The organism is Cognatishimia sp. WU-CL00825, assembly GCF_040364665.1.
Taxonomy (GTDB): Bacteria; Pseudomonadota; Alphaproteobacteria; order Rhodobacterales; family Rhodobacteraceae; genus Cognatishimia.
Map to the genome: position 1 here is coordinate 1 of NZ_BAABWX010000002.1, position 55,281 is coordinate 55,281.

The window sequence follows — 55,281 nt, forward strand, 5'->3', positions numbered from 1 at the left end:
TTCCTTTGAGGTTTGGCGACCAGTTAGGCCAGCTCTATCGATCGTTTATGCGCTGCATTAATGGTGTTTTGGGCCAGTTTCACCAGCGCATCATCTTCGCCAAGGGCCTCAAGGCCAGCGGCCGTGGTGCCATTTGGGCTTGTGACCGTTTTGCGCAGATGGGTGGGATCAGGCGTTTGTTCCAAAAGCCGACCTGCCGCAACAATTGTGCCAATTGCCAAATTTCTGGCGACCTCTTCGGCCAAGCCTTGTTCTTGCGCCGCAACAACCATCGCTTCGCAAAGCGCAAAATAATAGGCTGGGCCGCTGCCGGACAGGGCGGTGACGGTGTGTAGGTCATCTTCGGAAGCGAGCCATGAGAACACACCAATGGCTGCAAAAAGCTTATTAATCAAAGATTTCTGATCTGGCGTGACCTCGGCTGAAGCAAAGCCAGCGCTGACAGAGTGCCCAACCATCGCCCCAATATTTGGCATGATGCGCACCGCAGCCGGATGACCAGGAATGGCTGTTTTGATTGTTTCGGTCGGCACCCCTGCTGCCACAGAGGCCAAAACCGTATTTGGACCAACATAGGCCCGCACGGATTTTACAGCATCGGCCACCATTTGCGGTTTTGTCGCCAGAATAACCGCGTCTGCCTTGATGTGCTTGGGCACCTCGGACGGGCTTTTGAAATAGGTGAACTGTTTGCCCGGAAGCGGATATTCGACCAAATCGCCGATATTTGGCTTATTATTTGGATCAATGGCCATGAAGTGAGCGGACATATCTAGCCCCTTCAACCAACCGCTTAGCATTGCGCTGCCCATACGACCAGCGCCAATAAGAAGGATCGTTTTCATTGTTTTTCCTTACAAAATACCGCGGTTGCTTGCGCGCAGTTTGGTCATAAAGTCCGTGTCTTGATACCGTGCCATCGAGAAATTTTTGCCATATGCCGGACGTTCGCTGCCCGCGACCCAGGCGGCACAGAGTTCGCCAGCACCGGTTGCTGCCATCGTGCCATATCCGGAAAGTGCGCAGTTCATAAATGCGCCGTCTGATCCCATTGGACCAATCAATGGCCAGTTTTCTTCGGTCATGGTGTAATAGCCACCATAATGATGCATGGTGCGTGGCAACTGCCCATAATAGGCCTTGAGTGAAGGGTTTAGGCGCGCGGCGCCGCGCAAAACGATTTCAGGGTAATTGTCCATCAGCTCGGGCGTCCAGCTGGGGCGCGTTGGTTCTTCGTTGAAGGCCCAACCCAGTTTTAGCCAGGTGCCGTTATCGCCGCCATCGGGACGGCAGTGCACTGCGCCGGGCATTGCTTGGGCAAGCCAGCTGAATTCTGGTTCTTGCAGCAACATTTCTCGTTCTTCATCTGACCAGTCGATGGTTTGGCCGTCTAAGTCGATGGTAAAGGGCATGGTGCGCGGGATGGCTTTTTGGCGATCCTCAAATGCGATCTTCTGTTGGAATGTGCAATGCACCGGAAGCGAGACACCCAGCATCTCGGCGACCTCTTTGGCAAACGGTCCCGCCGCGTTCACAATCTTTTCAGCGTGCACAACTGGTATCTCGCCGCCGCAGAGCGAAATTGCATAGCCGTCGGTGTGATTGATGCCTTCAACATCTCCGACGATACGGGTCAAACCCTGTTCCTTGAGATATTCCAGCATATACATGCCAAGCTGTTGTCCGCTTATGTCGCCACCACGGCGGATGTGAATAATTGTCTGCACATCTTGGGTGTAGGATGGGAAAGTGGATCTGATCAGGTCTTGGTTTTGAAGGATATCAACCCCGTTTGGCACACCCTGCCAATCCGGCTTGATCGGACGTTGATAGGTGGGTGCCGATGAATCGGTGTGATAGCGCAGCAAGCTGTCGGCTGTGTCCCCCAATCCATCATGCAGTTGTGACACCAGCGCATCGATATTGGTTTCGCGAGTGACCAACGAATATCCTCGACGGTTCATATTGATGCGATTGCCACTGTCCGTTGCGATGTCTTCGAGCAGATCAATTGAGCGGTTTGTGAAGGCAACCATCTCTGGATGCGGCCACCAGTTGCGATAGTTTTCGCCTGACTGGGCCGAAGTGAACTCCATGGGCTGACCTCGGTCAATCAACGCGATATTTTTGATGCCATGGTTCTTTGCCAAATAATAAGCCGTGGATATGCCGATGATACCCGTGCCTATTATCGCAACGTCAAATTTGGTTTTTGGTGCCATGTGTCTCGTACCGATTTCCTGGTTAGCCATTCTATTAAGGATGATTAGCGAATTCTTGAAAAGCCCAGTCTGCTTGAATGATCGCGCACGCAAGAATCATCAAAGCAAAACTGCACGATGACGGTGCCAAGGCGTCCGACTCTGCGCTGATGATCCTCTTAAAATTACGGCTCATTATTAAACATAGTCTCTTCTTTGGACCCTGGAGGCAGCAGAGGTGTGCCCTTTTCGTATCCCTTATTGACAAAATGGTATACGTTTTGCAAGAAGGGAATCCAAGAGGGGTCAAATGATAGAAAATGCGCAGAGTGAAACACAAAGAGCAGCCACGCCGATCTATCAGGCGTTGAGGGCCTCTATTCTGTCGTCAGAGTACGCCGCAGGCAGCGCTTTGCGGCAAAGCGAGATCGCAAAGCAATTTGGGGTAAGTAAGGTTCCAGTCAGAGAGGCTTTGCAGCGCCTTGAGGCCGAAGGATTCGTATTGCTGCGCCCAAACAAAGGGGCATTTGTGCGCGGCGTTTCGGCCAAAGAAGTTTTGGATTTGATCGACATTCGGGCCGCCTTGGAATGTCAGGCGATTTCAAAAGCCGTGCCAAATATGATTGCGGCGGATCTTCAGGCTTTGCAGGACAATCTCAAAGCCTATTCCCAAGCACCAGATATTCCGTCTTGGAGCAGGCTGAACCAGGAATTTCACCAGTTGCTCTGCGAGCCCTGCGGCAATCCTTCGTTGTTGTTCATGCTGGAAGATATTCAGGTGAAGATTGGCCCGGTGCTGCGACTTGTCGTCACCGAGGCCAACGGCATGGAGCGTCCCAAAAAAGATCATGAATTGATTGTCGACGCTTGTCTGAACGGCAATGTGGAACAGGCGACCAGGCTCGCTCGTCAACATATTCAAGAAACAAGAAAAGAAGTGGCCGCGTTTATGCGCAGGCGACCACCCCAACATGTAACCAATTAGAATCAAACGAATACTCATTCACCAAAGGGAGAAAAACATGAGTAGACTTACAAAAATCGCGCTGGCAGCCGGTGTGGCAATGTCCATGGCGGCGGGTGTTTCCGCGCAAGAACGTCTATATGTTAACATCGGTACAGCGGGCATCGGCGGCGGTTACTATCCTACAGGCGGCTTTATCTGCAACGTGCTGAACAAAAGCCGCAAAGCGCAAGGCCACAATGTGCGTTGTACCGTTGAATCCACGGGCGGATCTGTTGCGAACCTGCGCTCTATTCAAGCCGGGGAAATGGACGTAGCGATCGCGCAAGCGGACTGGCAGTACCACTCTTATCGCGGCACATCAAAGTTCGAAGGCAACGGTGCCAACGATAAGCTGCGCTTCCTGTTCTCGCTGCATGTTGACACAGCACATTTGGTCTCTCGAGCAGATCTGGGCCTGAAAGAATTTTCTGATCTGGAAGGCAAAGTTGTCAACGTGGGCAACGCGGGTTCAGGTACCGAAGCAACCATGAACTTTGCACTTTCGCGGTATGGCAGTGATGTAGACTCTCACTTTGGTCAAGCAACACGCCTGACATCTCGTGAGCAAGCTCAGGCGCTGTGTGACGGTAAGATCGATGCATTCTTTTACACCACCGGTGTGACTGCATCTTCTATCACCGAAGCAACCAACACATGCGACGCATCCGTATTGAACTGGAATGACGCGACCATCGACGCGATGATCGAAGAATTCCCATATTACGGCCGTTCTGTCATTCCGAATGGCACCTACCGTGGTCAAACCGAAGAGCTGACCACTTGGGGTCTGCCTGCGACTTTGGTTGCCTCTGCTGATGCGGACGAAGACGTGATCTATAACCTTGTGAAATCTGTGTTCGATAATTTCGAAGACTTCAAAGCGCAATCAACACTTTATGTTGCGATTTCGCGCGAAGGTTCCGTTGTGAACGGTCGTTCCGTTCCCTTCCATCCTGGTGCAGAGCGCTACTTCCGCGAAGTTGGCCTGATCAAATAATCTAAGAACAATCTTTGGCGGCCGCAGGTTTTGCGGCCGTCATCGTATATCCTACTGAGGGGGAGTGAAGATGACTGATAAGCTTCATCAAGAGGAACTTGATGATCTGATCGCAGAGAATGACACTGGCGCACGCGATCCGTCGGGCCTCGCCAAAAAGATTGTGCTGGGTGTGGCGTTGCTGTGGCCCCTGTACCAACTCTATATGGCCTCTCCGCTTCCCTTCGTCACAGGTTTAGGTCTGATTGACGACAGTCAGCAAAGATCCATCCACTTGGCCTTTGCCTTGTTCTTGGGCTTTATGACATTTCCGGCGTATGTGAATGCGCCTCGTTCTTATATCCCAGCCTATGACTGGATATTTGGCCTGTTGGCAGCCTGCTGCTCGTTGTACATTCTTGTGTTTTACCGTGACGTTGTGAACAACGCGGGCGGCATTCGTACAACGGCTGAAACCTTTGTGTCGATCGCCGGTATGATTTTGGTGATGGAAATTACCCGCCGGGTTTTGGGCATCTCTTTGGTGATCGTGGCCGCTGTCTTTTCGGTTTATGTCTTTGTTGGACCGATGCTGCCAGAGCTGATATCGCACCGTGGCTTTAGTCTGAACCGCTATGTCGACCATATGTTTTTGACCACCGAAGGTGTGTTTGGCTTGCCGCTTGGTGTGTCCAACAGTTTTATTTTCCTCTTCGTGCTTTTTGGCGCGTTGCTGGACAAAGGCGGCGCAGGGAACTTCTTTATCAAACTCTCTTTCTCGATGCTGGGGCATCTGCGCGGCGGCCCGGCCAAAGCGGCGGTTGTTTCGTCGGGCTTGACCGGTTTGATCTCTGGTTCTGCCATTGCAAACGTTGTCACCACCGGCACATTTACTATCCCGCTGATGAAGCGCATTGGCTTTTCCGGCGAAAAGGCCGGCGCAATCGAAGTGTCATCATCAATCAACGGACAAATCATGCCACCTGTCATGGGGGCCGCGGCCTTTTTGATGACTGAATTTGTGGGGATCACCTATTTTGAAGTGGTGGTACATGCCTTTGTACCGGCTATCGTCAGCTATGTCGGTCTCTTCTACATTGTGCATTTGGAGGCGGTTAAGGCGAATATGCCGATGCTGGCCAAGGTGCGCGAATCCACGTTTTTGCAAAAGATCTGGAGTTTCCTGTTTGGCTTTGGGGCAGTCGCGCTTGTCAGTGGGATTGTCTATGCTGTTGCAACAGGTCTTGGCATGCTTGCCGGCGACATGGCAACGCCCATTGCCGGGCTGATTATGATCGTGCTTTACCTTTGGTTGTTGAAGATCGCATCGCGCTATCCAGAATTGGAAATCGACGATCCCGAAGCGCCTTTGATCGAAATCCCAGAACTGAAACCAACCCTCATGGCTGGGCTTCACTTTGCTCTGCCAATTGGTGTGCTGATCTGGTGCTTGATGGTTATGCGCCTGTCACCAGGCCTTGCGGTTTCTTGGGCCATTGTTGTCATGGTGTTCATCATGCTGACGCAAAAGGCCATCATGGCGTATTTCCGCGGTGACAAAACCGGCGGATTTGGTGCCGAGCTGCGCGATGGCTTTCGCGATCTTGTCGAAGGTTTCATTTCCGGTTCGCGTAACATGGTTGGCATTGCGGTTGCGATGGGAGCAGCTGGTATCATCGTGGGCGTCGTTTCTTTGACAGGTCTTGGCCTGTTGATGACTGAAATCATTGACGCCGTCGCCGGTGGCAACGTTATGATAATGCTGCTGTTCACAGCGATCATGTGTATTGTTCTGGGCATGGGTTTGCCGACGACAGCAAACTATATTGTTGTTGCAAGCGTCATGGCACAGCCGTTGGTTACGCTTGCGGCGCAAAATGGTCTAGTGATCCCATTGTTTGCCGTGCATCTGTTTGTTTTCTATTTTGGCCTTATGTCAGGCACGACACCTCCAGTGGCGGTGGACAGTTTTGCAGGTGCCGCGGTCGCGCGATCAGACCCGATGAAAACCTGCATTCAGGCCTTTTATTATTCTTTGCGCACAGCAATTTTGCCCTTCATCTTCGTGTTCAATCCAGAAATGCTGTTGATCGGTGTTGAAAACTGGTGGAGCGCCACATTGATAATTGTTTCCTCGACGGTGGCGATGTGTGTCTTTGCAGCTGCGACACAGGGGTATTTCCTGGTCAAAAGCTTTAGGGTTGAAAGCGCATTGATGATTGTCATCGCCTTGTCGCTGTTACGCCCGGCCTTTTGGTTGGACAAAGTGCAACCGCCCTTCACCGAGGTTGATCCAACCGCGATTTACCAAGTCGTCAAAGGGGCAGAGGCGGATGCACAAATCCAAATGTTCATGCGCGGCGAGAATTTCTCGGGTGACATTGTCGAACGCAAAGTGGCTATTCCGCTGGGGGATGTTGGGGCTTCTGGTGAAGACCGCTTACAAGCGGCAACCGGCATGACCATGCGCATTGATCCAGATGGCGTCTTTGTGGACAACGTTGATTTCAATAGCCCAGCACAACGATGGGGCGTGGACTTTGATTGGGAAGTGCTTGAGTTGAACCAACCAAATGCCCGCATGTCTAAAGAATGGTTCTATATTCCAGCCTATGGGATTTTGGCTCTGTTGGTGATGTTCCAACTGTCGCGTCGCCGGAAATCAGGAGAAATGAGCCATGTATAATCACATCCTAGTTCCCATTGATCTTGACCAGGCGGAAGCCAGTGAAAAGGCGGTGCAAACTGCCATTCAAATCGCACGCGACAACGGGGCGACGTTACATTTCTTAAATGTGGTCGTTCCGGTGGGGGCCATGGCCTCTACATTTTTTCCTGCGGGATTTCAGAAACAAATGACGCAGGCAGCCATGCAGCGTTTGCATGATTTCACGGCCGAGCAAAAAACGGATGGAATTGTCAAACACCACATCGTTGCAGAAGGCGCTATTTATGATCAGATCCTAAAGATCGCCGAACGGACCAAGGCCGATCTGATCGCTCTTGCCTCGCATCGACCAGAGCTCAGTGACTATTTACTGGGCCCAAATGCCGCGCGTGTTGTGCGGCATTCACGCGGTTCGGTCATGGTGGTGCGCGACTGAGGATTAATTGGCTGAGAGCTTTTGTGTTCCGTGGGCTTAATATATAGCTAGGCTATGACAGAGTTTACAGACAGCAAGAGTTCCAGCCAGCCCATCTATGACAGGTTAAAAGACGAGATTGCATCGGGAAAATTGCCACCGGGGCAAGCACTGAGACAGCACGAGATTGGCATTCGATTTGGCGTCAGCAAGGTGCCTGTCCGCGAGGCATTATTGAAGCTTGAGGCAGAGCGATTTGTCGAGTTCAGAAAAAACCGCGGTGCCATTGTTCGCGAAATTTCGGACGATGAGATTCTTAACCTGATTGATATTCGAATTGCTTTGGAATGTCTTGCTATCGAACTTGCCGTTCCAAATATGATCTTTGCGGATTTTGCAAAGGCCGAAGAGATTTTGTCTGCCTATGACAGCCAGACAGAGCCGACGGCCTGGAGTGCCTCTAATATTGCATTTCACTTGTGCCTATATGAACCCTGCAATAACGATCATCTGCTAAAGATGATCGCTGACCTGCGGTCACGTCTGGGCCCATATTCAAATACAATTGTGTCAACGGCGTCTGGTCTTGAACGGCCTCAGCAAGAACATCAGATGATTTTGAACGCCTGTAAAAATGGCGCTGCGGATGAGGCAGCTGCATTGTTGAAGGACCATATTTTAACGACAAAGAAAGTCACGGCAGCCTTTCTGAGGCGACGGCGCGCGGGCTAGTTTGTGCAATAATGCTTTCACCGAGGCGGCAGGTCTTGGGATCTTGGTCAGTCACTTGGGTAATCGACTTGCAGCGTGATCACCATGATCGACCATGTCGCGCAATCATATGGTGTTAGCGAGATAATAAGATTTAGTGCCAGAAGAGGTACGCGATGAGGCGATCAGTGAAGAATGCCAGAATAAACTGTTGTACTTCAGGTCCTTAAAGCACTTAGCAATAGGGTCGCGCTTTTCTCATTTATGGCCAAAGCCGTGTTATAAAGTGTCGCCAATCTGAGAAGTGATTTTACGTCTACATCATGCGGCATTGCAGAGAGCGGATCTGTAAAAAATACCAACACATCTAGACGGTTTTCTGCAATCATGGCCCCGATTTGTGCATCGCCTCCTAGCGGTCCACTTTTTAGGCGTTTTATATCGAGGCTGGTTTCCTCTGCTATGCGTCCGCCCGTTGTGCCAGTGCCAAAAAGTTCAAAGCCAGCCAATAGATCTCGGTGTTTTGTTACCCATTCGATCATCGTGTCTTTCATCTGGTCATGGGCGACCAAGGCCATGCTGAGGGTAGGGCTATCATCTGGTTTCATATCAGCCTTCGGCTTTCTTGGTTATAATGGTTTTGTCTGCAGCCCAATTCCAAGCAACTGGAGATTTGCGCTTGAGCGCGCCGCTAAGATGTCGACGCATGAGATAGGAAGCATCCGCAATTTCGCCGCGTTCTAAGAGGCTTAGTATTTCTAGGTGATCGCTGCATTGCTCGACAATCCGCTCGCGATTGATTTCTGCACGGTATTCCATCAGGCGGCGCATGCGGTTGACGCGTTGCAGGGCGGTTAAAAAGAAAGGGTTTCCTGACAGGCGCGCCAGTTGTTCATGAAACTCAGACCCATTGCGCAACAACACTTCGCCGGGTGTTTCTGAAATGTCATTTTCAAGCATGCTTTCCTGTGTGCGGCGCAGATCATCCAGCACATCTCGGTTCACCTCAAAAGTCGGTTCCAGCATGGCGGCAGGTTCAATGGCCATCCTAAACCGGTAGATTTCATCAAAGGCCTCGGCCGTCTTGGCGACGGGCAACAGTTTCCAGCCATAGCCGTCTTTGGGCTCTGCCCAACCTTCGCGAGCAGCACGGCTAAGCAGTTCGTTTGTGCCGGTTTTTGTCACTCCATAGCGTTGGCGTAAGCTTTGTTCAGAAACAATTTCGGGCAGCTCATCCGTTAGCCAATCTTCGGCAAAACGCTGGTAGACGTTGCCTTCTTCTTCTTGCGCGTCAGTGAATTGCTTGAGTGCTTCAGGTGAAAGGTTTCGGGGCACGAAATAGCCGCGATTTGGGATGCGTTCGAGCAAGCCAACTTCTTCCAAGGCAATTAAGGCGTCTCGAACGGGTGTGCGGGAAACTTGGTAACTGTTCGCGATGGTCTGAGTGCCAATATGGGATTCTTCCGCAATTGTGCCGTTCAAAATTTCCTGCGCAATGCGTCGGGCGATTTTGTTACTTAAATCAGTTGTTCTCAAGGCTTCGTTTCCTCGGAATGGGCCGTTTTTACTTTTTTGAGACGCATTAGTTCACGTCCAAATTTCACGCTGGAGTTATCAAAAGTTCGTCTGGTTATTTTGCACTTGTTATCCAAAATAAGAAACGAAATTTTTTTTGGTACAAAGATGTTGGTGTGTAACCTTATGAAAAATTTAAATTTTATTTACAAGAAAATCACGCTGATTGGTTTTCTGTGTCCTTCAGTGCAATTTAATATTGGTTTTTTGTAAATTAATATGCAAATTTAGCGCAGACGAAGATTCGTCGTACAATTCTGGGAGGAAATAGTTTGTTCAAGAAAATCGCATTTGTTGGTGTCGCAGCGACACTCATGGCAAGCACTATGTTCACAGCGGCTTCTGCCGAAGGCTTTCAGGCTGAAAGCCCACAATGTATCGCTCCATCCAACCCTGGTGGTGGATGGGACTTCATTTGCCGGACAACCGCAAAATACCTGTTTGATTTGGGTGTTATCGAAGACTCAATGCAGGTCACCAACATGTCTGGTGGCGGCGGGGGCGTTGCTTTTGCCCACGTCACAAAAGAACGTAACGACGACAACAACCTGATCGTTGCTGCTTCAATGAGCACCAGCGCGCGTATCGCGCAGGGCATTTACGAAGGTGCAAAGCAAGACGATGTGCATTTCCTTGCCACGTTCGGCGCGGAATATGGGGCCATCGCGGTGCGCGCCGACAGCGAATACCAAACGCTCAAAGACATGATGGATGACATCATGGAAGATCCTCGCTCTGTGGGTATCGCAGGCGGATCCTCGGTTGGCAGCTTTGACCACATCAAACCAATGTTGGTCGCACGCGAGGCGGGCATGGAAGATGTCACCAAGCTGAAATACGTCTCATTTGACGGTGGCGGTGAAGCTATGACCGGTCTGCTGTCTGGCGCAACCGAAGCTTTGTCGGGTGATTTCTCTGAAATGCTGGGTTTCTTGGAAGCTGGCGATATCCGTATCATCGGCATCATGGCTCCGACGCGCCTAACCAATTATCCAGATATCCCGACGGCCAAGGAACTAGGTTATGACGTGGTCGGTGCCAACTGGCGCGGTCTTTACATGCCTGCGGGTGCATCTGATGAAGCCAAAACGTTTTGGTCAAATGCAATCCAAACCATGGCAGCTGATCCTGGTTTTCAAGAGACCTTGGATGCAGCCGCGATCGCACCGTTCAACAATTTTGGCGATGACATGTACAACTTCGTAGCGGGCAGCATTGCTGACGTTGAGAAGCTGTCCCGTGAAATCGGCATCATTAAGTAGCCACACTTATTTGGCCGGCCTGTGCAAACGGGCCGGCCATTTCAGTAAAAAATCGAGAAATGAACATGAGTGATCGTATATTCGGCATCTTTGGGTTGGCGCTAGCCGTTTTCTACATTTGGGCCGCTTCAATCATCAAAGACAGCTTTATGGTCGATGTCGTCGGCCCCAGAGCGTTCCCCTACATCGTTGGCACAATTATTGGAATTTGTTCGCTCTATTTCATAATTCGTCCCGATGAAGAACCCAATTGGCCGCACTTCAAGGCGTTCTCAGAGATCGTTTTCGCGGCCGCTGTAATGTTTCTGTATTGTTTGGCGCTTCCAGAGCTTGGCTTCTTGATTTCAACCGTATTTGCAACGGCCTATTTGACCTGGCGGCTTGGCACCGAGCCTCTGTGGTCTCTGGTTGCCGGAGCGTCGACATCCGTCGGAATTTACGTCGTTTTCCATCTGATCCTTGGCCTTGCATTGGCCGAAGGTCCACTCGGTTTCTGAAGGTCATAAATCATGGAAATTCTTTCACTCCTCGCAGACGGTTTCGCGGTAGCGCTTACACCGCAGAACTTTTTCCTCGCCGTTGTTGGGTGCTTTTTGGGCACCTTGATGGGCGCTTTGCCAGGGCTAGGGCCTGCAAATGGCGTCGCCATCTTAATTCCCATCGCGTTTTCAATGGGGCTTGGTCCAACACCATCTCTGATCTTGCTGGTCAGTGTGTATTACGGCGCGATGTATGGCGGGCGGATCAGTTCGATCCTGCTGAACATTCCCGGTGACGAACCGGCGATGATGACCTGTCTGGATGGTTATCCAATGGCGAAAAAGGGCATGGCAGGCGAAGCATTGTCCCTGTCAGGTGTTGCTTCATTTGTAGGGGCGTTCTTTGCCACTTGCGGGCTTGTTTTATTGGCACCGCAACTTGTGAAAATTGCCTTGTTGTTTGGCCCGGCGGAATACTTTGTGTTGTTCACGGTTGCCTTTGCAACTCTGGGCGGGATCTCTTCAAACAATCAGGCCAAGTCGGCCTTTGCAGCTGCGCTGGGTCTTGGAATCGCGATGATTGGGAGCGATTCTCAAACCGGCTCGCAGCGCTTCACTTTTGACCATATTCATCTCTATGACGGCATTGATTTCCTAATCGCGATTGTTGGCCTGTTTGCGCTGAGCGAAGTGTTTATTTTCCTTGAAAATCACCGTGGGGGTGCTGTGGCGTCCTCTGGCGAGGTCAAGATTGGCCGCATTATGCCAGATTTTGGCATGATCAAGCGCTGTATACCGTCGATGGCACGGGGCACTGGGTTGGGCTTTTTTGCGGGTGTTCTGCCAGGGGCGGGCGCGTCGTTGGGATCATTCCTTGCCTATTCGCTGGAAAAACAAACAGTTGATCGCGATGGCAAGACCTTTGGGAAGGGCGACCCACGCGGCGTCGCTGCGCCTGAAGCTGGCAATAATGCCGCATCAGGTGGTGCCCTTGTTCCAATGCTCGCCCTAGGCGTTCCTGGTTCAGGCACGACAGCAGTTCTGTTGGCGGTTCTTTTGCAACTGAATATCACGCCTGGCCCGCTTTTGTTCACCAAGAACCCGGATGTTGTCTGGGGACTGATCGCGGCGCTTTTCTTAGCAAACTTTATCTTGCTCGCAATGAACATCCCGTTGGTCGGCATCTTTACCCGGGTGCTGATGGTACCAACGCGCATTTTGATGCCGATTGTGGCGATGATTTCCTTTGTTGGCATCTACAGCATCACCGGCTCAAGTTTTGATGTGATGCTGATGGTTGGCTTTGGCATTGCTGGCTGGGTCTTGCGCAAACTGGATGTGTCTCTGGTTCCAGTGATCCTTGGCATCCTGCTTGGCAATCAGATGGAAGTGAACCTGCGCCGCGCCATGACGATTTCTGATGGCGACTGGATGGTCCTGTTTGGCAGTCCTTTGGCAATCATTCTCTGGGTTATCGCGGTCACCGGTTTTGTTCTGCCCATGGTGATGGGCCGCCGCATCAAAAAGAAAATGGAAGCTGCGCGCGACGAAGAAGCATTCGTTGGCGATTGAGCCGACATCTATCTCAATATGGTCCTGATGGGCCAACTAAGGAGTAACTAAAATGAAAATTATGACGCTGCCCTGCGATGGCATTGGTCCGGAAATTATGGCGGAGACACTGAAGGTCGTTGAAGCTGCGAATAAGAAATTTGACCTGGGTTTGACGTTCCACGAAGAAGAATCCGGCTTCCCTAGCCTTGAAAAGCACGGGATTACGCTGCGCGAAGAGGTTTTGAATCGCGCACGTACGGAATTTGATGGTGTTATCCTAGGCACACAATCCCATATGGATTACCCACCATTAGTCGACGGCGGGCGCAATGTGTCTGCGGGCTTCCGCATCGGCCTGGACCTCTATGCAAACGTACGCCCGGCGCGCACCCGTAGCTTTATACCTAATAAAGCGCCAGACATGGATCTGGTGATCATGCGCGAAGCGACCGAAGGTTTTTACCCAGACCGCAACATGTTCAAAGGCGTTGGCGAAATGATGCCTGACGAAAATATGGCATTGTCGGTCCGTAAAATCACCCGTCATGGCTCCATGCGTATCTGTCGTGAAGGCTTTAAGCTGGCGATGCAGCGCAACAAAAAAATCGCTGCGATCCACAAAGCGAACTCCTTTTTGATGACCGATGGTCTGTTCCTTGAGTGCTTCCGTGAAGTTGCGAAAGAATACCCGGAAGTTGAAACAGAAGAGTTCATTGTTGACGCATTCGCAGCTCTGCTTGTTCGTAATCCAGAAGCATATGACGTTGTTGTTGCGACCAATTTCTACGGCGACATCCTGTCAGACCTTGCGTCCGAACTGTCTGGCTCTTTGGGTCTTGCAGGTTCGATCAACGCAAACGCAGAAACCGGCCTGTGCTGTGCACAAGCACAACATGGTTCTGCGCCTGATATTCAGGGCCAGAACGTTGCAAACCCATGTTCTTTGATCCTGTCTGCAGCGATGATGCTGACATGGCTTGGTGAGCAGCGCGGTATCCAGAAATTGCAAGACGCGGGCAACGCGATTGCGGACGCGGTTGACGCGGTTATTGACGATCCAGCCAAACGCACACGTGACCTTGGTGGTTCTGTAAACTGTGATGTTTTCGGTACCTACGTTGCTGAAGCGGTGGCTGCGGCCTGATCTCTCCCGTGGCCGACCGCCCTCTCTCTGGTCGACCATATTAGGGTGGTGCCGGTCGGCACCACCCGCCCTTTTTGAAAGAATTCTAATGTCTTCAAATCCGCGAATTGCTTTGATCCATGCAACCCGAGTGGCCGTCGAGCCAATCGAGACGGCCGCCAAAGAGCTCTGGCCTGACGCGGATACGGTTACAATTCTGGAAGAAGGTCTGTCTGCGGACCGCGCGAGCGGAGCCGCAACCCTTGATCAGCTAAATGCCCGCATTGTGCGTCTTGCGCGATATGCGGAAGGCATGAAGCCGGATGGTATTCTTTATACCTGTTCTGCCTTTGGCCGCGGCATCGAAGAGGCTGCAGAGACATCTGATATTCCGGTACTAAAACCAAACGAAGCGATGTTTGAAGCTGCCATTGCACAAGGTGACGACATCGCAATGATCTATACCTTCGCACCAGCCGTAAAGGGCATGGTAGACGAGTTTGTCGAAGAGGCAGAAAGCCAAAGGTCTTCCGCCAAGATTCGATCAGTTTTTGCTGAAGGTGCGCTTGACGCATTAAAGGCTGGAAACGCGGACACACATGATCGCCTGATTGCTAAAGCTGCAAAAACCATCGGCAAGGCCGATGCGATATTGCTGGCTCATTTCTCAATGGCACGCGCAGCGAATGCAGTACGTGCGGTGACCGATGTACCCGTTTTGACCAGCCCTGAAGCCGCCATCAAAAAACTAAAGTCCGCGCTGTGCGGAACACCCAAATAAGGATCCTGTCAAATGTTGATTGGTGTCATTGCAGATGATTTCACAGGCGCAAGTGATATTGCAAACACGCTCGCTAAAGGTGCCGCTCCTGAGGGAGGGCTGGCAACTGCTCAGTTCCCGGGCGTGCCAAATTCACCGGCACCAGCTCATATTGAAGCGGGCGTAATTTCTCTGAAAAGCCGCACTGCACCGGTCGAAGAAGCCGTGTCAGAAAGCCTAGCTGCATTGGAATGGCTGCTTGCGCAGGGATGCCAGCAAATCATTTTCAAATACTGTTCAACTTTTGATTCAACCAGTGAAGGCAATATTGGGCCAGTAGGGCAGGCGCTTGCATTGGCAATGAATGCACGTGGCGTTGTGGTTTGCCCGGCTTTCCCCACCGTTGGCCGGACAGTGTATCAGGGACATTTATTTGTTTTTGACAAGTTGCTCAATGAAAGCGGAATGCAGAACCATCCGCTGACTCCTATGACTGATCCCGATATCCGCCGTTTTCTGTCTTTGCAGACCGAATGGAGCGTTGGTCACGTTGCACAAGCAGTTGTCAGCGCGGGTTCAGAAGCCGTTGCCGCGGCGTTGGCTGACGATGCGCGTAGGGGCAATATGTTTACGGTAGTTGATGCGACATCAGACCAAGATCTCATGACAATTGGTGCAGCACTGCAAGACGCATCTCTGATCACAGGCGGATCTGGGATAGCGCTTGGCCTGCCGCGCAACTTTATCCGCAAACGTTTGGCACGGGGGGGCGATACTACGCTAGATGCGCAAACCGGCCCTGATGCGATCCTTGCTGGGTCTTGTTCTGGCGCAACCCGTGAGCAAGTGGATTTGCACGCGAGCCGTCAGGCAACCTATGCAATTGATGTTCCGGATGTCATGTCTGGCAAGGTAACCGCCGACACGCTTGTCGCTTTCATTGCTGAAAACCAAGGTAAACAGCCATTGGTCTATTCATCCGGAACGCCTGAGGCGGTTCGCAAAATCCAAGAGAAATTTGGCCGTGACAAAGTCGCGGCGACGCTTGATGCACTTTTTGCAGACACCGCACGCCAACTGATCGGGAACGGATACCGCAAGATCGTTGTTGCGGGAGGTGAAACATCCGGAGCCGTTGCGCAAGCAGTGGCTGACGAACTTGGCAACCCTGCGATGCAAATCGGTCCGGAGATAGATCCCGGCATTCCTGTCTTGAAGGTCGGAGAGACAGACCCTGTATTGCTTGCTTTGAAATCAGGCAACTTCGGCGCGCCAGACTTTTTCAAAAAGGCCCTTTCCATCATGGGAGCAGACATATGAATCCCGCGGAAGTAAAAGCGCGCGATGAGATGGCGCGACTGTGTAAATCAATGTTTGATCGCGGATTTTCGGTTGGCACAGCAGGGAATGTTTCTGTCCGACTGGAAGATGGGATTTTGATGACACCGACAAATGTAACCCTTGGGGACCTGGTGCCTGAGCGTATCGCAAAAATCGATCTAGAGGGAAATCACGTCGCGGGAGATCGCCCAACCAAAGAAGTTTTTCTGCATCAGGCCTTTTATGAGACCCGTCCAGAAGCTGGCGCCGTTGTGCACCTGCATTCCACTTGGGCCACGGCGCTTTCGTGTTTGGTCGATGTGGATCCAGATGACTGCGTGCCACCTCTGACACCTTATGTGGTGATGCGTGTGGGCACTGTGAAATTGGTGCCATATGTGAAACCGGGTGACCCAAAGTCCGGACAGCTGATCCGCGATCTAAAAGGTCAGTATGCGGCTGTCTTGCTTGGAAATCATGGTCCTGTGGTGAGCGGAAAAAACCTATTCTCGGCGGTTTGCGCGGCCGAAGAGCTGGAAGAAACCGCAAAGCTGCTGGTCGCCCTGCGTGGACAAAAAACCAAACTTTTGAACGAAACCGAGGTTGCCGATCTAAAGACAACCTTTGGAACCATTTGAGGACATTATGAAAACCGCAGACCTGATTGACGATCACGCAGACAAACTACAACTCGTGCATCTTCCTTTTCGGAAGTTCGGTACAAAAGAGTTTGTTGGCGGCGTAATCGAGACCGTTAAATGCTTTGAAGACAACAGCACAATACGCGAATTGCTAAAATCCCCGGGCGAGGGGCGCATTTTGGTGGTTGATGGTGGTGCGTCGACGCGCATTGCAATTTTGGGTGACCGAATGGCGGGCTGGGCAATTGACAACGGGTGGCAAGGATTGATCATCAACGGTGCAATTCGCGATAGTGTCGAAGTTGACGAAATGGACATTGCAGTCTTTGCTTTGGGCACCTCGCCAGTGAAATCAGCGAAAGAAAACTGGGGCAAATTTGGGTGTGAAATTTCCTTTGGCGGCGTCATATTTGAATCCGGCCAATATGTCTACGCAGATGCCGATGGCGTATTGTACAGTCCTGTGAATTTGGTTTGAGTGCCAAATCTGAATACATCTGGCCCGCAATTACGATAGCTGCTGCGGCGGCCGGGGGATGGGTTGTTTCGCTAAGTGGCATCCCTTTGGGGTGGATGGTTGGCGCAATGCTTTGCACCATCGCCATGTCGGTTTTGAAATTGCCGGTACACCCTCCAAATCGCGCGATGCCCTATGTAAAGGCCTCGGTTGGAACAATGTTGGGAGCCTCGGTTACACTTGGCGTTTTGACATCCTTGCTTACTTGGTGGCCGTCGTTTTTGTTTATGGCCGCCGTTATGATAGCGGGCGGTATTTGCAATTTCCATCTCATGCGTCGAGCTTTTGCTTTTGGGCGTGCCGAAGCCGCTTTGTGTGCGGTGCCCGGTGGGATTACCGAGATGATTTTGCTCAGTGAAATTACAGGTGGCGAACAGTGGCGCGTGGCGATTGTTCACGCGCTGCGCATCGCTTTAGCTATCTTGATCATACCGGTTCTGATCGGCCTGATTGCAGATGCGGAAATTGTTCGGGCCAATGTGGCAACGCAGGCCGAATTTGTGGTGAGCGATTGGGCGTGGTTCGGCTTTTGCATTCTTGCAGGTGTTGTAACGGATCGTTTTAAAAGTTTTCCCGCTGGTTTGATCCTGGTTCCTTTGGCCCTCTGCGCTGTTTTACATCTCATTGGTGTGGCCAATTTTTCAGTGCCAGCACAGATCTCAAATCTTTTGCAAATTTTTATTGGAATTAACGTTGGTGCACGGTTCATCGGCGTTGCACCTAAATTGTTGTTGCAAGTTGGTTTGGCGGCACTTGCTGTCGTGATGGTGCAAATTTCATTAGCTTTTGGATCTGCATTGATAGCGGCGGAGTATCTTGGCGCTGACCCGCTTGCTTTGACTTTGGCTTATGCACCGGGGGGCCTCGCGGAAATGTCGTTGATTGCCGTGGCCGTGGGACAAGATATTGCCATTGTGGGGTTTCACCATATTGCGCGCGTTTTGGGCGCGCTCTTTGCTGGCCCGATTATTCTAAAATTTACCGGGCAGGATAAGGCATGATGGAAGTCCACACGGTTCATACCTTTAGCGGGGATTTGCAGGTCGTTGATCTCGTGAAAATCTTAGGTTCACGGTTGACCCGTTTACCACATGTGTTGCGCTTGCTTGCAGAAAACCACCTACGGGCAGGGGGCGATAGATCACAACTCTTGCTTGCGTTGGACTGTTGGTTAGCCGGCAAGACCAGCAGTTCGGAGTTTTGCTTTCGCCCCAACAGGCTGTTGATGCATGATACCACTTGTACCCCTGCCTTGGCAGATATCGCCGGTTTGCGCGATGCTTTGGCTGAGGCCGGACAAGACCCAAGGCAATTAACGCCAACTTTACCTGTCGAAGTCTCGGTGGATCATTCCCTTGCAGTTGATGTCTATGGTGAAAAATCTGCTATCGCCCAAAATGCCAAGAATGAGATAGCGCGCAATAGCGAACGATATGCGTTTATGAAGTGGGCTTCTTCTAACATGCAAGGCGTGCGGGTGAATCCACCGGGCACAGGAATCATGCACACGATTAACCTTGAACAGCTTGCAACATTATTGGTGGTCAAAGAAGATGGGTCGGCGCATCCAGATATGCTTCTTGGGACTGATAGCCATACGCCCATGGTCAATGGTATTGGTGTCTTGGGCTGGGGTGTGGGTGGTCTCGAAGCGGAAAGTGTCATGTTTGGCAACTCTGTCGCGCTTGCTGTGCCTGAAGTCCTTGGGGTTCGACTGACAGGGGCATTGCCTGCGGGTACCACTGCAACTGACCTTGCTCTTGTGGTGACACAGGTGTTGCGTTCGTCTGGGGTCGCTGGAAGTTTTGTTGAGTTTTTTGGTCCAGGCGTGGGCACACTTAGCGCTGATGCCCGTGCTGTCGTGGCGAACATGGCACCGGAATATGGCGCAACAACTGGATTTTTTCCCGCTGATGCGGAAGTTGTAAATTACCTTAAACGCACAGGGAGAGACGCTGAATTAAGCGCGCGTATTCAGCCAGTTTTCTGTGCGATGGGTCTTTGGTTTGACCCGCAAGAGACACCACAGTTTAACCGTGAGGTATCGATCGATTTAGCCAGCATTTCGCCCAAAATTGCTGGACCTCGAAGACCACAAGATTGTTGCGCACCGATCGAGGCGCAAAAGAATGTCGAAGCCGCTCTCGGGCGCGAGCTCTGCGCTGCAACCACACGCATGGATGTGCCAACCGATGGCGGAGTTGGGGTGGCTGCGATCACCAGTTGCACAAATACATCTGACCCTCGGTTGTTGGTGACTGCTGGTTTGCTTGCGCGCAAAGCGCGCAAGTTTGGGCTCAGGCCTCCAGCATGGGTGAAAACCTCACTGGCACCTGGTTCGCCCTCTGCGCAGGCATATTTGGATCGGGCAGGATTGACCGAAGATCTAGATGCTCTTGGATTTGGCATTGTAGGTTTTGGATGTACCACATGCATCGGAAATTCAGGCCCTCTGCCGGCCATTATCGATACTGCACTGAGCGAAGGTAAGGCAATTTGCGCAGTGTTGTCCGGCAACCGAAATTTTCCGGGGCGCGTGCACCCCAGACTGGATCTTGGATATCTTGCTTCCCCTCCGTTAGTGATTGCCTATGCACTAAAGGGTACGATCAAAGGCGATATCCTGACGGATGTGATCGGTATATCTGCTGATGGCTCGCCTGTCGTTTTGGCCGATATTTGGCCGACAGAGGCGGAAATTGACCAAACACTTGCGGATGGTTTTCGCGCGTCTGACGTATGCCAAGCATTTGCCAAAGCTGGGCAAAGTGCAGCTTGGCAGGCCATTCCAGCGGCGGCTGGCCCCCAGTTCCCATGGGATAAAGGTTCGCGCTATCTTCGGCGCCCAAAATTTGCATCCCTCAACGAAAAATCACGTCTGGGGTGCTATTCCGCCGCTCCATTGATGGTTTTGGGAAATGATATGACCACGGACCATATTTCACCTGCCGGGTGGATTGATCCTAAAAGCGCAGCTGGCCAATGGTTGATTGAACGCGGAGGAGATCCGCAAGATTTGAATGTCTATGCGGCCTATCGCGGCAATTGGGAAGTCATGGTGCGGGGGCTTTTTACCAACCGTCTCGCGCGAAACTATCTGGCTGATGGCTTGCCGCCGTCATTCACCATTCTAGAGAATGGCGCGCCATTGCCTGTGTTTGATGCAGCAAATGTGCTGCAAGCGCAGGGTCAGAATACCGTGATTTTAGCAGGGCATCGCTATGGTATGGGGTCCAGTCGTGACTGGGCTGCAAAAGGTGTGGCGTTACTGGGTGCGCGTGCAGTCATTGCAAATAGTTTTGAACGTATTCACCGCAGCAACTTGATTGGTATGGGGATCTTACCACTGCAAGTTCAAGATGAATTTGTCCCCCAAAATGCGAGAGTCAGCCCCCATGATCGGATCGAAGTTCATAGTCCGACGGCGGCTTTAACGCCAGGCCATAAGGTAGATGTCCGACTTATACGGCGCAATGGGTGCACCCGCATAATCGATTGTGTCGCTGCGGTGGAAACTTGGCAAGAAGTCGAGACGTTACGCCATGGTGGTATCCTGCCGGGAATCTTGCATCAAAAAATTACTTAGCTTCATGACTGAACGGCGCAAAAGTCGGCACCGTGCAAATGACTGTACCTTTCCGCAAAACTTGTTAAAAATGAGTGGTTATTCAACGCCGTTTATTTCTAAGAGGGCAGTGCTATCGCTGGAGTTACCGCAAAACAACGGATTTACGATCATTTCGTCGAACAGATCCGATCCCAAAAACTGAAGGTTGGACAGCGATTGCCGACTGAAAAGCAAATCGCTAAATCCTTCGAGGTGAGCCGATCAACGGTGCAAACCGTCATGTCGCGCCTTGCCCTAGAGGGTGTCGTGCGCCGCCAGGCTGGACAAGGGACGTTTGCCTGTCGATTGACCGATGACATGATGGTGCGTGTCAATTTGGACATCCACAATATTCAATCTTTTGAAAACGAAATGGCGGTTTCCGGTGATCATGTGACCTATCATTTGATTTCGTTTTCCCGCAGGGCAGCGTCGCCAATTGTTGCTAGTAAACTTGGAATAGCCGAAGGGACGCTGGTTAGCACTTTAGAGCGCCTTCGGTTTGTTGAGGATGAATGTATTGGGTCCGAAGTACGGTATTTTTCTCCGGATATTATCTTAGACGTTTCGGCGCATGCGCTGGAAACCCAGGGCGGTCACGAGTTAATCGAATTGGGACTTGGGATACGCATAGGGCGCATTGATGCAGCCCTGCGTGCAATGGTAGCGTCGGAAAATCAAGCAAAGCAGATGAACGTCACCGCAGGGGCACCGTTGTTGGTACGATCCCACACCCTGTTTTCTGAGGAAGATATGGTGATCTTACACGGTGAATCTTTTTATGTAGAACCATTTTCATTTAGATACACGGCAACAGTCAGAAATAGTTAAAAGTTGAATAAATTCAACGATGTGTGTCGAGCTATATTGTTGAACTCTGTATCGGTTCTGCACCAATGTTTTAGGAGTTCTAGATAAGCGAGATCGTCAATGTGCATAAAGGGCTCGATTTCAGACAGGGGCCGTGTTGCGCGCTGTGCCGATTTTCCAGTATGCGGCCAATCGCTGCCCCAGATGATGCGTCCTTTGGCGACGTCAAATAGGCTGGGGATATAGGGTGCAAGTGCCGCTGCCGAGTCGGCGTAGTCGATCACACGGCACAGGCCTGACGTTTTTAAAATTACATTTGGCAACGCTAGAACTTCCGACACGCGGTCTAAGGTTTCGGTAAAGTTTGGATCTTCGGTCTTTAGCCCGGCGAAGTGATCTAGGATCGTAGGGCGCCCGAGCTGAGCAATTGTATCTTTCAATGAATAGATGACATCTGCTGGTAGGAAAATTTGTAATATCATGTCTGTGCCCTTCATCTGGGCGTTGAGTTGAACAAGCTGTGCCTTTGCTACATCAATTGCTGTTGCGCCGCTGGTTTTTAGGTTGGCGCGCAATCCGCGCACGCCAGACGACCAAAGCGATTGAATGTGATCTGGCTCATGTTTGCTGGGGTCAACAACGGCAACGGCGCGCGCGCGGTCTTGGCCCAGGATTTCCACCGCTTCAAGTGTCGCACGATTGTCGGTGCCATAAGTGCTGGGCTGAACCACAACCACATGATCTGCACCGATTCGATCCATATGTGCAGCAAGCTTTTCGCAATCCGCATTGCCTGGCGTGTAGTTTCGATTTTCGGCGTAAGGGAATTTTTCCGGTGCAAAAACATGGGCATGCGCATCGATCAGTCTTAAATGAGTGGTCATTTGATTATACATCCATACATTTGTGTTGCTTTGTGCGTATTATTGCTTTTATGATGAATAAAATGCAATGTGAGATTTCCTAATGTTTTTCGCACCACCCACAGAATTGACAGCAGAAGTCTTTGCGCAAGTTCCTGCAGAGCTTGCCCCGAAAGGGGCCTCTGAATGGGGGGATGTGCAGCATCCGGGTAAAAACTTCCGCGCGTTTCTTGAGGGCCCATCGTTTGACCGCGCAGGTAATCTATATTGCGTCGATATCTGCCATGGGCGCATCTTACGGTGTGACCCAGAGGGTAATTTTTCTGTTGCAGCCGACTACGATGGAGAACCAAACGGTCTAAAAATCCATAAGGACGGGCGCATCTTCATAGCGGATCATGCACATGGCATCATGGTCATGGACCCAGATAGTCAAAAGGTGGAACCGTTTCTAACGCGACCAGCTTTGGAGCGGTTCCACGGGCTCAATGATCTGCATTTTGCATCAAACGGCGACCTTTACTTTACGGATCAAGGGCAAAGTGGTCTGCAATCAGCGCATGGGCGACTTTTCTGTCTGCGCACCTCGGGCGAGCTTGAGTGTCTTGTGGACAATATACCGAGCCCAAATGGCCTTGTTTTGAATGAGAACGAAGGCCAGCTTTTTCTTGCTGTGACGCGCATGAACGCCGTCTGGCGTATCAGGTTCCTTCCCGGCAGTCGGACCGTCGTTAAATCTGGCACCTTTATTCAGCTTTCGGGCGGATTAGCGGGCCCAGACGGTCTGGCTCTCGGGGAAGGTGGTGAATTGATAATTGGTCATATGGGGCTTGGTACCGTCTGGGTCATGTCGCGACTTGGTGAACCGATGTTTCGCATCCGCTCACCCAAAGGGATTTTGACAGCGAATTGTGCCTTTGGCGGCCCAGAGGGGCGGCATCTCTACATCACAGAGGCAGAGAGCTCTTCGATCTTACGGGTCGAGCTGCCGTTCGCAGGAAAGCAGATGTACGCACATACATAATCAACGCGTCGTGAAGGCGTGACGCGTTTGGGAGGGAAAAATGATAAAAAAAATTGATGACATCTTATGTGTCATAGAAGACTGGATCATGGTGTCGCTGCTTTTGGCAGGTCTGTTTATGGCCTTCTTACAAGTTGTACTGCGATATCTGTTTAACACCGGAATTCATTGGCTTGAAGCAGGGCTTGTCACTGCCTTGATCTGGGCGATGTTATTTGGCGCGGTGCGCGCGGTGCGCGATGGATTTCATCCGCGTGTGGATTTGCTGCCCAGTCTAGTCTCACCCAAACTACGTGCAATTTTGAACTTCCTGTCTCTTGGTGCGGCGTTTGCTCTTGCTGCCTATGTGCTGCTAGACGCGGTGTTTTATGCAAAATTCTTAAACCTTATCAATGCACTGCATCCGGAACTTGGCATCAAGTTGCTGTATCCGTTTTTGATCGTGCCGATCATCACCGCGCTGATGACACTGCGGTATGGCTTAGTACTTTACACGCTGTTTTACAAACCAAGCACGCTCCATCCCGAAGACCAATATCGCGACCATATCGGCGCCAAATATAAGAAGGGCGTTATCGAATGATCGTTCTCACGCTTGTCATAGTCTTCTTTGGGCTGATCATCATTGGCGCACCGATTGCGGTGGCATTGGGCGGATCTGCCTTGGTCAGTTCCATGATGTTTTCGCCCATCGCGGATGGGATTGTTGGGCAAAAGTTCTTTGCCAACCTCAACCATTTTACGCTGATGGCAATTCCGTTTTTCTTCCTCGCCGCCGGTTTGATGGAGCGGGGTGGCCTTGTGCAACGCCTTGTGAACTTTGCGCAAGCCATCGTTGGCCACCTGCGCGCCGGCTTGGGCATGACCACCGTTTTGACCTGCATTTTCTTTGCAGCAATCTCTGGCTCAAGCCCAGCAACTGTCGCGGCTGTCGGAAATATTCTCTACCCATCGCTCAAGAAAGAGGGCTATTCAGACAAATATGCTATCGGGGCCTTGGCGACGTCAGGCTCGATCGGGATTCTGATACCGCCATCCATTCCGCTGATCCTTTATGGGTTTGTAACGGAAACTTCGATCCCTGCGTTGTTCTTGGCAGGTATTATCCCTGGCATTCTTTATGGTGCATTGCTGCTGTTCACAGCGCGCTTTTTGGCCATCAAAGAAGGCATCCAAGTGCGTGAACGTGCTAGCCGCGGCGAGCTGCGATCGGCCTTTCGTTCCAGCCTGCCAGCCCTGTCTTTGCCTGCCTTTATCGTCATGGGTATCTACGGTTTCCCCGAATTTACGTTGTTTGGGTATTACTATGATGGCGGTGCGATCTTTACCCCAACTGAAGCTGCGGCAATAGCGGCGGTTCTTGCGATGTTCATCGGGTTCTTTGTCTATCGCGAGCTGAGCTTTCGCGAGATGCTTAAGGTCACCGCCGAAACCGGCCCGCGTGTTGGTATGATTTTTTGGATCACCGCGAATGCGTTGTTGTTTGGCTTTTTCTTGACCAAGGTTGGTGTGCCCGCTGCGATGGCGCAATTTGTGCTCGACATGAATGTGTCACCCATCGTGTTCTTGCTCTGCGTGAATGTATTGTTGGTTATTGTTGGCTTCTTCCTTGAAGGCGTGCCAACAATCCTGATCTTTGCGCCGCTTTTGGTGCCTGCCGCTGAAAGCTTGGGTATTGATCCCGTACATTTTGCAATCGTTATGGTTGTGAATATCGAGCTGGGTCTGATCACGCCACCTGTCGGCATTAATCTTTTTGTCGCGAGTTCGATCTCTGGATTACCGGTGCTCTCGGTATTTAAGGCCACTTTGCCCTGGATGATCGCAACCATCATCACGTTGATGATTGTCACTTTCTTTCCACCACTGTCGATGTTTCTTCCGGGACTGACACAGTGATGCGCCTGATTTCTCACAGCTTTTAAACATAATCCAAGGAGGAGAAGATATGTTCCTGAAGCAAGTTAAGACCGTTACCGCGGCTTTGGCAGTCACTCTAGTGGCAACAGCTGCATCGGCTGAAGTCAAAATGATCATGTCAAATGACAACAACAATAAAGGCCTGAAAGGGCAAACTTTTGAGTACCTTGTCTCACAGCTCGAAGAGCGCCTAGGTGACAAGATTGACGTCGAAATGCACCATGGCGGAACCCTTTTTGACCAGCAAAGCCAGATCCAAGGTTTGCAACTTGGCGGCACTCACATCGTATCGCCAACCGCGGGTATCTATAGTTCGGTAAACCCAAAAGTAGCAGCTTTGCAGCTACCGTTCTTGTTGAATACACCTGAAAAGATTCAGGCGGCCGTCGCGGACCCGATTGTACGCGATGCGATCATGCCAGGTTTGAACAACCAAAACATCGAAGTTGTTGCCGTCTGGATGAATGGCCCGCGTGATCTCGGTTACAAGGCCAAAGATCCTATTCTGCTACCAAGTGACGCCGAAGGTCTGAAGGTTCGCGTTCAATCCGCACCGATTTTTGTGAAAACTTGGGAAGCCATTGGCGCAAACCCGGTTGGCATCAACTGGTCCGAAGCTCCTACGGCGCTGCAGCAGGGTGTCATTGACGCGGGAGAGGTTACTCCAAACTCATGGCGTGGGTCTTCAACTTATCAGTTTGTAGATCACATCACGATGACGGATCACCAATATTCCTTCTACCTTGTAGGGGCGAACAAACAGTGGTGGGATGAAATTCCTGCAGCTGAAAAGACTGAAATCAACGCAGCGCTCGCAGCAGCGACTGAGTGGAATATGGCGAAAAATACCGAGATCAACGGTGCGGCTGCCGAGTTTATGTCTGGCGAAGGTGTTGGCATTCACTATCTGACAGACGAGCAGCGCGCTGTCTGGGCGGAAGCAATGAAGCCTGTTTGGCAAGAGCTGGGCAACGAACTCGTAGGGGATGAAGTTATGGATCGCCTGAAAGAGATTGCCGGCGTTAGCTAAACGTCAATATCACTTTGAGAGAAATACAAAGAGAAAAACGGGTTGGCTTTTAGGAGCCATCCCTTTTCGTTTGGAACTTAAGAGGCCAACGGCACATCAAAATTGCGATGTAGTCAGGGTTTCAGTGGAGACCTTCTAATATGACGATTTAGCAATGTCATGGTTTGTATTTCAGCCTTATGTAATGCGGCCCGAATTTGAGTAGTTCTAGATAGTATAATTAAAGTTAAGGTCTGTAGCTTTTGATTGCCCACTGCCGATGAAAGGCAGCAACATCGGAAGCCGATCATGCACATCTGGCCACCCATCCCCCCTGTCCGGGCCCTGATGGACGCGCATTGGGAATTGGCTTGCCCTTTTCAAGCGTGCGATGTGTTGAGGCGAATAAAGGACCAACGCCTTTAGCTGACGTTTCGAAATAATCCTCATCAAGATGTCTCTTCAGTTGCGAAGCATTGCGACGCCCCAAGTAGGCAATACCTAGGCGGAAAAACAGAAGCATTGAATTTGCTTTGGGGCATGTCTCACCGATTCCAAAAAAACTTCGGAAGGTCAGAGCTGAACATAGGAGAACACTTTGGAATGCTGCCCAAAAAGAGACTGAAGAAACACAAAAGGCCCAAGCATTTCTGCTTAAGCCTTTGGATACACAGTGGTGAGCCGTGATGGGTTCGAACCATCGACCTACTGATTAAAAGTCAGTTGCTCTACCAACTGAGCTAACGGCCCACATCGCTGTGCGTGTGGGGCTTCTAGGAATAACAGAGGGGGCGGTCAAGCCAAAAAGTCACAAAAAATGTAGATGGCTAGAAATACCCTGAAACCAAGGTTATATGCGGCTTCATGACAGACAGACAACAAACGATCAGATTCGAGAAAATGCACGGTTTAGGCAATGATTTTGTGGTCATTGACGCCCGTGACCGTGCTGATGGGCTGACACCTGCCTTGGTGACCGCGATTGCTGACCGGCATTGCGGTGTGGGTTTTGATCAGCTTGCTGTCATAGAATCAGGCACCCATGATGCGCATCTGGTGTTTTACAACAGCGATGGCTCCACCTCTGCCGCTTGCGGCAATGCGACCCGCTGTATCGCGCGGAAATTATTAGACGAATCTGGGAATTCAGCGCTCACGCTCACCACTGAACGTGGCACGCTTTATGCCCGCGAGGCAGGCGATGGCTTGGTGTCCGTCAATATGGGGCCCCCACAGCTAAGCTGGGAGGAAATCCCCCTCGCACGCGAAATGGACACGCTCAAATTGCCGCTGCCAGGCGAACCCACGGCCACCGGCATGGGCAACCCGCATTGTACGTTTTTTGTCGATGACGCCGAGGCGGTCGATCTGGAAACCCAAGGGGCGCGATTCGAAACCGACGCGCTTTTCCCCCAACGCACCAATGTGCAATTTGCCAGCCTGGTGGGTGAAAACCACCTGCGCATGCGCGTCTGGGAACGGGGCGTTGGCCCAACGCTCGCCTCTGGTTCGTCATCCTGCGCCACCGCCGTGGCCGCCGCGCGTCGCGGGCTGACCGGCCGTCAGGTGCAGGTCGATCTGGATGGCGGCACGCTGCATATCAACTGGGCCGACGACGGCGTCTGGATGACCGGCGCAACCATGCATGTGTTTTCCGGTGAATTCACCCTCGATTTTCTGGACGCCGCCCAGTGACCAACGATGTAAGCAATGCCCCCAAATTCACCACGCTTGGGTGTCGGCTGAACGCCTATGAAACCGAAGCGATGAAGGACCTCAGCCAACAGGCCGGGCTGTCAAATGCGGTTGTCGTCAACACCTGCGCCGTCACCGCCGAAGCCGTGCGCAAAGCCCGGCAGGAAATCCGCAAACTGCGGCGCGAGAACCCTGACAGCACCCTCATTGTCACCGGCTGCGCGGCCCAGACCGAACCGCAAACCTTTGCCCAAATGCCCGAAGTAGATCGGGTGATTGGCAATACGGAAAAAATGCAGGCAAACACCTGGAAAACCATGTCTCAGGATCTGGGCGGCTTTATCGGACAAACCGAAAAAGTGCAGGTCGATGACATTATGTCTGTCACCGAAACGGCTGGCCATCTGATCGACGGTTTTGGCACCCGCTCACGCGCCTATGTGCAGGTGCAAAACGGCTGCGATCACCGCTGCACCTTCTGTATTATCCCCTATGGCCGCGGCAACTCGCGTTCGGTGCCTGCGGGCGTGGTGGTCGATCAAATCAAACGTCTGGTCGACAAGGGCTTCAACGAGGTTGTGCTGACCGGCGTCGACCTGACCTCCTGGGGCGCTGATCTGCCGGCCACTCCAAAACTCGGCGATCTGGTGATGCGCATCCTGAAATTGGTGCCGGATTTAAACCGCCTGCGCATCAGTTCGATTGATTCCATCGAGGTCGACGAAAACCTGATGCAGGCCATCGCCACAGAACCGCGTCTGATGCCGCATCTGCACCTCAGCCTGCAGCATGGCGATGATCTTATTCTCAAACGTATGGCCCGGCGTCACCTGCGCGATGATGCGATCCGCTTTACGCAAGAGGCCAAGAAACTACGCCCCGATATGACCTTTGGGGCTGACATCATCGCAGGCTTCCCCACGGAAACCGACGCGCATTTTGATAATTCGCTGAAATTGGTGACAGAGTGTGACCTCACTTGGCTGCATGTCTTCCCCTATTCCAAACGCGAGGGCACACCGGCGGCAAAGATTCCCAATCAGGTCAATGGCACTACCATCAAAGCCCGCGCCGCCCGGCTGCGTGCCGCAGGCGAGGCTCAGGTTACAGCCCATCTTCAGGCGCAAATTGGCAAAACGCATCATATCCTGATGGAAAACCCGCATATGGGCCGCACCGAGCAATTCACCGAAGTCCGCTTTGCCAAACCGCAAACCGAAGGCGCGCTTGTGCGTGCCAAGATCATCGGCCTCAAAGACCAGCAGCTGTCCGCATGACCCCAATCCTCTACAGCTTTCGCCGCTGCCCCTATGCCATGCGCGCCCGTCTGGCGATTGCGGTTTCTGGCATACAGGTTGAACTGCGCGAGATCCTGTTGCGCGACAAAGCCCCGGAATTTCTGGCCACCAGCCCCAGCGGCACGGTGCCATGCCTAAAAACCTCAGATCAGGTGATCGACGAATCGCTTGATGTGATGAAATGGGCGCTGGCGCAACATGACCCGCAGGGCTGGCTTGAGATGCCATCAGCTGGACACGACTTGATCGCCCAGGCGGATGGCCCGTTCAAGCAGGCGCTTGATCACACAAAATATGCGGTGCGTCACCCGGACAAAAATGCCGAAGAAGAACGCGCCAAAGCCCATGTTTTTCTGCACGAATTGAATAGCCAGCTCACCCAGGCCTATCTGTATAAAGACACGCCGACATTGGCTGATATGGCCATTTTGCCGTTCGTGCGCCAATTTGCCAATGTCGACAAAGCCCGCTTTGACGCGGAGCCTTGGTCCAACCTCAGCCGCTGGCTTGCGGCCTTTACCGCCTCAGAACGCTTTGCTGACATCATGCGGAAATACCCAATGTGGCAAGCGGATGACGCCCCCACATTGTTCTTGATCTAAATACCCTGGGGGAGAGGCCGCAGGCCGAGGGGGCAAAGCCCCCCCTTTGCCTTCAGGCCGCGTCTTCAACCAAGGTTGCGCGGGCTTTCACCACCCCCAAAGCCGCGCGGGCTGCTTCGCGGCCTTTTTCAACAAAATGCGCGCGGTAAATCTCGTTGTGATGATCGGTTTCTTGATAGTGGTGCGGCGTCAGCGACACTGACAGCACCGGCACGCCAGTATCCAAACCGGCCCGCATCAGCCCATCCACCACGGCCTGAGCGACAAAATCATGCCGGTAAATGCCGCCATCCACCACAAAGGCTGCGCAGGCCACAGCACTATAACGACCAGACCCTGCCAGATCTTTGGCCAGCAAAGGCATTTCAAAGGCCCCTGGCACATCATAAACGTCCACTTGGCCTGCGGGAATAACCTCGCAAAACCCGTCTAAGGCGCGATCCACAATATCGGCGTGCCATTGTGCTTTGATAAAAGCAAATCGGGTGTGTGTCATATCAATATCTCCTTTAGCAACAGACACGTCACCCAAGGCGATAAACGAACAAACAGCCGCCCCCAAAGGCCGCTCTCCGTCGTTCTCTTCCATCCGGACTTTAACCGTCGGCTCTGGAATCCCACCAGATCTGCTGACACTCTTCAATGTGGCTCCACATCTGTTCCGAAAACCGGTTCCCACTTTTCGGGATGTGGACGCGACAAATTCAAGCCGCTCGCGGGCTCATGGGTTGCCCCATTTACCGCCGGTGGGGAATTTCACCCCGCCCTGAGAACGCGCGCACCTTGCCAAGCTCTTTGCTGCATTGCAACATCAGAATCGCCCGAACGTGCCGACAAACCTACGAACTTTTAAGGACGCCCATGAAACTCATCACCGCTGGTGCCTCGCCCTTTGGTCGCAAAGTCAAAGTTGCGCTTATTGAAACCGGACAATTGCAAGATGTTGAAATCGTCGCGGTGAAAACCACCGCAACCGCCGTTGATCCGATTGTGCAGGCGGCAAATCCAATGGGAAAAATCCCGGCTTTGCTCCGCCCTGATGCGCCGGCGCTGTATGACAGCCGGGTGATTTGCCGGTTTCTGGATGCGCGCGCCAAGGCCGGCCTCTACCCAGAGCAACGACTTTGGGATGTTCTGACGCTCGAGGCCACGGCGGACGCTATTCTTGATGCGGCGGTTCTGATCACCTACGAGGGCCGCTTGCGCCCCAAGGCCCAGCAAAGCACAGCTTGGACGGATGCCCAGTGGTCCAAGGTCTCAAAGGGCGTTGCTGCCTTAAACACCAAATGGATGAGCCATCTAAATGGCCGGCTCGATATGGGGCAAATCGCCGTTGGCTGCGCGCTGGGCTATCTTGATTTCCGCCACGACGCCCGTAATTGGCGCAAAGGCAATGACACATTGGCCAAGTGGTTTGAAACGTTCTCAAACCGCACTTCGATGCAAGCCACACTGCCGTCTGACGCCTAGGTTCGCCTCGCACCACCGGCAGTTTATCGGCAGTTTGGCGGGCTTTTTGCAAAGAATCACAGGCTCTGGCTGGATCTGTGTCGCCGAAGGACACGCACTCTAAAGCCTCGTGGCCAAAATTAAGCGCAATTTTCACCGGATAGAATGCCTTAACATAGGGCCTAAGCGCGACACATCAACGCTTTGATCAAGATCAAACGTATTGACCGCTGGACGCATTGTTTTTGCTTCGCTAATAAGCGGGCTGGAGAGGCTGCCCTGTGCGGCCCAAACCGGTATAGGCCAACCCGGCCCAGAAATTGGAGTAAACCTCGTGTCCCACGCAGAAGATCACGAAGGCACCCGGAGGGATTTCCTCTACTACGCCACCGCTGGCGCAGGTGCAGTGACCGCAGGCGCCGCTGTTTGGCCGCTGGTCAATCAAATGAATCCCTCCGCAGATGTTAAGGCTTTGGCCTCTATCCGCGTGGATACAGCGGATATTCAGCCTGGTACGCAGCTGACAGTGAAATGGCTGGGCAAACCAGTCTTCATTCGTCGTCGTACCTCAGACGAAATCGAAGCCGCCCGTGCCGTTTCGTTGGACGATCTGACGATCGATGGCGCGTCTCAGAACGCCAACAAGCCCGGCACCGATGCCGCCGATGAAAACCGCGCCATGGACGAAAACGGCGAATGGTTGGTCATGATGGGCGTCTGCACCCACTTGGGCTGTGTGCCATTGGGTGATGGCGCTGGCGACTTTGGTGGCTGGTTCTGCCCATGCCACGGCTCACATTACGACACCTCCGGCCGCATCCGCAAAGGTCCGGCTCCTGAAAACCTTCCAGTTCCTGTTGCCCGCTTTGAGGGCAACGAACTGGTGCTTGGATAAGGAACGCGCATATGTCCGGTATCCCACACGATCACTACGAGCCAAAATCTGGCGCGGAAAAATGGCTAGACCATCGCCTGCCGGTGGTTGGTCTGCTGTATAACACTTTGATGATCCCAACCCCCAAAAACCTGAACTGGTGGTGGATCTGGGGCATCGTTTTGGCTTTCTGCCTGGCGCTGCAAATCGTCACCGGTATTGTTCTGGTGATGCATTACACACCGCATGTCGATATGGCCTTTGCCTCTATCGAACACATCATGCGTGACGTGAATGGCGGTCATATGATCCGCTATATGCACATGAACGGCGCGTCGCTGTTCTTCTTTGCCGTCTATATCCACATGTTCCGCGGTCTTTTCTATGGTTCCTACAAGGCACCACGTGAAATCACATGGATCGTTGGCATGCTGATCTATCTTCTGATGATGGCAACCGGCTTCTTGGGCTATGTTTTGCCTTGGGGTCAGATGTCTTTCTGGGGTGCGACGGTTATCACAGGCCTGTTTGGCGCGATTCCTTTTGTCGGCGACGCTCTGCAAACCTTCCTTTTGGGTGGGCCAGCGGTTGATAACGCCACGCTGAACCGCTTCTTCTCGCTGCACTACTTGCTGCCATTTGTGATTGCGGCGCTTGTCGTTGTGCACATTTGGGCCTTCCACACCACTGGCAACAACAACCCTACGGGCGTTGAAGTACGTCGCGGTTCCAAAGAAGAAGTCAAAAAAGACACGCTGCCATTCTGGCCATATTTCGTGATCAAAGACCTGTTTGCTTTGGGCGTTGTTCTGGTGATCTTCCTGGCTGTGGTTGGCTTTATGCCAAACTACTTTGGGCACCCAGATAACTACATCGAAGCCAATCCGCTGGTCACACCTGCACACATCGTTCCTGAATGGTACTACCTGCCGTTCTACGCGATCCTGCGGGCCTTTACGGGTGACGTTTGGGTGGTGATGTTCACAAGCTGGATCACTGGCGGCATCGTTGACGCCAAGTTCTTTGGTGTTCTGGCGATGTTTGGTGCGATTGCTGTTATGGCGCTGACACCTTGGTTGGACACATCCACGGTGCGTTCAGGCAAATATCGCCCAATGTTCAAATGGTGGTACCGCCTGTTGGTTCTGGACTTTATCGTCTTGATGTGGGCCGGCGCGATGCCAGCAGAACCACCTTATTCCACCATCTCTTTGATCGGTGCGACTTACTGGTTCGCTTACTTCCTCGTCATTCTGCCGCTGTTGGGTGTGATTGAAACACCAACCAAAGCGCCGGAAACCATCGAAGAAGATTTCAATGCCCACTACGGCAAACCAGCCGAATAAGAGGATACGGGATTATGCTTAAGAAACTTGCGATCTCCGCAGTTGCCGCCCTGACCCTTTCTGTGGGTGGCGCGATGGCTGCAGGCGGTGCTGGTGAAATCCACGATGTGGATTTCTCCTTTGAAGGACCGTTTGGCAAATTTGACCAAAATCAGCTGCAACGCGGATTGAAAGTCTATACCGAAGTCTGTTCTGCCTGCCACGGCTTGCGTTACGTTCCCATTCGCACACTCAGCGACGAAGGCGGACCGCATTTCACCGAAGAACAGGTGCGCGCATATGCGGCCGAAAACTTTGAAACCTTTGATCCAGAGCTGGATGACACCCGCGCCGCGAAACCTGCGGATTTCTTTCCAGGGTCCAATATGGAAACCGCGCCGGATCTGTCTTTGATGGCCAAAGCCCGTGCAGGCTTTAGCGGCCCTCAGGGTCTGGGCATCAACCAGATGCTCAAGGGCATGGGCGGTCCGGAATACATCGTTGCGATTCTGACCGGCTATACTGGCAAAGAAATGGAATCTGCTGGGACGACGTTCTATGAGAACACCGCTTTCCCAGGTGGTTGGATTGCTATGGCGCCACCGCTTGTGGGCGAAGATGTTGATTTTGATGACGGGCATGACAACAGTCTGCACCACGAGTCAGAAGACACAGCTGCGTTCTTGATGTGGGCCGCAGAACCCAAAATGATGGCGCGCCAGCGTGCCGGTTTCATCGGTGTTCTGATGCTGTCGATTTTGACCATCTTGCTGTATCTGACCAACAAGCGCCTTTGGGCCCCGATCAAGGGCAAAAAGACCAAAGCGTAAATTGGCTTACAGAGACTTAAGAGGCCCCGCCAATGGCGGGGCTTTTTGCGTTTGGGGATGAGGGGTTTCACCCCTCAAACTCCCCAGGGTATTTGGATCAAGAACAAAGGCCGCGAATCGTACAATTCGAGCGCTGAAACGTACAAATTGTACAATTAAGAGAAAATAAAAGCGGCGCTCTTAGCGGGGCTTGGCACAGTGCCATTGGATGCATTTGCAGTTCACAAATCGTCCAAGGCGCGCGAGTTCCGCATCGAGTTTTTCTTGGCGTTTTGCGGTCCATGTCAGGCCGGGTTCTGGCCAGAGGTTGAGCACGGTAAGCTGTTGGGTTTTGCGACTGGCTTTGACTTCTAACCGCCCGATAAAGCAGTCTTTTTCCAGCAGCGGATAGACGTAGTAACCCCATTTGCGTTTGGCGGCGGGCACAAACATTTCGATGCGGTATTCAAAGCCAAAGAGACGTTGCAGTCGGTCGCGATCCCGGCAAACGGGATCAAATGGGTTCAGGATGCGCAGGCGCGTGCTTGGCGCGGTCAGTTCCGCAAGGCGATCTTCGATGTCAGGCGCTCCAAAAGACAGCGTGGTCGACCCATCGGCATTGGTCACTTGCACAGGAATTAAGTCAGCCTTTTCAAGCCATTCCTTGGTTTCCTTGGCCGAGGTTGTGTCCCAAAACTTCTGGATTTCGCCTTGGGTGCCGACCGCGATGCGATCAATTGCAGCCCGCATTAGAAAGTCGAGTTCTTGGGCCTCAGATAGGTTGGTATTGCGCAGGTGATCTGGAAAAACCCGCTCGGGAAGGTTGTAGTATTTGGTGAACCCATCGCGGAAACAGGTGGCCAATTCACCTGTCATCCACATGTAATCTAACGCTTTTTTATGAGGTGGCCGCGACCACATCTGTTTCTCGCCAACAATCTTGGTATCAAAGGCATGGGTTGATAACGCGCCCTCGGTACGGATGCGGGATTTGATTTCATCCAGATAAGCGTTGCCCGCCAGATCCCCATGCCAGCGCCGCGCGGTGATATTCATACGGCGAAACTGACGTTGCCAAGCAGGCAGGAATGCCATCGGAATAACGCTGGCGTCATGGGTGAAATGCTCAAAGATCAGCCGATCTTTGGCAAGCAGGGGGTTGAGCATATCCTCGCGATATTTTTGGTTGCGGCTCCAGAGGATATGGTGATGCGCGCGAGCGACAACTTGGATGGTGTCAAGCTGCACCATGCCCAGTTTCAGGATTGTTCCATAAATGTCCAATGGTCCGGTCGGTGTGTCTGACAGGCCTTGTGACGCCAGCCAAAGCCAACGCGCGGTACGATTGTCGATCTTTATAGGTGCCTGCAAAATGCCCTCCGTTTCAGGGCATCAAACAGGAACAAAGGGTGAAAATCAATCCAAACCAACGATGTGTTGTTCGCCACGCGCACGCGCCAGCTGCATTTGCTTTTGCCGTTCACGAAAACGCTCTTTGTCACGAGAACTTGTTTCATCCACACATTGATGACAGCTGACTCCGGTTTCGAATTCGGTGCGTTTGGTGTCCTCGGGCATCAAGGGCCGACGACAGGCGTGACACAGAACATGGGGCCCTTCCTGCAGGCCGTGGCCAACCGAAACGCGGCCGTCAAAGACAAAGCATTCGCCTTCCCAGGTGCTGTCTTCCTGGGGCACTTCTTCGAGGTATTTCAGGATGCCGCCTTTGAGATGAAAGACGTCTGCGACACCTTGGCTCATCAGGTAATTTGTTGATTTTTCACAGCGAATCCCACCGGTGCAGAACATGGCGACGCGCTTGTTGTGAAAGCGTTCTTTGTTTTCTTCCCACCATTTTGGAAAGTCACGGAAGGTTTCGGTTTCTGGATCTATGGCACCTTTAAACGTGCCGATCCCGACCTCGTAATCATTGCGCGTGTCGATGGTGACGACATCTGGTGCTTGGATCAGCGCGTTCCAATCCTGTGGTTCAACATAGTTGCCCACATGGGCTGTCGGGTCCACGTTGGGTTGGCCCAGCGTCACGATCTCTTTTTTCAGCTTCACCTTCATGCGCGGAAACGGCTTGGCCGAAGCGCTGCTTTCTTTCCATTCGAAATCTGCGCAACCCGGCATGGACTGAATATGTGCAATGACCGCGTCAATTCCGCTGCGCGATCCGGCGATGGTGCCGTTGATGCCTTCGTTTGCCAACAAGAGTGTGCCGGTGACCTCTTGGGCTAGGCACAGGTCCAGCAAGGGATCCCGTAGGGCAGGAGGGTTATCAAAGCGGGTGAAGTGATATAGGGCGCAGACTGTAAACATAGCTGCCAATTACGCCCAATCTGGGCGCTGAGCAAGCCCCGCCATTGACGCGGTTTGTCACGCCGCCTAGGCATATGGAAACCGATGGAGGCGCATATGGCCAAGGCTTTGATTGTGATCGATGTTCAAAATGATTTTTGCCCTGGCGGGGCATTGGCCGTTGCGCAGGGCGACCAGATTGTGGCACCGATCAACGCATTGATGGGACAGTATGATGCGGTCATCTGCACTCAAGATTGGCATCCTGCGCTGCATTCGTCGTTTGCGTCGTCCCATCCCGCTAAAGCGCCGATGGACATGATCCAGATGTCTTATGGGGATCAGGTACTATGGCCAGATCATTGCGTGCAGGGCAGCGATGGGGCGAAGTTTCACCCGAAGTTGGATGTGAAACGGGCAGATCTAATTCTGCGCAAGGGATATAACCCTGAAATCGACAGCTATTCGGGCTTCTTTGAGAACGACCAGACGACGCCCACAGGTCTGGAGGGATATCTTAAAAGCCGTGATTTGACGGATCTGACTTTGGTCGGTTTGGCCACGGATTTCTGCGTGCAATTTTCAGCTTTAGATGCTGCGAGGCTCGGGTTCTCGGTCACAGTGCTGCAAGATTTTTGTCGCGGTATCGATATTGATGGTTCTTTGCGGGCCGCACTGGAAAACATGGACCTTGCCGGAGTTGTCTTGGCTTAGAAAGCTTGTGGTAATCGTAAAGACTTGCCAACATGGCCATCAAAAGGCGCGGAGAGATTTATGGTTGATATCAGCGGGCGCGTGTGGAGCCATAAGTGGAAAATTGACCCGATTGTGCGTTCGCTGATCGATACAGATTTTTATAAGCTGTTGATGTGTCAAAGTGTTTTCCGAAATAAGCGCGATACTCAGGTCACGTTTTCGCTGATAAATCGCAGCTCGGATGTGCCTTTGGCCAAGTTGATCGACGAGGGTGAATTGCGCGAGCAACTCGATCATGTGCGTTCGTTGTCCCTAAGCCGTGGGGAAAGCACCTGGCTGCGCGGCAATACTTTTTATGGCAAGCGCCAGATGTTCAGCCCTGATTTTATGGAGTGGTTTGAGGCATTGCGTCTGCCTGACTATCATCTGGAGCGGGTGGGCGACCAATATGAGCTGACGTTTGAAGGCAGTTGGCCGGAGGTGATGCTGTGGGAAATCCCGGCGCTTGCGGTATTGATGGAATTGCGTGGCCGCGCTGTTTTGCATCAGATGAAAAAATTTGAACTCCAAGTGCTGTATGCGCGGGCAACCACCAAGCTCTGGGAGAAAGTTGAAACCCTGCGCGGGCTTGACGGGTTACGCATTGCAGACTTTGGAACGCGTCGACGGCATTCCTATCTTTGGCAGGACTGGGCCGTGCAAGCCATGGTCGAAGGCCTGGGCGAGAAATTTGTGGGCACGTCTAATTGCCTGATCGCCAAGAACAGAGACCTGGAAGCCATCGGCACCAATGCGCACGAACTGCCGATGGTCTATGCAGCATTGGCAAAAACCGATGCAGAGCTGGCGCAATCACCGTATCTGGTGCTGTCAGACTGGCAAGAAGAACACGATGGCAATCTGCGCATTATTCTGCCTGACACCTATGGCACCCAAGGTTTCTTGCAACGCGCTCCTGCGTGGTTGGCGGGTTGGACAGGCATGCGCATTGATTCCGGTGATCCAGCTAAAGGGGCGGAAGAGGCGATCGCATGGTGGACGTCGCGTGGCGAAGACCCCACCAAAAAACTGGTGATTTTTTCGGATGGGTTGGATGTGCAAAAAATTGTCGAATTGCAAAAGCAGTTTGCAGGCCGCGTTCAAACGTCGTTTGGTTGGGGCACCTTGTTGACCAATGACTTCCGCGGTTTGGTGCCTCAGGATCGGCTTGCGCCGTTTTCTTTGGTGTGCAAAGCGGTGAAAGCGGGCGGGCAACCAACGGTTAAGCTGTCGGACAATCCCAACAAAGCCATGGGGCCCGCGGCAGAAATCAAGCGTTACAAAAGGGTGTTTGGTGTCAGCGTGCAAACCCCGATCGAGGTTGTGGTTTAACCTCCCATAGAGACCAGATCAGGCCGGGTTTTCTGGGCGGCTTGAAAGTCCGATTTGCTTGTCCAACCTTGCCAATTGCAGCGTATCAGCGATTGGGCAACAGAACCGCCAAGTGTGGTGCCAGGGCCAAGCACAATAAAGACATCCGGGCAGAATTCGCGTGCGGCCATGCGGATGGTGGCTGCAAAGTCATAGGGCGCGACGACCTGTTGCCCCAGCGTGTAGTCCCAAAGCGCCGATAAATCGCTTGCCTTAGGATACCAAACCGCCCCCCGGCCATCAATCAGCGGAATCTTTGGTTGTTGAAACAGCGACTCTGGCAGCGCTGCACGCCCCAGCGCGGCAACGGGTTTCTGCAATAGGGAATGAAAACCAGCGTGGTTTTTCAAGCGCATTGGAAATCGGGATTGGATCGGGGGCAATTCAGCCTCAAACGCTTCAATACCTGCTTCGTTCCCAGCCAGAACCAGCAAACCGCCAAGATCAATGGACAGTGACAGAATGTTGCCTGAGCGATTTGAAATGTCGGTGCATTTGTCTAACAATGCCTGTTTTGCACCTGGAATTTCCTGCCAATTTTCGTCGCTATAGGGGTATAGGATTTGCCCTCCTATTAGGTGATCCTGCATCAATGTGCCCATGGTGTTCACCACCCGCATACCGTTTTGCGCGCTGAGTGTTCCGGCGCAGGCCAAGGCAATATACCAACCCATCGAATTGCCGGTGATGGCAAGGATGTCAAATTCTGCTTGGTCAATGGACAAATAGTCGGCGTAGGCGCAGCCATAGATCAGTGCGCTGGCATTGTCGCCGCGCGTATGCACCGACATCTTAAAGGATTCAGCGCCATCCAACGCGCTGAGGGTGGGTTGACGGGCAGAGATCCGGTAGTCGTCAAATGCACGGATCAGGTCAGGCTTGTCAGCATGACGCTGCGCAAGATAGCCAATTTCAGGCGCATTATAGGTTCCGCGCCCCGGCGCGATAACAACGGCAGTTTTTTTCATGTGGCCTTCCAAAGTCTTAGGGCCGCGTCCGCAATCGATTGCGCCGAGGGCATCGTGGCGGCATAGGCCGGGCCGGTCGCAATAAAGCTGTCTTGGGCGGCCAATCGCGCATGGGGCAAATCGCTGTTTTCATGCAGGAATGCCATTAGGGCTTCGGATAGATTGCCCGATTGCCGGCATTCATCCACCACAAGCACTTTGCGCACGCCACTAAGGGCTTTTAACAGCCCATCCGTTGGCAGCGGAGTCAACCATCGCACATCGATTACGCGGCAATCAATGCCCTGTTTGGACAGTGTTTTCTGGGCCTGCGTCGCCAGATAGCGCCCGTTTCCATAGGTGACGATTGCCAGCGGGCCATCACCTGCCACACCAACTTCTCCGAGGGCAATTGTTTCGTTGGGGTCAGGGTAGGTTTGCATCCACCCCCCGTCCTTTTCAGCGTGTAAATCACGCATCGGATATAGCGCGATGGGCTCGACAAATACCACAACGCGTTGCTCTTCGCGCGCCAGCCGGACACATTCTCGCAGCATCTTTACAGCATCATCGCCGCGCGATGGGCAGGCCAGTATGATGCCGGGAATATCGCGTAGAACGCCCAAGGAATTGTCGTTGTGGAAGTGGCCACCAAATCCTTTTTGATAGCCAAGCCCTGCAATACGCAGCACCATTGGGTTGCTAAATTGCCCATTCGAGAAAAAGGGCAGAGTGGCAGCTTCACCGCGCAACTGGTCTTCGGCGTTGTGAAGATAAGCCAAAAACTGGATTTCCGGCAGCGAGATAAACCCATTGTGGCCCATTCCAATCGCAAGCCCGAGGATAGATTGCTCGTCCAGTAGGGTGTCGATCATACGGTCAGGCCCAAAGCGGTCTGTCAGTTTTTGGGTCACTCCATAAACCCCGCCCTTGCGCCCAACATCTTCGCCCATCATCACAAGTTCGGAATGGGTCAACATTAGGTCGGTCAAAGCCCAATTGAGCAGACGCGACATCACCTGAGGGGATTTCATTTGTTTGAAGTCGGACCCAAAAGCAGCGGAGCGTTCTGCGGCAGTGGGAGGTACTGGAACCTGACAAGCGCGCTTTGGCGGAACTAGGCTTGCCATGACATCTTTGGCGGTTTGCAGGCGTGGATGGGTTATGACCTGTTTTGCGACGCGCGCGCATTGCGCTTCTGACTCATCATAAATTGCCAGAATGTCATCGCTGCTCAGCAGTTGTTTTTCAGTCAAGAGACGGGCGGAATGCAGCAAAGGATCGTCAGCTTCCCAGTCTTCAAAAACCGCTTTTGGCAAATAGGCCTGTTGCAGATCTGACCCAGCATGGCCGTAAAGCCGCACAACATTCATATGCAAAAACGCGGGTTTCTTGGTGTCCCGGACATAAGTCGCCGCCGCAGAGGCAGTTTTGTAAGCGTCATACAAATCCAGCCCGTTGGCCTTAAAGTATCGCAGTCCTGGTTTTTGTGAAAAGTTTGCTTCGATCCAACCTTTTGGCGTGCGTGTGGATATGCCTATGCCATTGTCTTCACACACAAATAACAGAGGCATGGGCACGGATTGAAACGAAGTCCAAGCAGCGGTGTTTATTGCCCCTTGTGCCGTAGAGTGATTGGCAGATGCGTCGCCAAAGCTGCACAGAACCAATCCGTCTTTTGCCAAGGTTTGGTGTTCGGGGGCGTGGCGCTTGGACAGGCCAATCGAATAAGCAGCACCCACCGCTTTGGGCAGATGGCTGGCAATGGTCGAGGTTTGTGGAGGAATGCTCAGGGCTTTGGACCCTAGAACTTTGTGGCGTCCGCCAGAAATTGGATCATCGCGAGAGGTCGCAAAGGACAGCAGCATATCCCAGGTGGCGCTGACACCGGGCACTTGGCTGCTGCGCATCGTTTGAAAGGCACCATCGCGATAATGCAAAAACGCCATGTCGCTGGGGCGCAGTGCACTTGCAACCGCAGCCATGCCCTCGTGACCAGAAGACCCGATTGTATAAAAGCCTTGGCCCTCGGCCTGCATTTTGCGCGACCGACGATCCAGATTTCGACTGAGGCACTGGGCACGAAAAATCGCTACGGCCTCGGTATCAGAAAGCGGACCATCCGGCGCACTTCCCAACGGGAAATCCGCATTAGCTATGCGTTTGCGAAAAGCCTGGTCGACAACATCTGCGCGATCCATTCTGAATTTCCTCTAGAAAAACGCCTGAAGGCCAGTTTGTGCGCGTCCTAGTATCAGCGCATGCACATCGTGGGTGCCTTCGTATGTGTTCACCGTTTCAAGATTCACCATGTGGCGCATCACCTGAAATTCCAGCGAAATGCCATTGCCGCCGTGCATGTCGCGGGCATTGCGCGCAATATCTAACGCTTTGCCACAATTGTTGCGCTTGATCATCGAAATCATTTCCGGCGCGGCTTGGGCGTCATCCATCAATCGGCCAACCCGCAGCGCGGCTTGCAGGCCCAGAGTGATTTCAGTCTGCATGTTGGCCAGTTTCAATTGAAAGAGCTGGGTTTGGGCCAGTGGCTTACCGAATTGTTTGCGGTCAAGCCCATATTGCCGCGACGCGTGCCAACAGAATTCGGCGGCCCCCAAGACCCCCCAAGCAATACCATAGCGGGCGCGGTTCAGGCATCCAAATGGCCCCTTCAGGCCTTCGACATTTGGCAAAAGTGCGGCGTCGCTGACTTCGACGTTGTCCAAGACAATTTCGCCGGTCACCGACGCACGCAGGCTGCCCTTGTGCGCGATCTTGGGCGCGCTCAGACCCTTGGTGCCTTTTTGCAAGACAAAGCCTTTGATTTTACCGTCGTGCGCGTCAGATTTTGCCCACACGACAAAAACATCTGCGATAGGCGCGTTGGTGATCCACATTTTTGCGCCATTCAGCACGTAACCGCCGTCGGTTTTTGTTGCCGTGGTCTTCAGGCTGCCGGGATCCGAACCGGCATCTGGTTCAGTTAGGCCAAAACACCCGATCCATTCGCCACTTGCCAGTTTGGGCAAATAAGTCATGCGCTGTTCTTCGGTGCCATAGGCGTAAATCGGATACATCACCAATGAACTTTGCACCGACATCATCGATCGGTATCCCGAATCCACACGTTCCACTTCGCGGGCAATCAAGCCATAAGACACATAGCCCGCTCCCAAGCCCCCGTAGGTTTCGGGCAGAGTGGCACCTAGCAGGCCCATCTCTCCCATTTCGCGGAATATTTCTGTGTCGGTTTCTTCGTTTTCAAAAGCCGTGGTGACGCGCGGCATCAATTTATCTTGCGCATAGGCATGCGTCGCGTCCCGCAGCATCCGCTCGTCTTCTCTCAGCTGTTGTTCCAGCAAAAATGGGTCGTCCCAGGTATAGTTCGCAAGGTTTGGCGAGTCTTTTGGAGTGAGTGACATGAGGAATCCTGGTGTTTGAAGAGGGAAGAAATATCATTCCGCATAGAAATGTTTCTGCAGTTTTTTAAAAGATACGATGACATAGGCACAAAAAATAGCGATAAATCGGCATAAGAACATTGCGAAATGGAATGATATGCTGAGATATGCGCGCCGAAACGTGCCACCATTGGCCTGGCTTATGTCATTTGAGGCAGTCAGCCGGGCAGGATCGGTAACGCAGGCCGCAAAGCAATTGGATTTGACCCAGGGGGCTGTCAGCCGCCACATTCAGAAACTAGAAGATTTTTTGAATTATGGGCTGTTTCACCGTGAAAAAAAGCGGTTGGTGCTGACGCCGCTTGGCAGCGCTTACGCTGAAACCATCGGGCAGGCGCTGGCGCAAATTTCCAACGCCACGCAGGATTTGCAGAGCAATCCAGACGGGGGCGTACTTGAATTGGCAATTCTTCCAGCCTTTGGGTCACATTGGCTTGCGCCGCGACTGGCTGACTTTCAACAAGAAAACCCCGGTGTTGCCTTGCACCTAACGACGCGGCTGGCCCCATTTGATTTTATGCAAGAGAGGTTTCATGCGGCTATTCACTTTGGGCGCGACAATTGGCAGGGGGCAAAGGCGCTAAAGCTTATGACTGAAAAACTGGTTCCGGTTTATGCGCCGCTGCTGCCCCTCAACGAGGTGACCTCAGCTGCTGACATTGTTGGGTTGCCGTTGCTGTCGCTGAACACCCGGCCACAGGCTTGGCAAAGGTGGTTTGCTGCCAATGAAATTACAGCCCCGATGCCAGAAAACCTGGTCTTTGACCAGTTCGAGACCCTGTTGCAGGCCAGTTTGGGGGGGCTGGGTGTTGCCTTGATGCCGGAATTCTTGGTGCACCAAGATATTCAACGTGGCTCGCTGTGCACCGTTCCGGGGCGTGCAAGCCCCAACCAGAACGCCTATTATTTGGTCTGGCCGGAAAGCCGTGAGACTTATCCGCCGTTCCATGCATTTAAAAACTGGATGGCCACCCAATTTTGAGGGCAGGTAGATCGAATCATTTACTTAATTTAACTAATTTGTTAAATATTAATCATGACTGACTTATCTAAAGTATTTGCAGCGCTGTCAGACAAGACCCGGTTGGGTATCGTCGAACGTTTGATGAGCGAAGGGGAGCTTCCTGCGGGAGAATTGGTCTCTGACGCTGCTATTAGTGGCCCCGCGGTGTCTCGGCATCTGAAGGTTCTGCGCGGCGCAGGCCTGATTCATCAGCGCGCCGAAGGCACCAAACGATTTTATGCTGTGCGCCCACAAGCGTTGCAAACTATTTCAAATTGGACAATTGACCATCGCGCTTTTTGGGAAGCGGGATTGGATCGTATAGAGGCGGCTTTGGCTGCGGAGGAAGATCTTTGACAGACATTCGATTAGAGCGTGAATTTAAAGCCAGCCCAGATCGGTTGTTTGATTTTGTCACGCAGCGCACCAATGTTTTGCAATGGTTTGGCTATGAGAGTTTTTCGTTTTCTGACGAACGCATGGACCTGTCAAAATTAGGAGCGTGGTTCGTTGACATGCTCAGCGACGAAGGCAATCGGTTTAAAATATCTGGTCAAGTAACTCACGTAGATCGCCCAAAATCCGTTGGGTTTACCTGGGGTTGGCATGACCAAGATGACAATCGAGGACCGGAAAGCCATGTGGTTTTTACGGTTGTGGAAACCGCCGCAGGTGCGCGGCTGATCATCGATCACCGTGAGCTTGACGACGGTGAAGTTGCTGCCAATCACGAAGGGGGTTGGACAAACGCTCTGCGCCGGATTGGCGAAGCGCTGGCGGTTTAGGATTTGACCATTTTGGTCACGACGAAGTTGGGTAAAGCGTGTTGTCGCTTTGCCAAACCAAAAGGGGTGCGCCCCGTTCTTTATTTAGTGGAGAGAAAAAATGGCGAAATTCGTATTCGTATATCATGGCGGTGGCAAACCATCTTCGCCGGAAGAAGGTGAAAAGGTGATGGCAGCCTGGATGGCCTGGTATGGCACCATGGGCGATGCGGTTGTGGATCCTGGCGCGCCGGTTGGCATGTCTAAAACAGTATCTGCGTCTGGCGTTGCTGACGACGGCGGGGCAAATCCGACCTCGGGCTATACAATTGTAAATGCAGCAGACATGGATGCTGCCGTTGCTATGGCGCAAGGTTGCCCAATTCTGGACGGCGGGCAGGGCACTGTCGAAGTCGCCGAAGCGATGGAGATGTAACTAAAGTTTGAAAAGATTTCTGGCGGCCCATAGGGCCGTCATCTTATCGCAGTGCTGCGCTGGCACGCATCCAACCGGTTTGAATCCCGTTCCAATTCTTGATCGCCCCGTTGGTATATCGCAAAGCTTCAGGATGGCGTGCGTCCAATACTCCCAGCTTTACCAGAATGGCGGCAATGGCTGTTTCAGCCGCGCGGGTGGCCCCGTCAGTGATCTTTAGGGCAACGCCCAGTTTGAGCGATGGGATAATCGCAATGAAAAAACCTTCGGCTCCGGTTTTTACCACCACCTTGTGATCCATTGCGCGCATTAGACGTGTACACGCGCGGCCCTCGCCGGCAACCAACTCAGGATATGTCGCCATGGCAATGCGTAATTGAGCGGCGGCACGTTCACGCAAAGATCCGTCGGGGTTCGCCGCAGCAAAAAACGCCATGGCGCGCGCCATTCCGTGCAGTGACACCGCGTGGTTTGGGGCAGAACAGCCATCAATCCCAAAGCCGCTGCTGGTTTCTTCTGTGACCTCGTTAAAGACCGCGAGGCACGCTTGCTGCACCGGGTGGTCGATTTCATGATACTCTGGCCCGGACTTCAGATGTTTTGCGAGGGTGAGGAAACCCGCGTGTTTACCAGAACAGTTGTTGTGATATTGGCAAGGAGATTTTTCAGCGCGAATCTGCTTGGTCCGGGCGTCTCGATCCTGTGGCACTTGGGCACCGCACCGCAGATCATCGTCGGACAATTGCAGCTGTGACAGCCAAGACTGGACCCGATCTGTGTGAATTGCCGCCCCGCTATGAGACGCGCAAGACAGCGCCAATTGATCTAGCGTAAGACCAAACTTTTGGGCCGCCCCGCTTTCGATCAAGGGCAGGGCTTGCAGCATCTTGGCAGAGCTGCGCGGCAAGATAACTTTGCTGGGATCCCCCCAAGCGAGCAGGATTTCACCCGATGCATTACAGACAACAGCATGACCAAAGTGCTGGCTTTCCAACACAGGTCCACGCCAAATTTCTACCATAGGTGCAGGGAGGGTCATGATCGCTTTCACATTTTGGGCAATTTCACGCCAACGGGGCTTTTCCCGCAGGTCAATATCAGCGTAAAGTACAGCCATCGAGAAGGAAATGCCCTGATAATAAAACCGAACAACGGGTCATACGGGGCAACGGAACTGAGGCAAACACAGCTTGGAGGCTGTAAAAATGGGATCAACCAATATGCGCACCTATGCATTGGGAGCTTTGGCCGGGGCATTCAGCCTGGTTGGGGCAGTGGCTTTGGCGCAGGAAAGCACCAACCAAGTCGCGGCCAAAACCGACTGGAGTGTTTTTGAAGAGCAAAGCCCGCGCGAATGCTGGGCTGTTACCACCTATAAAGAAAGCGTCAATGTGCGTGATGGGGCAGTCGTGGCTGTGAACCGCTCGCAGACTTTGTTGATGGTGTTTTATCGCCCCGACGCCAATGTGCGTGGGCAGGTTGGCTTTACAGGTGGGTATCCGTTTAAATCCAAGTCCAATGTGACCTTGCAGATTGATGACGATAGCTTTGCCCTGAGCACCGAAGGCGAGTGGGCCTGGCCGACCGCCGAGGATGACGCGAAAATTGTCGCGGCGATGAAACGCGGCAAAACGGCAATCGTATCTGGAGAGAGTAGTCGAGGCGCTCAAACCAAAGATACATTTTCGCTGCTTGGCTTTACGGCAGCAGTGGAAGACGCGGGAAAGCGCTGTAGCTAAAGTTCTGGATAGCCCATCTTTTCAAGATAATCGCGCAGGCGCTTGCCCGGCTCGTCAATAAAGCTGCGGTCTGAGATGATCAGATCGCGGACACGATCTATGCGAAAGACACGAAAGTCATACCGGGTTTCACACCAGGCTGTGCAGGTCCAAACCTGTCCCCAATATTCCAACTGCAATGGCCTGAAAAACGGCGGCTGGTTTGGCCGTCTTGTCGTGCATACTGAATTTCTAAGATGGTTTTTTCGCGCACTGCAGACCGAAAAACCGGCAAGTGTGCAAAACTGGCCTGCACGGCAGGTGCACCAAAGACGGCAACGCCCCATCCTTGTTGCGGGGGTTTGCGGCCATCGGGCATCACCTGATCAACCTTTTGAACTAAACGCTGCGCCGCGATTTGCAATTCGGGGTCAGCCGTTTGCTGCACCAAGGCGGCCCCAAGGTGCAGGGCCTCTAGTTCGACCTGCGTTAAGGTGACTGGGGGCAAAAAGATCGGCGCGCGCAGAATATAACCCACACCGCGTTCCCCTTCGACTGGAATGCCAGAGCCCACCAGACTTTCCATATCGCGATAGATCGTGCGCACAGAAACCTCGAGTTGTTCGGCTAGGTCGGTCGCTTTGTGCAACCGACCATCGCGAATGATCTGAATAAGATCAAAGAGGCGATCCGTGCGCCGCATTTAGTCAGCGGATCCCATCACCGTGTAATAGGTCATGCTCATGCTGGTCTCATCAAGCACCTTCATTAACCCTAAAAGTTCAGGATATTTTGCAGGGTCAAAACTTGCGGCAGCGGCCTTGGCGGCCTGCATGTTTTCCCATTCGACGTGATCCAGAAAGTCACCGTCTTCGGTTACCGCAATTTTGCGTGACAAAAATCCAGCCTGCGCACGGGCAAAGCTTTGGGATGCATGCCAAGCGGCGACGGCTTCATCAGTGGTTGCGCCGTCTTTCAGACGGTAGCGGACGGTTTCGATAACACTCATATTGGGTTTCCTTTTAAATATGATCGCTCGCTTATTGCTGCTTTAAACTGACAACCCCTGTCAGTTGAAACGTGGATTCGCCCGAATTTCTAGGTTTGTTTGCATTTTGATGGAATTAGTGTATCTCACGCGCCTGACTTCCCGGAGACACAGCCATGACCACCAGCGCCCCCATCACGCAGGATGTACACACGATCCCGCGCAAATTGCCCACAGGCGGCAAAACCAACCTTGTTGGCCTGACCCGCGAGGCAATGCGCGACGCTTTGATCGAAGCTGGTGCCCCTGAAAAACAGGCGAAGATGCGCGTTGGCCAGATTTGGCAGTGGATCTATCAATGGGGCGTGCGTGACTTTCACGCAATGACCAACCTGTCCAAAGCCTTTCGCGCCGAGCTTGATGAAAAGTTCACGCTGGAAATTCCAGAGGTTGTCAGCAAGCAAGTCTCGACCGATGGCACCCGCAAATATCTGGTGCGCATTGCCGGCGGCCACGAAGTTGAAGTCGTCTATATCCCTGAAACCGACCGTGGCACTTTGTGTGTATCCTCGCAGGTTGGTTGTACGTTGACATGTTCTTTTTGCCATACGGGCACGCAGAAACTTGTGCGCAATTTGACGGCGGGTGAAATTGTCGGCCAGATTATGATGGCGCGAGACGATTTGGATGAATGGCCCACACCGGGCACACGGGTTCAGGGCGAAGTGCGACTACTGTCCAATATCGTTTTGATGGGCATGGGCGAGCCTCTGTATAATTTTGAAAATGTGCGCGACGCGATGAATATCGCTATGGACCCCGAAGGCATTTCGTTAAGTCGTCGGCGCATTACCCTGTCGACATCAGGTGTTGTGCCTGAAATCGCGCGCACAGCTCAGGAAATCGGCTGTTTGTTGGCAGTGTCGTTTCACGCCACCACCGACGAGGTGCGTGATAAGTTGGTGCCGATTAACAAGCGTTGGAACATCGAGGCGCTGCTAGAAGCTTTGCGCGCCTATCCGCGGGTGTCCAACAGCGAACGTATCACCTTTGAATATGTGATGTTGAACGGGGTGAACGACAGCAAAGAAGACGCGCATCGCCTGGTAGAGCTGATCAAAGGTATTCCCGCAAAAATCAACTTGATCCCGTTCAACGAATGGCCCGGCGCGCCTTATACCCGCTCGTCCAATAACCGCATCCACGCCTTTGCCGATATCATACATGATGCGGGCTATGCCTCGCCGATCCGGCGCCCACGTGGCGAAGATATCTTTGCAGCATGCGGCCAGTTGAAATCAGCCACCGAGCGAGAGCGTAAGTCACGTAAGCAGATCGAGGCCGAAGCGGGCTTGAACGATTAACAGAATCTTTAGACGCAGCGTGCATTCTGTTGCCATGCAACAAATTACGGTGATGTTTGATCTGGATTCGCGGGTCTTTGACCTACTTAAGCAAGCGGCGGCGCAACGCGGAATTAGTGCTGCTGACTTTATGCGTCATGCGGTGTCGCGCGATCTGCTGGCGCAGCCACAGGTGGTGACCAATGAAAAGGCCCCGCAAGTGCTTGCAGGGCCTTCTGGGTAATTTCATTTTTGAGGTTGGCTAGGGATTAGCGTCCTGGCACCGTATCGCGCAAATTGGTCTCTCCCCAATTGTCGATGGCCTCAATCGCCTCTTGTGCAGTTTCAACAAATTGGAAGAGCTTTAGATCCTCGGCAGAAATGGTGCCCGCTTCACTCAGCGCGTCCCAGTTGATGATTTTTTCCCAGAATGCACGACCAAATAGCAAAAATGGCACTCGCTCCATCCGACCTGTTTGAATCAGCGTCAGGGCCTCAAACAGCTCGTCCATGGTGCCAAACCCACCTGGAAACACACAGATGGCGCGCGCGCGCATCAGAAAGTGCATTTTGCGGATCGCGAAATAGTGAAAATTGAAACACAGCTCTGGCGTGACATATTCATTAGGGGCCTGCTCAAACGGTAGCACAATGTTTAACCCAATCGAGGCGCCATCCGCATCAATTGCGCCGCGATTGCCTGCCTCCATAACGCCCGGGCCGCCGCCGGTCACAATGACGTTTTCACGCCCGCCTGTTTGCTTGGATTTCTCGGTCATCAAACGTGCAAACTCACGTGCTTCATCATAAAAGCTGGACAAGTCGGCAAGTGTCTTGGTGCGCGCCGTATCTTTTTTGGCAGGCTCAGGAATGCGCGCGCCCCCAAACATCACAATGGTGCTCTCGATGCCTTGTTCGTCTTGAATCATCTGCGGCTTTAGCAATTCCAGCTGCAGACGCACCGGTCGCAATTCATCGCGGCATAGAAACTCATCATCAGCAAAGGCCAAGCGATACTGCGGTGCACGGGTTTGCGCTGTGTCGGGCACAGCCTTGGCAGAGCTTCGGTCCGCGTGAGCGTCGCGTAATGGGGTGCGATGATCGTCTTTCATACTGGTTACTTCCTTAGGTGTTGCGCGTTTTCTTAGGCCTATCGGCTTCCTTCAACCAAGACCAGAGAGGCGCTGATCAAGCGTTCAAGCTAGCACATAGGCTTAAAGACTGCGATTCCCTATCAATCTACAGGACGCTTGTGCCGGTTTTGAGGCAATCGCTAGGTGACGCAGCGGGCCCGGTTCGTTATGAAAGCTCGAATCCTTAGGAATGGAGCCTGAACAACATGTCCAATGCGCATCTGGAAACCGCAATCGAAGCCGCTTGGGAAGCCCGTGATACGGTGACTCCCAACACAACAGGCGAAACGCGCGAGGCCATCGAAGACACCCTTAATGCTTTGGACAGCGGCAAGCTGCGCGTTGCAGAAAAGCTGGAAAACGGCGATTGGCACGTCAATCAATGGGCTAAAAAAGCGGTTCTATTGTCCTTCCGCCTGAACGATATGGAAACTATCGAAGGCGGCAACGGCAAATCCACGTGGTGGGATAAAGTGCCGTCCAAATTTGACAATTGGGGTGAAAACCAATGGCGCGCTGCGGGCTTCCGTGCCGTGCCTGGCTCTATCGTGCGCCGTTCTGCCTATATCGCCAAAGACGTGGTTTTGATGCCGTCCTTTGTGAACTTGGGTGCCTTTGTAGACGAGGGATCCATGGTGGATGGCTGGGCGACTGTCGGCTCCTGTGCGCAAATCGGTAAAAACGTGCACCTGTCTGGCGGTGTTGGCATTGGTGGCGTGCTGGAACCCATGCAGGCTGGCCCAACCATCATCGAAGACAATTGCTTTATCGGCGCGCGTTCCGAAGTGGTCGAGGGTTGTATTGTGCGTGAAGGCTCTGTGCTGGGCATGGGTGTCTTTATCGGCCAGTCCACCAAGATCGTTGATCGTGAAACAGGCGAAGTTATGTATGGCGAAGTGCCACCCTATTCGGTTGTGGTTGCCGGCTCGATGCCTTCCAAAAACGGCATCAACCTGTATTGCGCGGTGATCGTCAAACGTGTTGATGAACGCACCCGCTCTAAAACGGGCATCAATGAATTGCTGCGCGACTAAGCCAAGAGCAAGCAAAGCCTGGCGGCGCTAATCCGGCGGGCCCCTATTGTTCTTGATACAAATACCCCGGGGGAGTCTTTGAAACCTGTTTCAAAGACGGGGGCAGCGCCCCCTCCCCTCCCCGTTGACCAGGGCGATCACTTCGCGCTAAGGGCAGTGCATGGAAAAGCCAAAAAAGAAATCTCGCCAGCAGGCCTATACCTTGCTTGTTCAAGTTGGTCGCAAGGACGGCGACGGATTGCCAAAAACCGCCACCGGCGGGGCCTTGATGGTCTATGCATCGGGGGTGGATGAAGCAGAAGCTGTGCGTGAAACCGTTGCGATTCTCAAACAGGCCGATCTCGCGCCGCTAGACGTCACGGGATATGGCACGCTGGAAGAGCGCGAAGCTTTGGGGCATGACATTCATGACGACGAACGCGCGCTGATGCAACGTGCGCTGGATGAAAACTCAGTGGTGGTTGCCCAGCTCACACCGTTTTTTAACGGTGAAGAAAGTGCTGAAGACGACTTAATTCAGTGAGCCAAACCACTTTGTGTGCAGGGCGTCATAGCTGCCGTCTTCACGCATTTGCAGCAGCGACTGGTTGATCGGCTCGATCAATGGGCTGCCAGAGGGCAAGGCAATTCCATAGTTCTCGCGCAAAAAGACCGGCCCGGTCAGATCTGCCAACCCCGCGCCTTGATGTTTGGCGTAATAGGCCAAAACGGGCGCGTCAAAAATCACCGCATCAAGTTCAAGCGCTTCAAATGCATCAGTCATGCTTTGCAGGTCATCAAAGCCCCGATAGGTCAAATCGCGCCCATCCAAATAGGCCGCCGCAGTCGAACCAAATAGCGTCCCGACACGCTTGCCATATAGATCGTTCACTGTGTTGACGTTATGGTTGATGGCTTCGATGGTCATCGCAGCGGTGATACGCGCCACAAATACAGAAACAATGAACAGCGAAGACAGCACCAGCAAAACGCCAAAAATGCGTCCAAAAAACGTGCGTGGAACGCGTTCTTCAAAACCGCCATTCACCACAAGATTAAGGGCCCACCAAAACGATGGAAACATCGCTTCGCTGGCTGTGCGGTCAAAATAAGGCTGCGCGCGTCTTTCAAAGATCCACATCAGCATGCCGCCGCCAAAAAGCAGACCAAAGGCAAGCAGTATAGCCAGCAGCAAGTCTTGGGATAACAGCACCGACCAAAGCGAAGAGCCTTGTGTTTCGCTGCTTGGCGTCATCACCTGCAGGCCGCTTTCAAAAATCGGATGGCTGAAATCCATGCGCTGTTCGCGGGCCGCGGTGATTGAAATATTCGCAATGGCTAGATCAACTGCGCCCCTTTCAACCGATGCCAACATTTCAGAAAAAGTATCAAAGCGCGTGACTTCGAAATCAGTTTGCAGAGTGGAGGCAATTTCTCGCCAAAGCTCGATTGAGAACCCTTGGCTGGAAGCGTCTTTCTCATAGGAAAATGGCGCACGTGTGATGGTGCCGACGTTTAAAGTTTGCGCCATGCTTTGTGTGCCAAGCATTGCAATCCAAAGGAATACTGCACCAAGAAGTTTTGCCATAGACCCTGTCCCCAAATCTAATAACTGGCCTACGAAATTCGTGAGGTTTTCGCAAGATTTACGCGGCACGGTGCTGCGCCAAAGTGATTGCTTCAAACTGTTTTAGGACGGGATAGGCGGTTTTTGAATGCTCGGGCAGCGTCGCGTTTTCAAACCCGCGCAGTAAGGTGCCCGATAACAGGGTTTTCTTTCGGCGCAATCGTCCGATGCTTAGGCTTTCTAGCGCAGTGCCGCCCACCAAAATCGCCTCGTGATCTGGCAACAAAAGCTGAACATAGCTGACCAGCCGATGTCCGGTTTCAAAACAGGCCGAGGCCGCATCTGTCAGGTGTTTTACCGGCACCAAAACCTTTTCTGCGCCAAACAGATATTCGACCTGTGTACCTCCAACGACAAGCCGGGCTTCGGGCGTGACCACGATATCCTGGGTCAGTCCAAAATAGGGGGCGCGCAGGCGGACCGGTTGAAAGGAACCACGGGCGGGCAGCGTGTGGCGAATTGTTTGCAGGACCGGCACCACATCGCCATCAAGAGTGTGTACCAAATCTCCGCGTCGCAGGCTGCCTGCGGCTCGGGTGCCTTGTGGCGTATACACAGGAGCCGTTGCGCAGATTGCTGGCATGGGTCCAAAGGGCATGACCTGATTTGCGACAGCCACAAAACAAAGGTTATCGCACAGCAGCCTTTGCCCGGATGTGCGTGTAAGTTCATGCAGCATAGCACCGGTCAAAGGCAGTGGGTTTTTGATTTCGGTGTGAAAAATTTTGTTGGTGCCGGGGCGCTCTAAAACAATGTGGCCCAAGCCCGTCGTGATGTCCCATGCATAGCTGATGCGCAGCATATCCGCCTGGTCTTCTGCGTCATGAGCGATGGCAACATGGGTCATTTCTGCCCCATGCTTTAGCAGGAAATGCAGCCCCCCTTTGGGCATCGCGGTCAACTGCAGCTCGACTTGGGACGGGCCTACTATCTGCACGCCCAACAAAGGCTGCGGTGATCCTTGCGGGGCCACAAGGGTTTCAACAATCAACGTGCCTTGTGGAATTATGTCTTTTGCTAGCGATGCTTTATGCACCATCTGCGATTGATGATCTGCCACCGCAATCCAAGTCATGCGCGCGTGCTCTGTGTCTTTTTGCGTTTCATCAATGCCATGGCCTGCCGCCCCGTTTTCGGGTTTGTTATTTAGTAGCACGGCGCGGGTCTCTGACTATGGCAATTTAGCGCTGCGATGTTGTTTCCCGCAGACCAGTGCAGCCAGATCACACAACAGCTGCCGACTGGGCAAATTGGGGCGCCGCAAGTATTTGCAGTGTTGCTGAAAGCAGGATAGGCCTGAGCCAACATTTTACGAGGACACGATGACCAAAATTGACGCCGCCGCATTGACCGCCGATTTGATCCGCTGCCCTTCGGTTACCCCCGAAGAAGGTGGTGCTTTGCAAGTGCTGGAAAAGTTGCTGAGTGAGGCCGGATTTCATTGCACACGGGTGGATCGTGGCGGCATTTGCAATCTTTTCGCCCGGTGGGGCGACAAGGGGCATGCCAAAAGCTTTGGGTTTAATGGCCACACGGATGTTGTGCCTGTTGGTGATGCGGGTGCCTGGACGATGCCACCGTTTGGCGCAGAGGTGAAAGACGGGGTGATGTTTGGGCGTGGCGCGACCGACATGAAGTCGGGGGTGGCTGCATTTGTCGCCGCCGCCATTGATCTTGTCCAAGATACACCGCCGGATGGGGCAATTGTCATAGCGATCACCGGGGATGAAGAGGCGGATGCCATCGACGGCACTGTCGCGCTGCTTGATTATATGAACAATAATAATGAGCAAATGTCGGTGTGTTTGGTGGGCGAACCCACCTGTCCAAATACCATGGGCGAGATGATGAAAATTGGCCGCCGTGGCTCTTTGACCTCTTGGTTCACATTCAAAGGGGTGCAGGGGCATTCCGCCTATCCGCACCGCGCCAATAACCCATTGCC

Annotated in this window: 57 protein-coding genes, 1 tRNA gene and 1 riboswitch (1 of these 59 only partly in view); of the genes, 39 read left to right on the plus strand and 19 right to left on the minus strand. The window is 52.8% G+C overall.

Translation table 11 applies throughout. From position 1 onward, the window contains the following. Nucleotides 1–23: 23 nt before the first annotated feature. Together proC and ABXG94_RS10640 are read right to left on the minus strand one after the other, a co-directional pair. Nucleotides 24–845, minus strand: coding sequence for a pyrroline-5-carboxylate reductase (gene proC, locus ABXG94_RS10635; protein ID WP_353534064.1), 822 nt, complete (start codon nt 843–845; stop codon nt 24–26). Between the two features lie 9 nt (nt 846–854). Continuing rightward, nucleotides 855–2,222, minus strand: a complete 1,368-nt coding sequence (locus ABXG94_RS10640; RefSeq protein ID WP_353534066.1) for an NAD(P)/FAD-dependent oxidoreductase — start codon at nt 2,220–2,222, stop codon at nt 855–857. Between the two features lie 289 nt (nt 2,223–2,511). Here ABXG94_RS10640 and ABXG94_RS10645 point away from each other — a divergent pair, with 289 nt between their 5' ends. From ABXG94_RS10645 to ABXG94_RS10665, 5 genes are all read left to right on the plus strand, one after another. After that, complete coding sequence (locus ABXG94_RS10645; RefSeq protein ID WP_353534068.1) at nt 2,512–3,186, plus strand: GntR family transcriptional regulator; 675 nt, start codon at nt 2,512–2,514, stop codon at nt 3,184–3,186. Nucleotides 3,187–3,223: 37 nt separating this feature from the next. Next, nucleotides 3,224–4,204: a TAXI family TRAP transporter solute-binding subunit gene (locus ABXG94_RS10650; RefSeq protein ID WP_353534070.1), complete on the plus strand. Its 981-nt coding sequence runs from the start codon at nt 3,224–3,226 to the stop codon at nt 4,202–4,204. Between the two features lie 70 nt (nt 4,205–4,274). After that, complete coding sequence (locus ABXG94_RS10655) at nt 4,275–6,869, plus strand: TRAP transporter permease (RefSeq protein ID WP_353534071.1); 2,595 nt, start codon at nt 4,275–4,277, stop codon at nt 6,867–6,869. Further along, nucleotides 6,862–7,287, plus strand: a complete 426-nt coding sequence (locus ABXG94_RS10660; protein WP_353534072.1) for a universal stress protein — start codon at nt 6,862–6,864, stop codon at nt 7,285–7,287. Before ABXG94_RS10655 ends, ABXG94_RS10660 begins: the two co-directional genes overlap by 8 nt. A gap of 54 nt (nt 7,288–7,341) precedes the next feature. Beyond that, on the plus strand, nt 7,342–7,998 hold the full coding sequence (locus ABXG94_RS10665; RefSeq protein WP_353534073.1) for a GntR family transcriptional regulator: 657 nt from the start codon (nt 7,342–7,344) through the stop codon (nt 7,996–7,998). 197 nt (nt 7,999–8,195) lie between these two features. On the opposite strand, the gene ABXG94_RS10670 is transcribed toward ABXG94_RS10665, so the two are convergent. Then, nucleotides 8,196–8,585, minus strand: coding sequence for a methylglyoxal synthase (locus tag ABXG94_RS10670; RefSeq protein ID WP_353534074.1), 390 nt, complete (start codon nt 8,583–8,585; stop codon nt 8,196–8,198). Nucleotide 8,586: 1 nt separating this feature from the next. Further along, nucleotides 8,587–9,513 (minus strand): GntR family transcriptional regulator, encoded by a 927-nt coding sequence (locus ABXG94_RS10675; RefSeq protein ID WP_353534076.1) that lies wholly within the window; start codon nt 9,511–9,513, stop codon nt 8,587–8,589. Nucleotides 9,514–9,824: 311 nt separating this feature from the next. Here ABXG94_RS10675 and ABXG94_RS10680 point away from each other — a divergent pair, with 311 nt between their 5' ends. The 11 genes from ABXG94_RS10680 to ABXG94_RS10730 all read left to right on the plus strand — a co-directional run bounded on the left by ABXG94_RS10680 (nt 9,825) and on the right by ABXG94_RS10730 (nt 21,646). Continuing rightward, nucleotides 9,825–10,814 carry a Bug family tripartite tricarboxylate transporter substrate binding protein gene (locus tag ABXG94_RS10680; protein ID WP_353534078.1) on the plus strand — a complete coding sequence of 330 codons (990 nt, stop codon included), beginning with the start codon at nt 9,825–9,827 and terminating at the stop codon, nt 10,812–10,814. A gap of 65 nt (nt 10,815–10,879) precedes the next feature. Continuing rightward, nucleotides 10,880–11,311, plus strand: a complete 432-nt coding sequence (locus ABXG94_RS10685) for a tripartite tricarboxylate transporter TctB family protein (protein ID WP_353534080.1) — start codon at nt 10,880–10,882, stop codon at nt 11,309–11,311. Between the two features lie 12 nt (nt 11,312–11,323). Then, nucleotides 11,324–12,865 (plus strand): tripartite tricarboxylate transporter permease, encoded by a 1,542-nt coding sequence (locus ABXG94_RS10690; protein ID WP_353534081.1) that lies wholly within the window; start codon nt 11,324–11,326, stop codon nt 12,863–12,865. Between the two features lie 52 nt (nt 12,866–12,917). Beyond that, on the plus strand, nt 12,918–13,991 hold the full coding sequence (locus ABXG94_RS10695) for an isocitrate/isopropylmalate dehydrogenase family protein (RefSeq protein WP_353534082.1): 1,074 nt from the start codon (nt 12,918–12,920) through the stop codon (nt 13,989–13,991). An 88-nt stretch (nt 13,992–14,079) separates the two neighbouring features. Then, the gene (locus ABXG94_RS10700; protein ID WP_353534084.1) at nt 14,080–14,751 is read left to right on the plus strand and encodes an aspartate/glutamate racemase family protein; all 672 of its coding nucleotides are present in this window, start codon (nt 14,080–14,082) and stop codon (nt 14,749–14,751) included. Nucleotides 14,752–14,763: 12 nt separating this feature from the next. Continuing rightward, nucleotides 14,764–16,050, plus strand: a complete 1,287-nt coding sequence (gene otnK, locus ABXG94_RS10705; RefSeq protein ID WP_353534085.1) for a 3-oxo-tetronate kinase — start codon at nt 14,764–14,766, stop codon at nt 16,048–16,050. Beyond that, nucleotides 16,047–16,688 carry a 3-oxo-tetronate 4-phosphate decarboxylase gene (gene otnC, locus ABXG94_RS10710; RefSeq protein WP_353534086.1) on the plus strand — a complete coding sequence of 214 codons (642 nt, stop codon included), beginning with the start codon at nt 16,047–16,049 and terminating at the stop codon, nt 16,686–16,688. The genes otnK and otnC overlap by 4 nt, the downstream gene beginning before the upstream one ends. A 7-nt stretch (nt 16,689–16,695) precedes the next feature. Next, nucleotides 16,696–17,169: a ribonuclease E activity regulator RraA gene (gene rraA, locus ABXG94_RS10715; RefSeq protein ID WP_353534087.1), complete on the plus strand. Its 474-nt coding sequence runs from the start codon at nt 16,696–16,698 to the stop codon at nt 17,167–17,169. Continuing rightward, a complete protein-coding gene (locus tag ABXG94_RS10720; RefSeq protein ID WP_353534088.1) occupies nt 17,166–18,209 on the plus strand; it encodes an AbrB family transcriptional regulator in 1,044 nt (347 codons plus the stop codon). Before rraA ends, ABXG94_RS10720 begins: the two co-directional genes overlap by 4 nt. Beyond that, nucleotides 18,206–20,794 carry an aconitate hydratase AcnA gene (acnA, locus tag ABXG94_RS10725; RefSeq protein ID WP_353534089.1) on the plus strand — a complete coding sequence of 863 codons (2,589 nt, stop codon included), beginning with the start codon at nt 18,206–18,208 and terminating at the stop codon, nt 20,792–20,794. The genes ABXG94_RS10720 and acnA overlap by 4 nt, the downstream gene beginning before the upstream one ends. Before the next feature lie 141 nt (nt 20,795–20,935). Then, nucleotides 20,936–21,646, plus strand: coding sequence for a GntR family transcriptional regulator (locus tag ABXG94_RS10730; protein WP_353534523.1), 711 nt, complete (start codon nt 20,936–20,938; stop codon nt 21,644–21,646). On the opposite strand, the gene ABXG94_RS10735 is transcribed toward ABXG94_RS10730, so the two are convergent. Next, nucleotides 21,643–22,509, minus strand: coding sequence for an amidohydrolase family protein (locus tag ABXG94_RS10735; RefSeq protein WP_353534091.1), 867 nt, complete (start codon nt 22,507–22,509; stop codon nt 21,643–21,645). The genes ABXG94_RS10730 and ABXG94_RS10735 overlap by 4 nt on opposite strands. Nucleotides 22,510–22,591: 82 nt before the next feature. Between ABXG94_RS10735 and ABXG94_RS10740 the strand changes: the two genes are divergently transcribed. The 4 genes from ABXG94_RS10740 to ABXG94_RS10755 are packed head-to-tail and all read left to right on the plus strand — an operon-like array spanning nt 22,592 to nt 26,462. Next, nucleotides 22,592–23,512 (plus strand): SMP-30/gluconolactonase/LRE family protein, encoded by a 921-nt coding sequence (locus tag ABXG94_RS10740; RefSeq protein ID WP_353534093.1) that lies wholly within the window; start codon nt 22,592–22,594, stop codon nt 23,510–23,512. A gap of 40 nt (nt 23,513–23,552) precedes the next feature. Beyond that, the gene (locus ABXG94_RS10745) at nt 23,553–24,095 is read left to right on the plus strand and encodes a TRAP transporter small permease (RefSeq protein WP_353534094.1); all 543 of its coding nucleotides are present in this window, start codon (nt 23,553–23,555) and stop codon (nt 24,093–24,095) included. After that, on the plus strand, nt 24,092–25,411 hold the full coding sequence (locus ABXG94_RS10750) for a TRAP transporter large permease (RefSeq protein WP_353534095.1): 1,320 nt from the start codon (nt 24,092–24,094) through the stop codon (nt 25,409–25,411). Before ABXG94_RS10745 ends, ABXG94_RS10750 begins: the two co-directional genes overlap by 4 nt. Before the next feature lie 49 nt (nt 25,412–25,460). Further along, on the plus strand, nt 25,461–26,462 hold the full coding sequence (locus ABXG94_RS10755; protein WP_353534096.1) for a TRAP transporter substrate-binding protein: 1,002 nt from the start codon (nt 25,461–25,463) through the stop codon (nt 26,460–26,462). Between the two features lie 653 nt (nt 26,463–27,115). On the opposite strand, the gene ABXG94_RS10760 is transcribed toward ABXG94_RS10755, so the two are convergent. Beyond that, a tRNA-Lys gene (locus ABXG94_RS10760) sits at nt 27,116–27,191 on the minus strand. Between the two features lie 114 nt (nt 27,192–27,305). Between ABXG94_RS10760 and dapF the strand changes: the two genes are divergently transcribed. From dapF to ABXG94_RS10775, 3 genes are read left to right on the plus strand one after another with little or no spacing between them, the layout of a single operon-like run. Continuing rightward, nucleotides 27,306–28,136 (plus strand): diaminopimelate epimerase, encoded by an 831-nt coding sequence (gene dapF / locus ABXG94_RS10765; RefSeq protein ID WP_353534097.1) that lies wholly within the window; start codon nt 27,306–27,308, stop codon nt 28,134–28,136. Further along, nucleotides 28,133–29,413 (plus strand): tRNA (N(6)-L-threonylcarbamoyladenosine(37)-C(2))-methylthiotransferase MtaB, encoded by a 1,281-nt coding sequence (mtaB, locus tag ABXG94_RS10770; RefSeq protein ID WP_353534099.1) that lies wholly within the window; start codon nt 28,133–28,135, stop codon nt 29,411–29,413. Before dapF ends, mtaB begins: the two co-directional genes overlap by 4 nt. Continuing rightward, nucleotides 29,410–30,036 (plus strand): glutathione S-transferase, encoded by a 627-nt coding sequence (locus tag ABXG94_RS10775; RefSeq protein ID WP_353534101.1) that lies wholly within the window; start codon nt 29,410–29,412, stop codon nt 30,034–30,036. Before mtaB ends, ABXG94_RS10775 begins: the two co-directional genes overlap by 4 nt. Nucleotides 30,037–30,088: 52 nt before the next feature. Here ABXG94_RS10775 and ABXG94_RS10780 read toward each other — a convergent pair whose 3' ends face one another. Beyond that, the gene (locus ABXG94_RS10780; protein ID WP_353534103.1) at nt 30,089–30,532 is read right to left on the minus strand and encodes a 6,7-dimethyl-8-ribityllumazine synthase; all 444 of its coding nucleotides are present in this window, start codon (nt 30,530–30,532) and stop codon (nt 30,089–30,091) included. Nucleotides 30,533–30,609: 77 nt separating this feature from the next. Continuing rightward, nucleotides 30,610–30,814: riboswitch (FMN riboswitch) on the minus strand. Nucleotides 30,815–30,897: 83 nt separating this feature from the next. Here ABXG94_RS10780 and ABXG94_RS10785 point away from each other — a divergent pair. The 4 genes from ABXG94_RS10785 (at nt 30,898) to ABXG94_RS10800 (ending at nt 34,514) form a co-directional block, all read left to right on the plus strand. Continuing rightward, entirely contained in the window at nt 30,898–31,506 is a 609-nt protein-coding gene (locus tag ABXG94_RS10785) for a glutathione S-transferase family protein (RefSeq protein WP_353534105.1), read from the plus strand. 313 nt (nt 31,507–31,819) lie between these two features. After that, complete coding sequence (gene petA / locus ABXG94_RS10790) at nt 31,820–32,380, plus strand: ubiquinol-cytochrome c reductase iron-sulfur subunit (RefSeq protein WP_353534107.1); 561 nt, start codon at nt 31,820–31,822, stop codon at nt 32,378–32,380. An 11-nt stretch (nt 32,381–32,391) separates the two neighbouring features. Continuing rightward, nucleotides 32,392–33,705, plus strand: a complete 1,314-nt coding sequence (locus ABXG94_RS10795) for a cytochrome b (RefSeq protein WP_353534109.1) — start codon at nt 32,392–32,394, stop codon at nt 33,703–33,705. A 14-nt stretch (nt 33,706–33,719) separates the two neighbouring features. Then, complete coding sequence (locus ABXG94_RS10800; RefSeq protein ID WP_353534110.1) at nt 33,720–34,514, plus strand: cytochrome c1; 795 nt, start codon at nt 33,720–33,722, stop codon at nt 34,512–34,514. Between the two features lie 180 nt (nt 34,515–34,694). Here the strand turns inward: ABXG94_RS10800 and ABXG94_RS10805 are convergent, their stop codons facing one another. Continuing rightward, complete coding sequence (locus tag ABXG94_RS10805) at nt 34,695–35,864, minus strand: winged helix-turn-helix domain-containing protein (protein WP_353534111.1); 1,170 nt, start codon at nt 35,862–35,864, stop codon at nt 34,695–34,697. Between the two features lie 45 nt (nt 35,865–35,909). Next, nucleotides 35,910–36,818: an oxygen-dependent tRNA uridine(34) hydroxylase TrhO gene (gene trhO, locus ABXG94_RS10810; RefSeq protein ID WP_353534112.1), complete on the minus strand. Its 909-nt coding sequence runs from the start codon at nt 36,816–36,818 to the stop codon at nt 35,910–35,912. Between the two features lie 96 nt (nt 36,819–36,914). Here trhO and pncA point away from each other — a divergent pair, with 96 nt between their 5' ends. Together pncA and pncB are read left to right on the plus strand one after the other, a co-directional pair. Continuing rightward, nucleotides 36,915–37,511 (plus strand): bifunctional nicotinamidase/pyrazinamidase, encoded by a 597-nt coding sequence (gene pncA, locus ABXG94_RS10815; RefSeq protein ID WP_353534113.1) that lies wholly within the window; start codon nt 36,915–36,917, stop codon nt 37,509–37,511. Nucleotides 37,512–37,571: 60 nt separating this feature from the next. Beyond that, entirely contained in the window at nt 37,572–38,864 is a 1,293-nt protein-coding gene (pncB, locus tag ABXG94_RS10820) for a nicotinate phosphoribosyltransferase (protein ID WP_353534114.1), read from the plus strand. Here the strand turns inward: pncB and ABXG94_RS10825 are convergent. From ABXG94_RS10825 to ABXG94_RS10835, 3 genes are read right to left on the minus strand one after another with little or no spacing between them, the layout of a single operon-like run. Next, nucleotides 38,861–39,871, minus strand: coding sequence for an ACP S-malonyltransferase (locus tag ABXG94_RS10825; protein ID WP_353534116.1), 1,011 nt, complete (start codon nt 39,869–39,871; stop codon nt 38,861–38,863). The two genes, pncB and ABXG94_RS10825, sit on opposite strands and share 4 nt — an antisense overlap. Beyond that, a complete protein-coding gene (locus ABXG94_RS10830) occupies nt 39,868–42,051 on the minus strand; it encodes a dehydrogenase E1 component subunit alpha/beta (RefSeq protein ID WP_353534117.1) in 2,184 nt (727 codons plus the stop codon). The genes ABXG94_RS10825 and ABXG94_RS10830 overlap by 4 nt, the downstream gene beginning before the upstream one ends. A 12-nt stretch (nt 42,052–42,063) precedes the next feature. Beyond that, complete coding sequence (locus ABXG94_RS10835; protein WP_353534119.1) at nt 42,064–43,272, minus strand: acyl-CoA dehydrogenase; 1,209 nt, start codon at nt 43,270–43,272, stop codon at nt 42,064–42,066. Between the two features lie 181 nt (nt 43,273–43,453). Between ABXG94_RS10835 and ABXG94_RS10840 the strand changes: the two genes are divergently transcribed. The 4 genes from ABXG94_RS10840 (at nt 43,454) to ABXG94_RS10855 (ending at nt 45,514) form a co-directional block, all read left to right on the plus strand. After that, nucleotides 43,454–44,293: a LysR family transcriptional regulator gene (locus ABXG94_RS10840; RefSeq protein WP_353534121.1), complete on the plus strand. Its 840-nt coding sequence runs from the start codon at nt 43,454–43,456 to the stop codon at nt 44,291–44,293. Between the two features lie 54 nt (nt 44,294–44,347). After that, nucleotides 44,348–44,671: an ArsR/SmtB family transcription factor gene (locus ABXG94_RS10845; RefSeq protein WP_353534123.1), complete on the plus strand. Its 324-nt coding sequence runs from the start codon at nt 44,348–44,350 to the stop codon at nt 44,669–44,671. Continuing rightward, entirely contained in the window at nt 44,668–45,099 is a 432-nt protein-coding gene (locus ABXG94_RS10850) for an SRPBCC family protein (RefSeq protein WP_353534124.1), read from the plus strand. The genes ABXG94_RS10845 and ABXG94_RS10850 overlap by 4 nt, the downstream gene beginning before the upstream one ends. Before the next feature lie 100 nt (nt 45,100–45,199). Continuing rightward, entirely contained in the window at nt 45,200–45,514 is a 315-nt protein-coding gene (locus ABXG94_RS10855) for a hypothetical protein (RefSeq protein WP_353534126.1), read from the plus strand. Nucleotides 45,515–45,557: 43 nt separating this feature from the next. Here ABXG94_RS10855 and ABXG94_RS10860 read toward each other — a convergent pair whose 3' ends face one another. After that, nucleotides 45,558–46,553, minus strand: a complete 996-nt coding sequence (locus ABXG94_RS10860) for an asparaginase (RefSeq protein WP_353534524.1) — start codon at nt 46,551–46,553, stop codon at nt 45,558–45,560. A gap of 166 nt (nt 46,554–46,719) precedes the next feature. Between ABXG94_RS10860 and ABXG94_RS10865 the strand changes: the two genes are divergently transcribed. Further along, entirely contained in the window at nt 46,720–47,253 is a 534-nt protein-coding gene (locus ABXG94_RS10865) for an invasion associated locus B family protein (protein ID WP_353534127.1), read from the plus strand. On the opposite strand, the gene ABXG94_RS10870 is transcribed toward ABXG94_RS10865, so the two are convergent. From ABXG94_RS10870 to ABXG94_RS10880, 3 genes are read right to left on the minus strand one after another with little or no spacing between them, the layout of a single operon-like run. After that, a complete protein-coding gene (locus tag ABXG94_RS10870; RefSeq protein WP_353534128.1) occupies nt 47,250–47,432 on the minus strand; it encodes a WYL domain-containing protein in 183 nt (60 codons plus the stop codon). The genes ABXG94_RS10865 and ABXG94_RS10870 overlap by 4 nt on opposite strands. After that, entirely contained in the window at nt 47,351–47,935 is a 585-nt protein-coding gene (locus ABXG94_RS10875; RefSeq protein WP_353534129.1) for a helix-turn-helix transcriptional regulator, read from the minus strand. Before ABXG94_RS10875 ends, ABXG94_RS10870 begins: the two co-directional genes overlap by 82 nt. Continuing rightward, the gene (locus tag ABXG94_RS10880; RefSeq protein ID WP_353534130.1) at nt 47,936–48,241 is read right to left on the minus strand and encodes a hypothetical protein; all 306 of its coding nucleotides are present in this window, start codon (nt 48,239–48,241) and stop codon (nt 47,936–47,938) included. 155 nt (nt 48,242–48,396) lie between these two features. On the opposite strand from ABXG94_RS10880, the gene rlmN reads away from it, so the two are divergent. Together rlmN and ABXG94_RS10890 are read left to right on the plus strand one after the other, a co-directional pair. Next, on the plus strand, nt 48,397–49,584 hold the full coding sequence (gene rlmN, locus ABXG94_RS10885) for a dual-specificity RNA methyltransferase RlmN (protein WP_353534131.1): 1,188 nt from the start codon (nt 48,397–48,399) through the stop codon (nt 49,582–49,584). Nucleotides 49,585–49,618: 34 nt separating this feature from the next. Continuing rightward, on the plus strand, nt 49,619–49,807 hold the full coding sequence (locus ABXG94_RS10890) for a hypothetical protein (protein ID WP_353534132.1): 189 nt from the start codon (nt 49,619–49,621) through the stop codon (nt 49,805–49,807). Between the two features lie 25 nt (nt 49,808–49,832). Here the strand turns inward: ABXG94_RS10890 and ABXG94_RS10895 are convergent, their stop codons facing one another. Then, nucleotides 49,833–50,675 carry an LOG family protein gene (locus tag ABXG94_RS10895; RefSeq protein WP_353534133.1) on the minus strand — a complete coding sequence of 281 codons (843 nt, stop codon included), beginning with the start codon at nt 50,673–50,675 and terminating at the stop codon, nt 49,833–49,835. Nucleotides 50,676–50,902: 227 nt separating this feature from the next. On the opposite strand from ABXG94_RS10895, the gene dapD reads away from it, so the two are divergent. Both dapD and ABXG94_RS10905 read left to right on the plus strand, forming a co-directional pair. After that, nucleotides 50,903–51,730 (plus strand): 2,3,4,5-tetrahydropyridine-2,6-dicarboxylate N-succinyltransferase, encoded by an 828-nt coding sequence (gene dapD, locus ABXG94_RS10900; RefSeq protein ID WP_353534135.1) that lies wholly within the window; start codon nt 50,903–50,905, stop codon nt 51,728–51,730. 160 nt (nt 51,731–51,890) lie between these two features. Continuing rightward, nucleotides 51,891–52,253, plus strand: a complete 363-nt coding sequence (locus ABXG94_RS10905) for a DUF8846 family protein (protein ID WP_353534136.1) — start codon at nt 51,891–51,893, stop codon at nt 52,251–52,253. Here the strand turns inward: ABXG94_RS10905 and ABXG94_RS10910 are convergent. After that, nucleotides 52,242–53,297, minus strand: coding sequence for a transporter substrate-binding domain-containing protein (locus ABXG94_RS10910; protein WP_353534137.1), 1,056 nt, complete (start codon nt 53,295–53,297; stop codon nt 52,242–52,244). The genes ABXG94_RS10905 and ABXG94_RS10910 overlap by 12 nt on opposite strands. Before the next feature lie 58 nt (nt 53,298–53,355). Beyond that, nucleotides 53,356–54,492, minus strand: a complete 1,137-nt coding sequence (locus ABXG94_RS10915; protein ID WP_353534138.1) for a Hint domain-containing protein — start codon at nt 54,490–54,492, stop codon at nt 53,356–53,358. A gap of 166 nt (nt 54,493–54,658) precedes the next feature. On the opposite strand from ABXG94_RS10915, the gene dapE reads away from it, so the two are divergent. Continuing rightward, nucleotides 54,659–55,281: the 5' portion of a succinyl-diaminopimelate desuccinylase gene (dapE, locus tag ABXG94_RS10920; RefSeq protein ID WP_353534139.1), read on the plus strand. The gene runs 523 nt beyond the window's last position; 623 of the gene's 1,146 nt are visible here — the first part of the coding sequence; it begins with the start codon at nt 54,659–54,661; its stop codon lies beyond the right edge, outside the window.

What these genes read in the sequence shown, in the direction of transcription:
- dapD (WP_353534135.1), top strand. Translation starts at nt 50,903, where the DNA reads ATGTCCAATGCGCATCTGGAAACCGCAATCGAAGCCGCTTGGGAAGCC.
- ABXG94_RS10780 (WP_353534103.1), bottom strand. Translation starts at nt 30,532, where the DNA reads ATGACACACACCCGATTTGCTTTTATCAAAGCACAATGGCACGCCGAT.
- ABXG94_RS10700 (WP_353534084.1), top strand. Translation starts at nt 14,080, where the DNA reads ATGTCTTCAAATCCGCGAATTGCTTTGATCCATGCAACCCGAGTGGCC.
- acnA (WP_353534089.1), top strand. Translation starts at nt 18,206, where the DNA reads ATGATGGAAGTCCACACGGTTCATACCTTTAGCGGGGATTTGCAGGTC.
- ABXG94_RS10690 (WP_353534081.1), top strand. Translation starts at nt 11,324, where the DNA reads ATGGAAATTCTTTCACTCCTCGCAGACGGTTTCGCGGTAGCGCTTACA.
- ABXG94_RS10895 (WP_353534133.1), bottom strand. Translation starts at nt 50,675, where the DNA reads ATGAAAGACGATCATCGCACCCCATTACGCGACGCTCACGCGGACCGA.
- ABXG94_RS10665 (WP_353534073.1), top strand. Translation starts at nt 7,342, where the DNA reads ATGACAGAGTTTACAGACAGCAAGAGTTCCAGCCAGCCCATCTATGAC.
- ABXG94_RS10865 (WP_353534127.1), top strand. Translation starts at nt 46,720, where the DNA reads ATGGGATCAACCAATATGCGCACCTATGCATTGGGAGCTTTGGCCGGG.
- ABXG94_RS10910 (WP_353534137.1), bottom strand. Translation starts at nt 53,297, where the DNA reads ATGGCAAAACTTCTTGGTGCAGTATTCCTTTGGATTGCAATGCTTGGC.
- ABXG94_RS10890 (WP_353534132.1), top strand. Translation starts at nt 49,619, where the DNA reads ATGCAACAAATTACGGTGATGTTTGATCTGGATTCGCGGGTCTTTGAC.
- ABXG94_RS10655 (WP_353534071.1), top strand. Translation starts at nt 4,275, where the DNA reads ATGACTGATAAGCTTCATCAAGAGGAACTTGATGATCTGATCGCAGAG.
- ABXG94_RS10905 (WP_353534136.1), top strand. Translation starts at nt 51,891, where the DNA reads ATGGAAAAGCCAAAAAAGAAATCTCGCCAGCAGGCCTATACCTTGCTT.
- rlmN (WP_353534131.1), top strand. Translation starts at nt 48,397, where the DNA reads ATGACCACCAGCGCCCCCATCACGCAGGATGTACACACGATCCCGCGC.
- ABXG94_RS10785 (WP_353534105.1), top strand. Translation starts at nt 30,898, where the DNA reads ATGAAACTCATCACCGCTGGTGCCTCGCCCTTTGGTCGCAAAGTCAAA.
- ABXG94_RS10660 (WP_353534072.1), top strand. Translation starts at nt 6,862, where the DNA reads ATGTATAATCACATCCTAGTTCCCATTGATCTTGACCAGGCGGAAGCC.
- ABXG94_RS10750 (WP_353534095.1), top strand. Translation starts at nt 24,092, where the DNA reads ATGATCGTTCTCACGCTTGTCATAGTCTTCTTTGGGCTGATCATCATT.
- ABXG94_RS10745 (WP_353534094.1), top strand. Translation starts at nt 23,553, where the DNA reads ATGATAAAAAAAATTGATGACATCTTATGTGTCATAGAAGACTGGATC.
- ABXG94_RS10880 (WP_353534130.1), bottom strand. Translation starts at nt 48,241, where the DNA reads ATGAGTGTTATCGAAACCGTCCGCTACCGTCTGAAAGACGGCGCAACC.
- ABXG94_RS10775 (WP_353534101.1), top strand. Translation starts at nt 29,410, where the DNA reads ATGACCCCAATCCTCTACAGCTTTCGCCGCTGCCCCTATGCCATGCGC.
- ABXG94_RS10740 (WP_353534093.1), top strand. Translation starts at nt 22,592, where the DNA reads ATGTTTTTCGCACCACCCACAGAATTGACAGCAGAAGTCTTTGCGCAA.
- ABXG94_RS10670 (WP_353534074.1), bottom strand. Translation starts at nt 8,585, where the DNA reads ATGAAACCAGATGATAGCCCTACCCTCAGCATGGCCTTGGTCGCCCAT.
- ABXG94_RS10835 (WP_353534119.1), bottom strand. Translation starts at nt 43,272, where the DNA reads ATGTCACTCACTCCAAAAGACTCGCCAAACCTTGCGAACTATACCTGG.
- ABXG94_RS10875 (WP_353534129.1), bottom strand. Translation starts at nt 47,935, where the DNA reads ATGCGGCGCACGGATCGCCTCTTTGATCTTATTCAGATCATTCGCGAT.
- otnK (WP_353534085.1), top strand. Translation starts at nt 14,764, where the DNA reads ATGTTGATTGGTGTCATTGCAGATGATTTCACAGGCGCAAGTGATATT.
- trhO (WP_353534112.1), bottom strand. Translation starts at nt 36,818, where the DNA reads ATGTTTACAGTCTGCGCCCTATATCACTTCACCCGCTTTGATAACCCT.
- otnC (WP_353534086.1), top strand. Translation starts at nt 16,047, where the DNA reads ATGAATCCCGCGGAAGTAAAAGCGCGCGATGAGATGGCGCGACTGTGT.
- ABXG94_RS10735 (WP_353534091.1), bottom strand. Translation starts at nt 22,509, where the DNA reads ATGACCACTCATTTAAGACTGATCGATGCGCATGCCCATGTTTTTGCA.
- ABXG94_RS10860 (WP_353534524.1), bottom strand. Translation starts at nt 46,553, where the DNA reads ATGACCCTCCCTGCACCTATGGTAGAAATTTGGCGTGGACCTGTGTTG.
- ABXG94_RS10645 (WP_353534068.1), top strand. Translation starts at nt 2,512, where the DNA reads ATGATAGAAAATGCGCAGAGTGAAACACAAAGAGCAGCCACGCCGATC.
- ABXG94_RS10640 (WP_353534066.1), bottom strand. Translation starts at nt 2,222, where the DNA reads ATGGCACCAAAAACCAAATTTGACGTTGCGATAATAGGCACGGGTATC.
- pncA (WP_353534113.1), top strand. Translation starts at nt 36,915, where the DNA reads ATGGCCAAGGCTTTGATTGTGATCGATGTTCAAAATGATTTTTGCCCT.
- rraA (WP_353534087.1), top strand. Translation starts at nt 16,696, where the DNA reads ATGAAAACCGCAGACCTGATTGACGATCACGCAGACAAACTACAACTC.
- dapF (WP_353534097.1), top strand. Translation starts at nt 27,306, where the DNA reads ATGACAGACAGACAACAAACGATCAGATTCGAGAAAATGCACGGTTTA.
- ABXG94_RS10830 (WP_353534117.1), bottom strand. Translation starts at nt 42,051, where the DNA reads ATGGATCGCGCAGATGTTGTCGACCAGGCTTTTCGCAAACGCATAGCT.
- proC (WP_353534064.1), bottom strand. Translation starts at nt 845, where the DNA reads ATGAAAACGATCCTTCTTATTGGCGCTGGTCGTATGGGCAGCGCAATG.
- ABXG94_RS10845 (WP_353534123.1), top strand. Translation starts at nt 44,348, where the DNA reads ATGACTGACTTATCTAAAGTATTTGCAGCGCTGTCAGACAAGACCCGG.
- ABXG94_RS10855 (WP_353534126.1), top strand. Translation starts at nt 45,200, where the DNA reads ATGGCGAAATTCGTATTCGTATATCATGGCGGTGGCAAACCATCTTCG.
- ABXG94_RS10695 (WP_353534082.1), top strand. Translation starts at nt 12,918, where the DNA reads ATGAAAATTATGACGCTGCCCTGCGATGGCATTGGTCCGGAAATTATG.
- ABXG94_RS10825 (WP_353534116.1), bottom strand. Translation starts at nt 39,871, where the DNA reads ATGAAAAAAACTGCCGTTGTTATCGCGCCGGGGCGCGGAACCTATAAT.
- ABXG94_RS10755 (WP_353534096.1), top strand. Translation starts at nt 25,461, where the DNA reads ATGTTCCTGAAGCAAGTTAAGACCGTTACCGCGGCTTTGGCAGTCACT.
- ABXG94_RS10650 (WP_353534070.1), top strand. Translation starts at nt 3,224, where the DNA reads ATGAGTAGACTTACAAAAATCGCGCTGGCAGCCGGTGTGGCAATGTCC.
- ABXG94_RS10840 (WP_353534121.1), top strand. Translation starts at nt 43,454, where the DNA reads ATGTCATTTGAGGCAGTCAGCCGGGCAGGATCGGTAACGCAGGCCGCA.
- ABXG94_RS10800 (WP_353534110.1), top strand. Translation starts at nt 33,720, where the DNA reads ATGCTTAAGAAACTTGCGATCTCCGCAGTTGCCGCCCTGACCCTTTCT.
- pncB (WP_353534114.1), top strand. Translation starts at nt 37,572, where the DNA reads ATGGTTGATATCAGCGGGCGCGTGTGGAGCCATAAGTGGAAAATTGAC.
- ABXG94_RS10795 (WP_353534109.1), top strand. Translation starts at nt 32,392, where the DNA reads ATGTCCGGTATCCCACACGATCACTACGAGCCAAAATCTGGCGCGGAA.
- ABXG94_RS10685 (WP_353534080.1), top strand. Translation starts at nt 10,880, where the DNA reads ATGAGTGATCGTATATTCGGCATCTTTGGGTTGGCGCTAGCCGTTTTC.